52 protein-coding genes and 6 pseudogenes (2 of these 58 cut by a window edge) are annotated in these 56,511 nt (G+C 68.2%); 36 read left to right on the plus strand and 22 right to left on the minus strand.

Annotated elements, in window-relative coordinates:
* From ACZ6C6_RS09345 to ACZ6C6_RS09370, 6 genes are all read left to right on the plus strand, one after another.
* Positions 1–1,226, plus strand: partial view of a rhodanese-like domain-containing protein gene (locus tag ACZ6C6_RS09345; RefSeq protein WP_469200690.1) — the 3' portion only. The gene continues 133 nt to the left of window position 1, outside the view; 1,226 of the gene's 1,359 nt are visible here — the last part of the coding sequence; its start codon lies beyond the left edge, outside the window; the stop codon is at positions 1,224–1,226.
* Positions 1,227–1,300: 74 nt separating this feature from the next.
* A complete protein-coding gene (locus tag ACZ6C6_RS09350; RefSeq protein WP_469200692.1) occupies positions 1,301–1,675 on the plus strand; it encodes a rhodanese-like domain-containing protein in 375 nt (124 codons plus the stop codon).
* On the plus strand, positions 1,672–2,415 hold the full coding sequence (locus tag ACZ6C6_RS09355) for a sulfite exporter TauE/SafE family protein (protein WP_469200694.1): 744 nt from the start codon (positions 1,672–1,674) through the stop codon (positions 2,413–2,415). The genes ACZ6C6_RS09350 and ACZ6C6_RS09355 overlap by 4 nt, the downstream gene beginning before the upstream one ends.
* 111 nt (positions 2,416–2,526) lie before the next feature.
* Positions 2,527–3,801, plus strand: coding sequence for an MFS transporter (locus ACZ6C6_RS09360; protein ID WP_469200696.1), 1,275 nt, complete (start codon positions 2,527–2,529; stop codon positions 3,799–3,801).
* Positions 3,802–3,947: 146 nt separating this feature from the next.
* Entirely contained in the window at positions 3,948–4,304 is a 357-nt protein-coding gene (locus tag ACZ6C6_RS09365; RefSeq protein ID WP_469200698.1) for a hypothetical protein, read from the plus strand.
* 30 nt (positions 4,305–4,334) lie between these two features.
* Positions 4,335–5,027 (plus strand): hypothetical protein, encoded by a 693-nt coding sequence (locus ACZ6C6_RS09370; RefSeq protein WP_469200700.1) that lies wholly within the window; start codon positions 4,335–4,337, stop codon positions 5,025–5,027.
* Positions 5,028–5,297: 270 nt separating this feature from the next.
* Here the strand turns inward: ACZ6C6_RS09370 and ACZ6C6_RS09375 are convergent, their stop codons facing one another.
* Positions 5,298–7,607 carry a SpoIIE family protein phosphatase gene (locus ACZ6C6_RS09375; protein ID WP_469200702.1) on the minus strand — a complete coding sequence of 770 codons (2,310 nt, stop codon included), beginning with the start codon at positions 7,605–7,607 and terminating at the stop codon, positions 5,298–5,300.
* Positions 7,608–7,930: 323 nt separating this feature from the next.
* On the opposite strand from ACZ6C6_RS09375, the pseudogene ACZ6C6_RS09380 reads away from it, so the two are divergent.
* The 3 genes and pseudogenes from ACZ6C6_RS09380 to ACZ6C6_RS09390 all read left to right on the plus strand — a co-directional run bounded on the left by ACZ6C6_RS09380 (position 7,931) and on the right by ACZ6C6_RS09390 (position 10,189).
* Positions 7,931–8,737: pseudogene (locus ACZ6C6_RS09380) on the plus strand (IS5 family transposase).
* A gap of 128 nt (positions 8,738–8,865) precedes the next feature.
* Positions 8,866–9,522, plus strand: coding sequence for a maleylpyruvate isomerase family mycothiol-dependent enzyme (locus ACZ6C6_RS09385; protein ID WP_469200704.1), 657 nt, complete (start codon positions 8,866–8,868; stop codon positions 9,520–9,522).
* A 79-nt stretch (positions 9,523–9,601) separates the two neighbouring features.
* On the plus strand, positions 9,602–10,189 hold the full coding sequence (locus ACZ6C6_RS09390) for a hypothetical protein (RefSeq protein ID WP_469200706.1): 588 nt from the start codon (positions 9,602–9,604) through the stop codon (positions 10,187–10,189).
* 414 nt (positions 10,190–10,603) lie between these two features.
* On the opposite strand, the gene ACZ6C6_RS09395 is transcribed toward ACZ6C6_RS09390, so the two are convergent.
* Positions 10,604–11,059 carry a bacteriocin immunity protein gene (locus tag ACZ6C6_RS09395; RefSeq protein WP_469200708.1) on the minus strand — a complete coding sequence of 152 codons (456 nt, stop codon included), beginning with the start codon at positions 11,057–11,059 and terminating at the stop codon, positions 10,604–10,606.
* A 94-nt stretch (positions 11,060–11,153) separates the two neighbouring features.
* The gene (locus tag ACZ6C6_RS09400) at positions 11,154–12,647 is read right to left on the minus strand and encodes an ISL3 family transposase (RefSeq protein ID WP_469200710.1); all 1,494 of its coding nucleotides are present in this window, start codon (positions 12,645–12,647) and stop codon (positions 11,154–11,156) included.
* A gap of 10 nt (positions 12,648–12,657) precedes the next feature.
* Between ACZ6C6_RS09400 and ACZ6C6_RS09405 the strand changes: the two genes are divergently transcribed.
* Entirely contained in the window at positions 12,658–13,056 is a 399-nt protein-coding gene (locus ACZ6C6_RS09405; RefSeq protein WP_469200712.1) for a hypothetical protein, read from the plus strand.
* Positions 13,057–13,135: 79 nt separating this feature from the next.
* Here ACZ6C6_RS09405 and ACZ6C6_RS09410 read toward each other — a convergent pair whose 3' ends face one another.
* On the minus strand, positions 13,136–14,020 hold the full coding sequence (locus ACZ6C6_RS09410) for a helix-turn-helix transcriptional regulator (protein ID WP_469200714.1): 885 nt from the start codon (positions 14,018–14,020) through the stop codon (positions 13,136–13,138).
* Positions 14,021–14,235: 215 nt separating this feature from the next.
* Here ACZ6C6_RS09410 and ACZ6C6_RS09415 point away from each other — a divergent pair, with 215 nt between their 5' ends.
* From ACZ6C6_RS09415 to ACZ6C6_RS09440, 6 genes are all read left to right on the plus strand, one after another.
* On the plus strand, positions 14,236–15,252 hold the full coding sequence (locus ACZ6C6_RS09415) for a zinc-dependent alcohol dehydrogenase family protein (RefSeq protein ID WP_469200716.1): 1,017 nt from the start codon (positions 14,236–14,238) through the stop codon (positions 15,250–15,252).
* Between the two features lie 29 nt (positions 15,253–15,281).
* Positions 15,282–15,692, plus strand: a complete 411-nt coding sequence (locus ACZ6C6_RS09420; protein WP_469200718.1) for a (R)-mandelonitrile lyase — start codon at positions 15,282–15,284, stop codon at positions 15,690–15,692.
* Between the two features lie 15 nt (positions 15,693–15,707).
* On the plus strand, positions 15,708–16,373 hold the full coding sequence (locus ACZ6C6_RS09425; protein WP_469200720.1) for an SDR family NAD(P)-dependent oxidoreductase: 666 nt from the start codon (positions 15,708–15,710) through the stop codon (positions 16,371–16,373).
* 194 nt (positions 16,374–16,567) lie between these two features.
* Positions 16,568–16,915 (plus strand): cyclophilin-like fold protein, encoded by a 348-nt coding sequence (locus ACZ6C6_RS09430; RefSeq protein WP_469200722.1) that lies wholly within the window; start codon positions 16,568–16,570, stop codon positions 16,913–16,915.
* 90 nt (positions 16,916–17,005) lie between these two features.
* Complete coding sequence (locus ACZ6C6_RS09435; RefSeq protein WP_469200723.1) at positions 17,006–17,773, plus strand: glucose 1-dehydrogenase; 768 nt, start codon at positions 17,006–17,008, stop codon at positions 17,771–17,773.
* 64 nt (positions 17,774–17,837) lie between these two features.
* Complete coding sequence (locus ACZ6C6_RS09440; protein WP_469200726.1) at positions 17,838–18,605, plus strand: SDR family NAD(P)-dependent oxidoreductase; 768 nt, start codon at positions 17,838–17,840, stop codon at positions 18,603–18,605.
* Between the two features lie 39 nt (positions 18,606–18,644).
* Here the strand turns inward: ACZ6C6_RS09440 and ACZ6C6_RS09445 are convergent, their stop codons facing one another.
* Positions 18,645–19,181 carry a Mom family adenine methylcarbamoylation protein gene (locus ACZ6C6_RS09445; RefSeq protein WP_469200727.1) on the minus strand — a complete coding sequence of 179 codons (537 nt, stop codon included), beginning with the start codon at positions 19,179–19,181 and terminating at the stop codon, positions 18,645–18,647.
* Positions 19,182–19,222: 41 nt separating this feature from the next.
* Here ACZ6C6_RS09445 and ACZ6C6_RS09450 point away from each other — a divergent pair, with 41 nt between their 5' ends.
* Together ACZ6C6_RS09450 and ACZ6C6_RS09455 are read left to right on the plus strand one after the other, a co-directional pair.
* The gene (locus ACZ6C6_RS09450; RefSeq protein WP_469200729.1) at positions 19,223–19,753 is read left to right on the plus strand and encodes a hypothetical protein; all 531 of its coding nucleotides are present in this window, start codon (positions 19,223–19,225) and stop codon (positions 19,751–19,753) included.
* Between the two features lie 129 nt (positions 19,754–19,882).
* A pseudogene (locus tag ACZ6C6_RS09455) lies at positions 19,883–20,071 on the plus strand (transposase domain-containing protein); the annotation flags it as partial.
* Between the two features lie 30 nt (positions 20,072–20,101).
* On the opposite strand, the pseudogene ACZ6C6_RS09460 reads toward ACZ6C6_RS09455, so the two are convergent.
* From ACZ6C6_RS09460 to ACZ6C6_RS09475, 4 genes and pseudogenes are all read right to left on the minus strand, one after another.
* Positions 20,102–20,332, minus strand: a pseudogene (locus ACZ6C6_RS09460) (transposase); the annotation flags it as partial.
* A gap of 66 nt (positions 20,333–20,398) precedes the next feature.
* A complete protein-coding gene (locus tag ACZ6C6_RS09465) occupies positions 20,399–20,869 on the minus strand; it encodes a hypothetical protein (protein ID WP_469200731.1) in 471 nt (156 codons plus the stop codon).
* Positions 20,862–21,326: a DUF6228 family protein gene (locus tag ACZ6C6_RS09470; RefSeq protein WP_469200733.1), complete on the minus strand. Its 465-nt coding sequence runs from the start codon at positions 21,324–21,326 to the stop codon at positions 20,862–20,864. The genes ACZ6C6_RS09465 and ACZ6C6_RS09470 overlap by 8 nt, the downstream gene beginning before the upstream one ends.
* A 294-nt stretch (positions 21,327–21,620) precedes the next feature.
* Positions 21,621–22,508: a hypothetical protein gene (locus ACZ6C6_RS09475; RefSeq protein WP_469200735.1), complete on the minus strand. Its 888-nt coding sequence runs from the start codon at positions 22,506–22,508 to the stop codon at positions 21,621–21,623.
* 733 nt (positions 22,509–23,241) lie between these two features.
* On the opposite strand from ACZ6C6_RS09475, the gene ACZ6C6_RS09480 reads away from it, so the two are divergent.
* Positions 23,242–23,832: a GNAT family N-acetyltransferase gene (locus tag ACZ6C6_RS09480; protein WP_469200737.1), complete on the plus strand. Its 591-nt coding sequence runs from the start codon at positions 23,242–23,244 to the stop codon at positions 23,830–23,832.
* Positions 23,833–24,046: 214 nt separating this feature from the next.
* Here ACZ6C6_RS09480 and ACZ6C6_RS09485 read toward each other — a convergent pair whose 3' ends face one another.
* Positions 24,047–24,673 carry a nucleotidyltransferase family protein gene (locus ACZ6C6_RS09485; RefSeq protein ID WP_469200738.1) on the minus strand — a complete coding sequence of 209 codons (627 nt, stop codon included), beginning with the start codon at positions 24,671–24,673 and terminating at the stop codon, positions 24,047–24,049.
* A 618-nt stretch (positions 24,674–25,291) separates the two neighbouring features.
* Here ACZ6C6_RS09485 and ACZ6C6_RS09490 point away from each other — a divergent pair.
* A complete protein-coding gene (locus ACZ6C6_RS09490; protein ID WP_469200740.1) occupies positions 25,292–26,320 on the plus strand; it encodes a DUF6292 family protein in 1,029 nt (342 codons plus the stop codon).
* A 332-nt stretch (positions 26,321–26,652) separates the two neighbouring features.
* Positions 26,653–27,192 (plus strand): hypothetical protein, encoded by a 540-nt coding sequence (locus ACZ6C6_RS09495; protein ID WP_469200742.1) that lies wholly within the window; start codon positions 26,653–26,655, stop codon positions 27,190–27,192.
* Positions 27,193–27,262: 70 nt separating this feature from the next.
* On the opposite strand, the gene ACZ6C6_RS09500 is transcribed toward ACZ6C6_RS09495, so the two are convergent.
* The gene (locus ACZ6C6_RS09500) at positions 27,263–27,538 is read right to left on the minus strand and encodes a hypothetical protein (RefSeq protein WP_469200744.1); all 276 of its coding nucleotides are present in this window, start codon (positions 27,536–27,538) and stop codon (positions 27,263–27,265) included.
* An 89-nt stretch (positions 27,539–27,627) separates the two neighbouring features.
* Between ACZ6C6_RS09500 and ACZ6C6_RS09505 the strand changes: the two genes are divergently transcribed.
* Positions 27,628–27,888 carry a hypothetical protein gene (locus ACZ6C6_RS09505; RefSeq protein ID WP_469200746.1) on the plus strand — a complete coding sequence of 87 codons (261 nt, stop codon included), beginning with the start codon at positions 27,628–27,630 and terminating at the stop codon, positions 27,886–27,888.
* 80 nt (positions 27,889–27,968) lie between these two features.
* Here the strand turns inward: ACZ6C6_RS09505 and ACZ6C6_RS09510 are convergent, their stop codons facing one another.
* From ACZ6C6_RS09510 to ACZ6C6_RS09520, 3 genes and pseudogenes are all read right to left on the minus strand, one after another.
* Positions 27,969–28,286 (minus strand): hypothetical protein, encoded by a 318-nt coding sequence (locus ACZ6C6_RS09510; protein WP_469200748.1) that lies wholly within the window; start codon positions 28,284–28,286, stop codon positions 27,969–27,971.
* A 102-nt stretch (positions 28,287–28,388) separates the two neighbouring features.
* Positions 28,389–28,721 (minus strand): annotated as a pseudogene (locus tag ACZ6C6_RS09515) (hypothetical protein); the annotation flags it as partial.
* A gap of 523 nt (positions 28,722–29,244) precedes the next feature.
* Positions 29,245–29,736, minus strand: a complete 492-nt coding sequence (locus ACZ6C6_RS09520; RefSeq protein WP_469200750.1) for a hypothetical protein — start codon at positions 29,734–29,736, stop codon at positions 29,245–29,247.
* A 26-nt stretch (positions 29,737–29,762) separates the two neighbouring features.
* On the opposite strand from ACZ6C6_RS09520, the gene ACZ6C6_RS09525 reads away from it, so the two are divergent.
* Together ACZ6C6_RS09525 and ACZ6C6_RS09530 are read left to right on the plus strand one after the other, a co-directional pair.
* Positions 29,763–30,029 carry a hypothetical protein gene (locus ACZ6C6_RS09525; protein ID WP_469200752.1) on the plus strand — a complete coding sequence of 89 codons (267 nt, stop codon included), beginning with the start codon at positions 29,763–29,765 and terminating at the stop codon, positions 30,027–30,029.
* A complete protein-coding gene (locus ACZ6C6_RS09530) occupies positions 30,026–30,226 on the plus strand; it encodes a LexA family protein (protein WP_469200754.1) in 201 nt (66 codons plus the stop codon). The genes ACZ6C6_RS09525 and ACZ6C6_RS09530 overlap by 4 nt, the downstream gene beginning before the upstream one ends.
* Positions 30,227–30,270: 44 nt before the next feature.
* On the opposite strand, the gene ACZ6C6_RS09535 is transcribed toward ACZ6C6_RS09530, so the two are convergent.
* Positions 30,271–30,846 carry a GNAT family N-acetyltransferase gene (locus ACZ6C6_RS09535; protein WP_469200756.1) on the minus strand — a complete coding sequence of 192 codons (576 nt, stop codon included), beginning with the start codon at positions 30,844–30,846 and terminating at the stop codon, positions 30,271–30,273.
* Between the two features lie 369 nt (positions 30,847–31,215).
* Here ACZ6C6_RS09535 and ACZ6C6_RS09540 point away from each other — a divergent pair, with 369 nt between their 5' ends.
* From ACZ6C6_RS09540 to ACZ6C6_RS09560, 5 genes are all read left to right on the plus strand, one after another.
* On the plus strand, positions 31,216–31,944 hold the full coding sequence (locus ACZ6C6_RS09540) for a hypothetical protein (RefSeq protein ID WP_469200758.1): 729 nt from the start codon (positions 31,216–31,218) through the stop codon (positions 31,942–31,944).
* 84 nt (positions 31,945–32,028) lie between these two features.
* The gene (locus ACZ6C6_RS09545; RefSeq protein WP_469200760.1) at positions 32,029–32,634 is read left to right on the plus strand and encodes a hypothetical protein; all 606 of its coding nucleotides are present in this window, start codon (positions 32,029–32,031) and stop codon (positions 32,632–32,634) included.
* A 57-nt stretch (positions 32,635–32,691) separates the two neighbouring features.
* Positions 32,692–33,171: a hypothetical protein gene (locus ACZ6C6_RS09550; protein ID WP_469200762.1), complete on the plus strand. Its 480-nt coding sequence runs from the start codon at positions 32,692–32,694 to the stop codon at positions 33,169–33,171.
* Between the two features lie 103 nt (positions 33,172–33,274).
* Positions 33,275–33,625 carry a hypothetical protein gene (locus tag ACZ6C6_RS09555; RefSeq protein ID WP_469200764.1) on the plus strand — a complete coding sequence of 117 codons (351 nt, stop codon included), beginning with the start codon at positions 33,275–33,277 and terminating at the stop codon, positions 33,623–33,625.
* 104 nt (positions 33,626–33,729) lie between these two features.
* Positions 33,730–34,224, plus strand: coding sequence for a DUF5959 family protein (locus ACZ6C6_RS09560; RefSeq protein WP_469200766.1), 495 nt, complete (start codon positions 33,730–33,732; stop codon positions 34,222–34,224).
* Here the strand turns inward: ACZ6C6_RS09560 and ACZ6C6_RS09565 are convergent.
* Positions 34,178–34,735: an RNA-guided endonuclease InsQ/TnpB family protein gene (locus ACZ6C6_RS09565; RefSeq protein WP_469200768.1), complete on the minus strand. Its 558-nt coding sequence runs from the start codon at positions 34,733–34,735 to the stop codon at positions 34,178–34,180. The genes ACZ6C6_RS09560 and ACZ6C6_RS09565 overlap by 47 nt on opposite strands.
* Before the next feature lie 58 nt (positions 34,736–34,793).
* Positions 34,794–35,708, minus strand: a complete 915-nt coding sequence (locus tag ACZ6C6_RS09570; RefSeq protein ID WP_469200770.1) for a hypothetical protein — start codon at positions 35,706–35,708, stop codon at positions 34,794–34,796.
* Between the two features lie 1,690 nt (positions 35,709–37,398).
* Here ACZ6C6_RS09570 and ACZ6C6_RS09575 point away from each other — a divergent pair.
* Positions 37,399–37,743: a DUF2750 domain-containing protein gene (locus ACZ6C6_RS09575; RefSeq protein ID WP_469200772.1), complete on the plus strand. Its 345-nt coding sequence runs from the start codon at positions 37,399–37,401 to the stop codon at positions 37,741–37,743.
* Here the strand turns inward: ACZ6C6_RS09575 and ACZ6C6_RS09580 are convergent.
* A pseudogene (locus ACZ6C6_RS09580) lies at positions 37,716–38,033 on the minus strand (hypothetical protein); the annotation flags it as partial. The gene ACZ6C6_RS09575 and the pseudogene ACZ6C6_RS09580 sit on opposite strands and share 28 nt — an antisense overlap.
* Here ACZ6C6_RS09580 and ACZ6C6_RS09585 point away from each other — a divergent pair.
* A pseudogene (locus ACZ6C6_RS09585) lies at positions 38,024–38,122 on the plus strand (IS5 family transposase); the annotation flags it as partial. The pseudogenes ACZ6C6_RS09580 and ACZ6C6_RS09585 overlap by 10 nt on opposite strands.
* Positions 38,123–38,230: 108 nt before the next feature.
* On the opposite strand, the gene ACZ6C6_RS09590 reads toward ACZ6C6_RS09585, so the two are convergent.
* The 3 genes from ACZ6C6_RS09590 to ACZ6C6_RS09600 all read right to left on the minus strand — a co-directional run bounded on the left by ACZ6C6_RS09590 (position 38,231) and on the right by ACZ6C6_RS09600 (position 41,826).
* The gene (locus ACZ6C6_RS09590) at positions 38,231–40,315 is read right to left on the minus strand and encodes a type IV secretory system conjugative DNA transfer family protein (RefSeq protein ID WP_469200774.1); all 2,085 of its coding nucleotides are present in this window, start codon (positions 40,313–40,315) and stop codon (positions 38,231–38,233) included.
* Positions 40,312–40,800 carry a hypothetical protein gene (locus ACZ6C6_RS09595; protein ID WP_469200776.1) on the minus strand — a complete coding sequence of 163 codons (489 nt, stop codon included), beginning with the start codon at positions 40,798–40,800 and terminating at the stop codon, positions 40,312–40,314. Before ACZ6C6_RS09595 ends, ACZ6C6_RS09590 begins: the two co-directional genes overlap by 4 nt.
* A 672-nt stretch (positions 40,801–41,472) precedes the next feature.
* On the minus strand, positions 41,473–41,826 hold the full coding sequence (locus ACZ6C6_RS09600) for a hypothetical protein (protein WP_469200778.1): 354 nt from the start codon (positions 41,824–41,826) through the stop codon (positions 41,473–41,475).
* A 186-nt stretch (positions 41,827–42,012) separates the two neighbouring features.
* Here ACZ6C6_RS09600 and cutA point away from each other — a divergent pair, with 186 nt between their 5' ends.
* Positions 42,013–42,336, plus strand: a complete 324-nt coding sequence (gene cutA, locus ACZ6C6_RS09605; protein WP_469200780.1) for a divalent-cation tolerance protein CutA — start codon at positions 42,013–42,015, stop codon at positions 42,334–42,336.
* On the opposite strand, the gene ACZ6C6_RS09610 is transcribed toward cutA, so the two are convergent.
* Positions 42,333–43,643, minus strand: a complete 1,311-nt coding sequence (locus tag ACZ6C6_RS09610; RefSeq protein ID WP_469200782.1) for a helix-turn-helix domain-containing protein — start codon at positions 43,641–43,643, stop codon at positions 42,333–42,335. The genes cutA and ACZ6C6_RS09610 overlap by 4 nt on opposite strands.
* A 378-nt stretch (positions 43,644–44,021) precedes the next feature.
* On the opposite strand from ACZ6C6_RS09610, the gene ACZ6C6_RS09615 reads away from it, so the two are divergent.
* From ACZ6C6_RS09615 to ACZ6C6_RS09630, 4 genes are all read left to right on the plus strand, one after another.
* Positions 44,022–44,396 (plus strand): hypothetical protein, encoded by a 375-nt coding sequence (locus ACZ6C6_RS09615; RefSeq protein ID WP_469200784.1) that lies wholly within the window; start codon positions 44,022–44,024, stop codon positions 44,394–44,396.
* Between the two features lie 82 nt (positions 44,397–44,478).
* The gene (locus ACZ6C6_RS09620) at positions 44,479–44,679 is read left to right on the plus strand and encodes a hypothetical protein (protein WP_469200786.1); all 201 of its coding nucleotides are present in this window, start codon (positions 44,479–44,481) and stop codon (positions 44,677–44,679) included.
* 901 nt (positions 44,680–45,580) lie between these two features.
* On the plus strand, positions 45,581–49,720 hold the full coding sequence (locus tag ACZ6C6_RS09625) for a LamG-like jellyroll fold domain-containing protein (RefSeq protein ID WP_469200787.1): 4,140 nt from the start codon (positions 45,581–45,583) through the stop codon (positions 49,718–49,720).
* A 139-nt stretch (positions 49,721–49,859) separates the two neighbouring features.
* Positions 49,860–56,511 carry the 5' portion of a DNA/RNA non-specific endonuclease gene (locus ACZ6C6_RS09630; RefSeq protein ID WP_469200882.1) on the plus strand. The gene runs 296 nt beyond the window's last position, so only the first 6,652 of its 6,948 coding nucleotides appear in the window; the start codon lies at positions 49,860–49,862; its stop codon lies off the right edge, out of view.

Consider the following 56,511-nt stretch of genomic DNA (forward strand, 5'->3'; position numbering starts at 1 on the left):
GGGTGCGGATCACCCATGTCGCGGAGACCCATGTCCACAACGACTACGTCACCGGCGGCCTCGAACTGGCCCGTATCACCGGCGCCGCCTACCTGGTCCCCGCCGGGGCGAACGTGTCGTTCACCAGCGTGCCAGTGGCCGATGCCGACACGGTGACCATCGAGGAAGGACTCGAACTGCGGGCCATCGCCACCCCCGGGCACACCCCGCACCACACCACTTACGTGCTGGCCGAGCAGGAAACGTCGGTCGCCGCGTTCACCGGCGGCTCCCTGCTCATCGGCACGGTGGGCCGACCCGACCTGGTGGAACCCCGCCTCACCGAGGAACTGGCCCGCGCCCAGCACGCCTCGGCCCACCGGCTGGCGACCGAGCTCCCCGACGAGACCGCGGTCCTGCCCACGCACGGTTTCGGCAGCTTCTGCTCCTCCGCCCAGTCCGAGGGCGACCGCACCACCATCGGCCACGAGAAGAACGCCAACACGGCGCTCACCACCGACGTCGACTCCTTCGTCGTCGAGATCCTCGCCGGACTCGAGGACGTCCCGGCCTACTACGCGCAGATGGGCCCCACCAACGCGGGCGGGCCCGCCCTGGTGGACCTGACACCCCCAGCAGTCGCGGACGCCGACGAGATCGCCTCCCGCCTCGCAGCCGGCGAGTGGGTCGTGGACCTGCGCAACCGGGTCGCCTTCGCCGAAGGCCATGTCTCCGGGTCGTTCAACTTCGAAGCGGACGGCAAGCTCGCCACCTACCTCGCCTGGATGATCCCGTGGAGCAAGCCGGTCACCCTGCTCGCCGAGTCCCCGGAGCAGCTGGCCGCCGCCCAGCGCGAACTGATTCGCGTCGGCATCGACCGGCCCGCAGCCGCCGCCACCGGCACCCCGCAGGAGTGGGCGGGCGACAGTACCCGGCTGGCGTCCTTCCCCCGCTCCACCTTCGCCGGCCTGGCCGAGCAGGGCACGGACGACATCGTCGTGCTGGATGTGCGCCGCACCTCCGAGCGCGCCGCCGGTCATGTCAGGGGATCCGTCCACATCCCGATCCATCAGCTCCACAAGCGGCTCGACGAGGTTCCGCGCGGCACCGTGTGGGTGCACTGCGCAGGCGGTATGCGCGCCGGAATCGCCGCGTCGCTGCTCGACGCCGCCGGCCGTGACGTGGTGGCCGTCGACGACGGCTTCGACTCCGCCACCGCCGCCGGACTGACCGCCGCCACCGACTGACCCTCCGCCTCGGCGGCACGGCTACCGGCTCGGCAGTCCTCACACCCGAAAGACCACTACTGAAAGGCCCTGTGATGTCTCTCTTCTCCCGCCTCACCCGTGACACCCGACGCGTCACCGCGGACGAGGCACACCGCCGCACCCAAGGCGACGGCGCCCCAGCCGTCCTGCTGGACGTACGCGAGCGAGGGGAATGGTCCGCCGGCCGCGCGCCCGGTGCCGTGTACGCGCCCCTATCCGCCCTCGCCGCAGGCGCCGACCTGCCAAAGGCCGCCCACGGCCGGCCGCTGGTGGTCATCTGCCGCAGCGGAAACCGCTCGCAGAAGGCCGCCGAACTACTCTCCGCACGCGGCCTGGACGCGGTGGACGTCAAGGGAGGCATGACGGCGTGGGCGGCGGCCGGGCACCCAGTCGTCGACGCGCACGGTAACCGCGGCACTGTGGCATGACCGCCCTGGTCCTCGCGCTGGTCGCGGGGGCCGTCGTCGGCCTGGCCCTCGGCGGACTCGGCGGCGGCGGCAGCGTACTGGCAGTGCCCGCGCTGACCTACCTGCTCGGACTGAGCCCGGCGGACGCGATCACCGCAAGCCTGATCATCGTCACCGTGACGTCCGTGACCGCGCTCGTGGGCCACGCCCGGGACGGCAACGTGGCCTGGCGCACCGGCCTGCTGTTCGCGGCGGCGGGCGTCGTCCCGGCCATGCTCACCGGAGCGGCCGCCGGCCGCCTGCCGCAGACCGCGCTGACCGTCGCCTTCGCGGCGGTCGCCGCGACTGCCGCTGTGGGCATGCTGCGGCCCGCGCACGCCCCGGCCAGCGGCGAGGTGCGTCCCCTCAAGGCGGGCGCCGCCGGAGCCGGGCTCGGCGCGGTGACCGGACTGCTGGGCGTGGGGGGCGGTTTCCTGGCCGTCCCCGCCCTGGTCCGGGTACTGAGCCTTCCCATGCGCCGGGCTCTCGGCACCAGCCTCCTCGTCATCACCATCAACTCCCTCGCCGCTCTCGTCGCCCGCGCCGGAGACGCCGCCACTGTGGACTGGGCCGTCATCGCGCCGTTCACCGCGGCAGCAATCCTCGGCGCCTGGGACGGCAAGCGCTACGCTCAACGGCTCTCCGGCGACACGCTGCGACGGACCTTCGCCTACGTACTCCTCGCGGTCGCCGTCCTCATGCTCCTCGACGCGTTCGTCTGACCTCCCGGCGGCTCCGCCGCCACCGGCCCCGCCCCGGTCCGGCACGCATCAGGCCGGACCACAGTTGTTTCCCACCGCAGCCACACCCGCACCGTGCAAGGACGCCGACGCATGACCACGAACACCACGAGCAGGGAGCCCACCGGGACAACCGCGCGCCTCGGGCTGCGGGAGAACTGGCCCCAGTTCACCCTTCTCGTCATCGTCAACATGACCGTCGGCGGCCTGGTGGGCCTCGAGCGCACCACCGTGCCCCTCATCGGCACGGACGTCTTCGGCCTGACCAGCGACCTGGCTGTCTTCTCCTTCATCATCGCCTTCGGCGCCACCAAGGCCCTGACCAACCTCGCTGCCGGAGCACTGACGGCACGCTTCCGCCGCAGGCAGCTCCTCCTCGCCGGCTGGCTCATCGGCGTCCCCGTCCCCTTCATGCTCGCCTGGGCGCCGTCCTGGGGCTGGATCGTCGCCGCGAACGTCCTGCTCGGCCTCAACCAGGGGCTGGCCTGGTCGATGACCGTCAACATGAAGATCGACCTCGTGGGCCCCGCCCGCCGCGGACTCGCCACTGGGCTCAACGAAGCCGCCGGATACACCGCCGTCGGCGTCACCGCGCTGCTCACCGGATACCTCGCCACCGGCTACGGCCTGCGGCCCGTCCCCGAACTCCTCGGCGTCGTCTTCGTCGTCGCCGGCCTCGCCCTGTCCCTGATCGTCCGCGACACCGCCGCACACGTCGCCCTCGAACTCGCCCAGCACCCCGCGCCTCTGCCCGCCGACGAGAAAACCGGCACAGCAGCCACCTTCGCCCGCACCTCCTGGCGTGACCGCTCACTGCGCGGTGCCAGCCAGGCCGGCCTCGTCAACAACCTCAACGACGGACTCACCTGGGGGGTCTTCCCTCTCCTCTTCACCGAGCACGGCCTCGGGCTGGCAGCCGTCGGCCTCATCAAGGGCCTCTACCCCATCATCTGGGGAATCGGCCAAATCCCCGCCGGCCACCTCTCCGACCGCGTCGGCCGCAAACCCCTCATCGTCACCGGGATGCTCATCCAAGCCACCGGATTCGTCCTGACCCTCGCTCTGCTCGACAACCCCCTGCTCGCGGGCCTCCTGTCTGCCGTGGCCCTCGGTCTCGGCACCGCCATGGTCTATCCCGCCCTCATCGCAGCGGTCTCCGACCACGCGCACCCCACCTGGCGCGTCAACGCCCTCGGCACCTACCGCTTCTGGCGCGACATCGGCTACGCCACCGGTGCTCTCCTCGCCGGCGTGCTCGCCGACACCCTCGGCCTGAACGCCACCGTCATCGCCGCCGCAGTCCTCACCGCCGTGTCCGGCCTCCTGGCCGCCCACTGGATCACCGAGCACCGGCCCGAAACCCGATGAGGGACGAGGCGGCCCAGGACGCTGCTCGTTCCCGGCCGGCTTTCCGAGCCAACGCAGAAGCCTCAGCTGCTGATCCAGCGCAAGCACAAGGCGCCGGCGCCTGGACGAACGTTCAAGGCACCAGGGCATCCCGAGGTAAGAGAACTGTGGGCGCTGCCGGCGAGGGCCTTTGCCGACGACTCGCATCTGGTGGCCTGGTTGCGATCGCGGAGCAATGCCTGGCCTCGGCAAATCCCGGCGATACCCAGCAGATGCTGCGCCAGATCGTTGATGCCAATCAGCGACTGCCGGCGCTGGATGACGTATCCACATCCAAGATCGCGCAGGCTTTGGCCGCGTTACAGCATGCGCGCGACGACCGAACGGTCGCCCGGCGCGCCGTGGGGCGCTTCCTAGAGATGATGCTCAGTAGGGGAGTGCTCCACGACGACCTGTATTTCGAGATGTGGAGAGCTGTCTTCAAGTCGCTGCGGGAACTGCGCACGGCTCTGGCGGAGGCATAAACCGAACTGGTTGTCACAGGGCCCGAGCCCGTGCGAGCCGCGGTCGACGCGATGCTCACCACAGTTCGTGGCTGCCTGGGGCGTCACGAGGCATCTTTCGAACGCCACGCCGCTGTGGCGACGGGCAATTGGATGCAGGTGCAGAACAGCTGGCCTGGGCTACCGCGAGCTTCTCTCGAACTGCTGGCGATGCGCGAGACCCTGGACGCGCTTATCCACCCGCTCAACCAGTACGCCGAAATCGGCGAAGCTGACGCCTCCAGGTTTACGCCTGCCGGGCCCAACCGGCGCAATCCCGGGGCACCGTCAAGCTCCTGCCTTGCCTGTGTCGTGGGCGATGCTGCTTCGGGGACATCCTCGGTGTCGATGACAGTGCTTGCCACCACATTGGAAAGTGAACCGAACTCGCTGCGCATGGCGGCGCTCGAAGAGATCGCCCAGCGGGCTGAGCGAGGAGATGTCCCAGCGGGGAGGGTGCTTCTCGACCTTATGAGCCATCAGGACACGGTGATTCGTGGACGGGCCAAGAGCAGTCTGACCAGACTGCCGTCGGGAGCAGCCGAGGCCCGCTATGGGCCGCTACTCATCGCTGCGTACGACGACCCGATGGACTGGTGGTGGGAGTTGGAGCGCGACGGGGACGCGGTCGTTGCGTGGGGGAATCACAGAGCTGGAGTCGGAGAGACCCGGGCGCACAAGTCTGCGCAGCGGTCCTACGGCTGATCGCACCTTGGAAGGCTGAACCCGACGTCGCCGCTGTGCTCACCCACGCAGCTGCCACCGAGCGGCGGTTCACGGTGCGCGACGACCGTCGCGCGCCGTGAACTCACTGCCGACGCCCCAGGACGAGGCAGGTGTCCTGCCCGGCGTCTGACGGGGCCGGCCTGGCTGTGGTCGGCGTGATGGCCGGGGACGTGGCGTGCGAGCGGCAGGCCGACGGGCACTGTGAAGGCGTCGCCGCCCGTTCCCTCCGCCGTGACCGGAGCGGGACGCTCACTCCCCGTGAGGAGTGAGTGTCTGCTCCGACCAGACGGTCTTGCCCTGGGGGGCGTACCGGGTGCCCCACAGCGTGGCGAGCTGGGAGATGATGAAGAGTCCCCGCCCGCCCTCGTCTGCCGCCCCGGCGTACTTCATGTGTGGGGCGGTGGTGCTGCCGTCCCAGATCTCGCAGGTCAGTCCGCGGTCCAGGATGAGACGGAGCTTCACCGGCGGGCTGCCGTAGCGCACCGCGTTGGTCACCAGCTCGCTGACGATCAGCTCGGTCGCGATGCCCGTGTCGTCGGAGAGATGCCAGTGGGCGAGCTGTTCGGCCACCAGCCGCCGGGCGGCGGCCGGCGCGGACCGGTCGGGCGGCAGCTCCCAGGCCGCGTACCGTTCCGGGGGCATGGTCCGGGTCCGGGCCAGGAGCAGGACGGAGCCCCGCAGCGCGGGAGAGTCGGGCAGCGCTCGCGCGGCCGCGTCGCACAGGTGCGACAGCGGACGGTCGTCCGGCTGGGCGAGCACCCCGCGCAGCACACTCGAGGGCGGCTCGGCGTAGTCGCGCAGACCGCCGCTGTAGACGGCGAGGAGACTGCCCTCGCGCAAGGGCACCGTGGCCGCGGCCACGGGCTCCCGGTCCTCGGCGCCCAGGAGCGGTCCCACGGGCACCTGGGCGAGGGAGGCCGTGCCTTCCGGGTCCACGACGAGCGGGGCGGGGTGACCGGCGGAGGCCACGACGCACGTCTCGCTGAAGGGGTCGTAGACGGCGTACACACAGGACGCGGAGAGCGGCCTGCGGTGCAGCGGGTCGTCCGGCGGCAGCTGATTCCGCTCCTGCGTCAGCCTCGACGCGGCGTCATACACGCGTGCGATCAGCTCGTCGGGTTCCAGATCGAGCACGGCGAGTGCCTGGACGACGGTGCGCAGCTGCCCCAGGGCGGTGGCCGCGTGGATACCGTGCTCGGTCACCTCCCCGAACACCAGGGCGGTCCGGGCTCCCGGCAGGGAGATCGTGTCGAACCAGCTGGTGCTGTCTCGTCCGGGCAGCACGAGGTGTTCGGTCCGGACGGCGGGCTGTTCCGCTGACCGCTGCGGAAGGAGAGCCCTGCGCAGCGCGCTGACGACGGTGTACTCATGCACGTAGCGGCGCGCGTTGTCGATACCGAGGGCGGCCCGGGAGGCCGCCGCCGCCGCGACCGGGATGTCTTCTTCGGTGAACGGCTCGGAGTCGCCGTAGCGGTAGAGGCTGAGCAGCCCAATGACCGCACCGCGCAGCGTCAGTGGCGCGAGCAGGAGCGAGTGCGTCCCGGCGGCTCGTATGACGCGCGCCTGTGCCGGGTCGATGTCGGCCCAGGGCTCACCCGTCAGCGGGACCACACGCGCCCGCAGGTCCGACAGGGCCTGCTGGTAGGGGGTGCCGTGGACGAGGGTGCGGATGTCTCCCACCTGACGGGCCGGTTCGGGCAGACCCTTGTACGCGGCACGCCGCAGCGGTACGTCCTCCTCCAGAGGCCCGGGCCGCGGGGCCTCGCCGCGCAGGAGTGCCTCGACGACCTCGACCACGCCCACGTCGGCGTACGCGGGGACCAGCGCCTCGACGAGTTCGCGGCAGGTGGCCTCGACGTCGAGCGACGCGCCTACGTTGCCGCGCACCGTGGTGAGGACCTTCTCCCGGTGTAGGCGTCGGGTCTCGTCCGTCACGTCGATCAGGGACACGGCCAGTCCGAGGACGGCGCCGCCGTCTCCCTCTGGCTCAACCCCACCGCCTCCCGGCCGTTCCTGGAGCCGGAGCGCCGTGACGGCCAGCTCGCGCCTCTCACGGGGGGCGTCGTCGGGTGCGGCGTCCGGGCGGGCGTGGAACAGGTGCCGGATCCCGGGCACGCCGGTGCCCAAGACCTCACGCAGGAAAACCTCCACCGCCTCCGGCTCCTCGAAGCCACACAGCTCGGTGAAGAGCCGCCCCCGCAGCCCTTCACCCTCGCTCCGGCCGGCGGCGGGCGGGACGCTCGCGCGCATGACGCGCAAGTCCGGATCGAGGACGCGTACGGGGATGTAATCCTGGGAGAACATCATGTCCAGCAGCGCCTGCCCGACGGCCCCCACATCCCCGTCGGTCCCCCCGGTGCCCCAGTCCCCCCTGGCCGGCGCCCACAGCCCCGGCACCGCGTCCGCTCCCCTCCGCAGCCACCTGCCGCCCGCCAGAACGTCCGTAACGGGCCGCCCCGTCGCCTCGGCGGCCGACAGTCCGAAGAACCGCTCGGCGTCGCTGCTCCAACCCGTGACCACACCGCTGTCGTCCACGACGATCAGAGGGGAATCAGCCATCACGCCAGCTCCTTCGGCCCCCTGAGCGGGACCCGCTTCCGGCATCCGCACGCGACCACGGCCACGGCACCAGAATCAGCCCTGCCCCGGCCGCCCGCCACCGGAGTGCCCGCGCGACGCCCGTGGCACAGCACTTCGGGCTGCACATGCACGGAAAACTGCCTGCACCGTCCGAAGTCTTGCCCGGTAGGACAGGTGGTGAAGCCGACTCGGTAGCTCCCTGGCGCACGCAGCCTCTTCCGAAGGCAGACGACACGGCCAGCTTGTACCTCGGCGCTCAATAAGAAGCCATCTCATTTGGGTGTCTCGGTATTCTGTGCGTCATGGTGGGGATCGTTGAGCGGCTGGTGCCGGACGAGTTGTGGGAGTTGTTCCAGCGGGTGGTGCCGGAGGCGCCGTCGCGGCCGCAGGGTGGTGGCCGGCGTCGGCACGGCGACCGGGAGGTGCTGGCCGCGATCGTCTTCGTGGCCACGTCGGGTTGTACCTGGCAGCAGCTGCCTTCGGCGTCGTTCGGCCCGTCGGGAGCGACTGCCCACCGGCGGTTCTCGGAGTGGTCGAAGGCCAGGGTGTGGGCCAAGCTCCACCGCTTGGTCCTCGACGAACTCGGTGCCCGAGGCGAGCTGGACTGGTCGAGGTGCGCAATCGACTCGGTGAATATGCGGGCTCTGGAAAGGGGGACCTGACAGGACCGAATCCTGTCGACCGGGGCAAGTACGGGTCGAAGATCCACCTGATCACCGAGCGGACCGGTCTGCCCATATCCGTCGCAATCTCCGGCGCCAACGTCCACGACAGCCAAGCCCTGATCCCGCTCGTGAAGGGCATACCGCCCATCCGCTCCCGCCGAGGCCCCGTCGACGCCGGCCGGCAAGGTCCACGCCGACAGGGGCTACGACTATCGTCACCTGCGGCAATGGCTATCCGGGCGCGGAATCCGGCACCGCATCGCCCGCAAGGGCATCGAGACCTCACAACGCCTCGGCCGGCACGGCTGGACCATCGAACGCACCATGTCCTGGCTCGCCGGCTGCCCACGACTCCACCGCCGCTACGAACGCAAGGCCGACCACTTCCTGGCCTTCACCAGCATCGCCTGCACCTTCATCTGCTACCGCCGACTCGCCAAATGAGATGACTTATTAGTTCGAGGATCTTGTCGACACAAGAAGGTCGAATCGATCCGCTATGCGGGTGCAGTCGATGAGTTCGGGCTGCGATAGGAGTCTGATGGAGGACACTCGATACTGGAGGCTGGCCTGTGGCTGAACCACACTTCCTGGAGACCCGGAAGGCTTTGGAAAGGGCGATCCACGTCGAGCGGTTGGCGCTCGCTCAAGACCTCGCCGAACTCAGCGAAACCCAGTGGGCGAAAGCATCACTGTGTGAGCGCTGGACCGTGGAGGAGGTGGTAGCCCATCTGACGGCAGGTGCCAGCACAAGGATGTGGCGCTGGCTGCTGAGCATGCTGGCCGCGCGGTTCGACCCCGATCTGCACAACAACCGCCGGCTCGCAAAGCACCGTGGTGCTACACCTGAAGAGACCTTGCGGCGATTTCGCGAAGTTGCCGCCGGGTCCGCCGGGCCGACAGGACATACTGCGGCCTGGTTGGGGGAGATCGTCGTCCACAGCGAGGACATCCGTCGGCCATTGGGTCTTGTGCGCACACCCCCAGTGGCCACGACGACCGCCGTTGCCCGGTTCTTCGCCAGCCGCGATTTCACCGTACCGAGCAAGACCGCGATCGCGGGTCTGCGGGTCGAGGCTACGGACGGACCGTTCACCACCGGCTCAGGGGATCTGCTCCGGGGGCCAACCCTCTCGCTTGTGATGGGGATGGCAGGCCGCGCAGCGGCCTGCGAGGGCCTTGAGGGTGACGGTGCCGCAATCCTGCGCGCCCGACTGCGCTCAGGTTAAAGAACAAGCTGAAACGGGGAGGGGTGTCGTCAACGGGCAACCCCTGTCGCCGTGGTGGGCGTGCCGGAATCGTGGTGGCATGAAGACCACCACCCTTGAGGGGTGGGGTTTCGGCACCGCTGTCATCCGTTCCATCGGCGCCCACCACGACGGAGCGCACGATCTGGTCACCGACGGGCTCTACGTCGACCTGCGCCGAGCGCTGCCCAACCCGGCCGGGTCCGATCAGGCGGATGCCTGCGTGCTCGATCTGTGGTCCGGTGCGGCCGTGCACGGTAATGGCGCCCAGAAGGGGGTAGAGACCGCGCCCGCCGCCGTAGTGCGCGGTGACACCGGTGCTGTCGACGTGGTTCTCGTGCAGGATCCATTCGCCGGGCCCTTCCTGCGGCTGCCCGACGGGATACCGGCCGTGCCGGGCGGCCGGTTCCTCGCCCAGCGCGGCGCTCGACAAGGACCTGGGATGCCAGCCGGTCTGGAACCAGGCTCGTGGTGGAAGGCCGCCCAGGCAACGGACTGGGGTGATCATCGGAGTTCTGCTACCGCCGTGATTATCCAGAGAATGCCGATCAGGGGCGCGCTCCGGGTCGAAGTTCACCGACGAACGGGCTGCGGAGAGATGGTTCGCGTGGTCCGGCACGCCCGACATCGGATTCCCCGCTCGAAGTAGTAGTGCGACATACGACCGTCACGGAGAGTCGCACGAGAATGCATGAACCGTAGTCAACCTGACGGGCCAGCCCCGGTGTTCCCCTGACGGTGGGTCAACACGACCCAGGCGGCGCCCCCCGTGCCAGTGATCCCCGGCCCGGGCGCCCGCCATCACGCCCCAGCCACCGCCACACTCGCGATCATGACCGACTGGCTCTGTTCGCGAGAACCGGCACTGGCGCAACTTCTGTGAAGTCGAGCTGATCCCCGGTGGCCGAGGCTGGTGCCCCTGGCGAACTGGCAGATCAGCGCCTCGCTCCGAGGGAGACGTGAACCACGTGGGCGCGGGTTCACAGAACCTGCGCCAGAACCCGAGAACCAGCTCTGGCACAGATCTTGGGGTCGCGGAGGGTGACGTTCGAGTTCGATTTACTCAGAGTGCGATCGGCCGGTACTTCAGAGCCTCATGGACGATCTGCTCGGGAGACGGGTCCTGAAGGATGTCCGAGGGGTGGAAGACCAGGTCACTCACCCGGGGATGCGACACGTTTGCTTCCAGCAGACGCAGATAGTAGTCGCTCTCCTCAGAGGCAGTCAGGAGTCTGCGGACGATCTCAACGAGCTCGTCCCGGGTGATGTCCGCGATCACGGGGCGAGCCGGCCGGGCCGCCTCCCTCGCGAACTCCTCCAGGCTCCTGCTGCCGTCGTATTCGGCAAAGTCGAGAGCCACGTAGTCCTGACCGGTCATCGCGTTGAACGCCTCGATCTCCCCGCCCGCCACCTCTGGGTGGGCGGTTAGCAGCTCAGCGATCCGCTCAACCTCAGTGCACAGCTCGTTCAGTCGCTGCCGACTCACGGGCGGGGGCAACAACTCCGGTCTCAGGTCCACAGCGGCATTATGTCCGTCGGTGCCGACACGCCCTAACTGGCCTCCCAGGACGCTGTCTTTCGGACCTTGGCGAAGGATCGGAGGGCTTGGAGTGCTACTGCAGCAGGATCATCTTGCGGAGTAGTTCGAATCCAGCGCGGCCGTAGAGCTGCCGCTTGATCTTCTGGATGCGGTTGACGGCGCCCTCGATACTGCCGGAGCTCCAATCGAGAGTGAGCCCGGCGGTCACGGCGTCGAGGTCTCGGAGCAGGTGGAGTGCGAAGCCGGTGAGGCCGGGCAGTTGGCTGGCATCGACTGCGTTGATCCAGGCGGGGAGTGTGGAGCCGAGGCGGTCGGTGAGTATCTCGCCGAAGTCGCGGACGAGTCCGGCAGCCTTCTCCAGTTCGGGGCAGCGGGCCAGGACCTCCTTCAGGCCGGCGACGTCTTCCTCGGTCAGAGCCGTGGGGTGCCGGGTGAGCCAGCCGGTCACCTGCCGCACAGACGGCGGCCGCGGGGCCGCGCCGGCCGGAGCCCCGCGGTGGGTCGCAATGTGGGCGCGGACCATCTGGTAAGTGACGGGCGCGTTGGGGGCAATGAGTTCACCGTGCAGTCGCGTGACGCTGGTGCATCCTTCGGCGAATCGCCGCTCCAGGTAGGGCTTGTAAGGGTCCAGTCTGCTGGGCGGGGGCCGGTTCTCGCGGATGGTGTCCTGCCAGCGTATGGCGTTCGCGTACCGGAGCACGGTGTTGAGACCCCAGCCCAGGTGCCGGGCAATCGCCCGGCGGGAGTGGCCTTGGGCGAGGAGCTCGTGGACCAGGGCGTGCACTGCCTTCTTCCGTTCGGCCCGCCGGCCGAGGGGCGCCGAGTCGTTCTGCGGCATACCGGGGCCAGGACGGGTCGTGCCTGCCAGCGTGCCAGTGGGCGACGGATTGCGCAGGCACTCGCGGTGGGCGGCGACGCAGGTGTCAACAGCTCGGCCGAGGCCCTGCCACAGGCGGAACCGGTCGGCAACCTGCAGAGCGTCGGAGGCACCGCGGCGGGCGCCCTCGGCGTACGCGCCGGCTCGGTCCCGGCAAATGACCTCCACGCCTGGGTGCTGGATCAGCCAAGCGGCCAGTGGCCCGGCTTCGCGGGTCGGGAGCACATCGACCACGCGATGGTCTTCGACGCTGGTCAAGACGGTGGAGTAGGTCTGGCCGCGACGGATCGCGAAGTCGTCGACTCCCAGCACCCGGGGCGTGCTGAACCGTGGATCGGGCAATGCCATGATCCTGCGTAACAAGGTCATCCGTCCCGCGCCGAAGCCCAGCTGGGCGGCCAGCCGAGCTCCGGCCCGCCCGGCCAGGGCGAGCCCCACTTGCTCCAGGGCGTGGTTGAGTCGGGTGGTGAACCGTGCGTGCGGGGCGGCGAGCCGGGAGAAGGGCTCGGCGAACGTCCGGCGGGGACAGCCCGCCACTCCGCAGATGAAACGCCGGACCGTCAACCGGATCACGAAGCCCTGTTCAGCGAGCGGAAGGTCCTTCAGCCTGCGCTGATAGCGGTCGTGGACTCGGTCCGAGAAACGACCGCAGTCCGGACATGCCGCCCCCACCGCGCGGCCTCTCGCCATCACCTCGACCGTGCCGAACGCGGCCGTAACAGCCTCGATCGGCGCCCCGCCGCACTCCGACGGCAAGCTGACCATCGTCGCGCTGACCACCGAAGCCGGACTGCGCCGTAACAAGCTCACCCACAAGCACACCGGGCTCAAGGACCTGTTCTACGCCCTGGTCAAGGCCCGCGCCCCCGTCCCCGACGTGTTGCCCGACGCGGCGCGGGCCCGGGCCGCCAAGCAGCAGCAGGACCTGACACGCGTGCGCGCCGAGCGCGACGACCTGCGTGCCCAGCTGCAGCTCGTGGCGCGGATCGTCCAGGTCCTGGAGATCGAGAACCACCAGCTCAAGGAGGTCCGCAGCCGGCTGGAGGCCCAGCTGGCCAGCCACAGTGCCGTCGCCGACCTCAGCCGGCACCGCCGCTGAACCGGATCCCCCCGGGACGCCCGGCGCGCCGCGCGCGCACGGTTCACCCTGGTGGCGCTCCTGGAGAACCCGGTGGTGGTCAGTCGGCACCCCGCCCCGCGGGCGAGGCGGTGTTCTGGGTGGCGGCCCAGGAGGCGAGCAGCCGCAGGCCCTCCTCGGAGGCCGAACCGGGCTCGGCGGTGTAGATGGTGAGGGTAAGCCCGGGAGCGGCGGCCATCTCCAGGCCCTCGTAGGCGAGAGTCAGGTCACCGACGGCCTGGTGGTGGAAGCGCTTGGTACCGGTGCCGTGGTGGCGGACGTTGTGCGCGCCCCAACGGGTGCGGAAGTCGTCGCTGCGGGTGGACAGCTCGCCGACGAGGTCGTGGAGGTCCTTGTCGTGGGGGTTGCGGCCGGCCTCGGTCCGCAAGATGGCCACCGCGACGTCGGCAGCCTGGTCCCAGTCGGGGTAGAAGCGCCGGGAGGCGGGGTCGAGGAACTGGAAGCGGGCCAGGTTCGTGTGGTTGCCGGCCGTCGCGTAGACATCGTCGTAGAACGCGCGGGCGAGATCGTTGACGGCCAGGAGGTCCATACGGCCGTTGCGAACGAAGGCGGGACCGGCGGTGACCGCGTCCAGGACCCACTGCAGGCTGCGGTGGGCCTTCCACTGCGCGGTGCGGCGCCTGGGGCGGGTGAGGGCGTCGGAGCCGTCGGCGGTGTGGGCGAGGTTGAGCAGGTGGGCGCGTTCGGCATCGTCGAGCTGGAGGGCGCGGGCGAGGGCTTCGAGGACGGCCGGGGAGGCGCCGGCGAGGTTGCCGCGCTCCAACTTGGCGTAGTACTCCACGCTCACGTCGGCGAGGGCGGCGACCTCGCTGCGGCGCAGGCCGGGCACCCTCCGGCGGCTCCCGGAGGGCAGGCCGGCCTGCTCAGGGGTGATCTTGGCGCGCCGCGAGGTCAGGAACTCGCGGACCTCAGCTTGGTTGTCCACGCCTTCGACGGTACGTCCCGCCCGCGCCCATAGGGGTGTACTGGCAGTACACCCCTTGATGGTGTCTCGCTGCCCGCGCGAAGAGCGGGTTACCTGGATGACGTGGTGCTCTTCGCCCCGGTCACGACGACGGGGGGCGAGTGCCCGGCCCTGCACTCGGCGACGCCCCCGGCCTCCTGGGGCCGTACGTCTCGGCACGCGAAGGAAGATCATCTATGCGCGGCGCAGTCATCCACGCCCCCGGCGACGTCCGCTTCGAGTCCCTGGAGGACCCGAAGCTGCTCCACCCCACCGACGCGATCATCCGCACGGCGGTGACCTGCGTGTGCGGCTCCGACCTGTGGCCCTTCCGCGGCGCCGAGCCAATCGGTGATCCGCACCCGATGGGCCATGAGTACGTCGGCTTCGTCGAGGAGGTCGGCTCCGAGGTGACCGCGGTGAGGCCGGGCCAGTTCGTCGTCGGCTCCTTCGCCACCTCCGACAACACCTGTGCGAACTGCGTCAACGGCTTCCAGTCGAACTGCCTGCACCGCGAGTTCATGTCGACCTGCCAGGCCGAGTACGTGCGCATCCCCAACGCCCAGGGCACCCTGGTCGCCACCGGCGACGTTCCGGGCGAGGAGTTGTGGCCGGGCCTGCTGGCCGTCTCCGACGTCATGGGCACCGGCTGGTGGGCAGCTGACGCCGCCGAGGTGAAGCCGGGCTCGACCGCCGTGGTCGTCGGGGACGGCGCGGTCGGCCTGTGCGCGGTGATCGCGGCGAAGGAGATGGGCGCGGAGCGCATCATCGCCATGTCCCGGCACGCGTCCCGGCAGAAGCTGGCCCGCGCGTTCGGCGCCACCGACATCGTCACCGAACGCGGCGACGAGGGCGTGGAAAGGATCAAGGAGCTGACCGGCGGGATCGGCGCCGACAGCGTCCTGGAGTGCGTCGGCACCGCCCAGTCCATGGCTCAGGCCCTGCACTCCGCCCGCCCGGGCGGCAACGTCGGCTTCGTCGGCGTCCCCCACGACGTCGCCCTCGACGGCCAGGAGCTGTTCTTCTCCCACGTCGGCCTGCGCGGCGGCCCCGCCCCCGTACGCCGCTACCTCCCCGACCTGATCAACCGCGTCCTTGTGGGCCGGATCGACCCGGGCAAGGTCTTCGACCTCACCCTCCCCCTGGACCAGGTCGCCGAGGGCTACCAGGCGATGGACGAGCGCCGCGCCATCAAGACCCTCCTCAAGCCCTGACCCCATCGACCCCGCACAAGGAGCACTCCGTGCAGATCACCCGCAGCTCGATCGACACCGCCAAGGGGCCGGCCGACTGGTTCACCGGCGACGTCTACATCGACGCCGTCGCCGCCGCCCCCGCACCCTCCCGCGTCACCGCGAACCTGGTGCACTTCATGCCCGGCGCCCGCACGCACTGGCACCGCCACCCGCTCGGGCAGACCGTCTTCGTCACCGAGGGCGTCGGCCTGTGCCAGCGCCGCGGCGGACCCGTCGAGGTCATCCGGCCCGGCGACCGCGTCCTGTTCGAGGCCGGCGAGGAGCACTGGCACGGCGCCGCCCCGAACCGGCTCATGGTCCACCTAGCCATCAACGAGGGCGACGACGAGCACGACGTCGTGCACTGGCTCGATCCCGTCACCGACGCCGAGTACACCACCGCCCCGGCCACCGACTGAACCAGGAGCACCATCGTGACCACCTTCGCCCTGATCGGCGCGGGCCCCGGCCTGGGCCTGGCCGCCGCCCGCCGCTTCGGCACCGCTGGCCACCATGTCGCCCTCATCTCCCGCAACGCCCAGCACCAGGACGACCGGGTCGCCGAGCTGGCCCGGGACGGCATCACGGCCCGCGGGTTCACCGCCGACGTCCTCGCCCCCGCCTCCCTGACCGCGGCTCTGCACGCGGCGGCCGAGGCGCTCGGGCCCATCGAGGTCCTCCAGTTCAGCCCCGTGCCCCGCGGCGACTTCATGAAGCCGGTCCTGGAGACGACTGCCGCCGACCTGGACGACCCGCTGGCCTTCTCCGTGAAGGGCCCGGTGACCTGCGTGCACGCGGTTCTGCCGGGGATGCGGGAGCTGGGCCGGGGCACGCTGCTGTTCGTCAACGGCGGCAGCGCCGTGCGCCCGAACCCCAAGGTGGCCGGGACCTCGATCGCGTTCGCCGCCGAGAGCGCCTACGTGGCGATGCTCCACGACGCCCTCGCGCCGGAGAACATCCACGTCGCCCAGCTCATCGTGCCCGGCGCGATCCGTACCGACTCCGAGCGCTCCAGCCCGGCCGCGCTGGCCGAGCGCCTGTACGCCATCCATACCGAGCGGGGTGCGTTCCGGCACTACGCCGAGCCCATGCCTGCATGACCAGGCCCGGGACGCCGTCCACGAACCGCGCCGCTCCTCGCCGCGTGCTGCGTGCGGCTCCGGCATTCGCCCTGCTGCTGACCGTGACCGCCTGCTCCGGCGCAGCACCGGAGAACGCCCCGGCCGCCTCGCCCTCTGCCGCTTCCGGGAGGCAGCAGCAGCCGGCGCCGTCCCCGTCCGGAAGGAGTACATCCATGGACATCCGGGTCACCCTCGATGGCCGTCCCATCGACGCCGTCCTGAACGACAGCCCCGCCGCCCGCGACCTCGCCGAGCTCTTCCCACTCACCCTGGACCTGGAGGACTTCCACGGCACGGAGCGGGTCGCCGACCTTCCCCGCAAGCTGGATACCGACGGCGCCCCCGCGCCGGCCGCCGCGAAGGCCGGAGACATCGCCTACTACGCGCCGTGGGGCAACCTCGCCCTCTTCTACCAGGACGGGCCTGCCCCCTCCCCGGACCTGCTGATCCTCGGCCACCTCGACGTCCAAGCCGACCAGCTCGGCCGGGCGACACGCATCACCATCGAAGTCGCCTCCTGATCCGGCCCCCCACCCGCCGCACCGGTGCCCTCGCGGCACCGCCTCACCCCGGAGCCCTTACAGCCCGCACCCCTCGATCGGAGAACCATCGTGACCGTGACCTACGACTTCACCGGCAAGACCGCCTTCGTCACCGGCGCCGCCGGCGGCATCGGACAGGCCACCGCCCTCGCCTTTGCCCGCGCGGGCGCACGAGTCGCCCTCGCCGACCTCTCCGAAGACGGTTTGCGTGGAACCGCCCGCCTCATCAACGCCGCCGGCGGCGAATCCCTCACCCTCACCTGCGACGTCACCAGCGAGGACGACGTCCAGGCCGCGGTCGACCGGACCGTCGAACACTTCGGGAGCCTGGACGCCGCCTTCAACAACGCCGACGTCGAACAGCCCGTCCAGCCGGCCGCCGACACCGCCAAGGACGACTGGGACCGCATCCTCGGCGTCAGCCTCACCGGAGCATTCCTGTGCACCCGCGCCCAGATCCGCCAGATGCTCCGCCAGGACGGCGGCGGCGCGATCGTCAACGTCTCCTCCGGCGCCGGCGTCAAGGGCTTCCAGGGTCAGGCCGCCTACGCCGCCGCCAAGCACGGCATCATCGGCTTCACCCGCTCCGCCGCCCTCGACCACGCCGCACAAGGCATCCGCATCAACGCTGTCTGCCCCGGCATCATCGACACCGAAATGATCCGCCGCTTCGGCGTCACCCGCCCCGGCGGGCGCGAAGGGCTCATCGCCGACGAACCCGTCGGCCGCCTCGGCACCCCCGAGGAGATCGCCTCTGCCGTGCTCTGGCTCTGCTCCACCGACGCCGCCTTCACCACCGGCACCGCCCTTGTCGTCGACGGCGGCCAGACCACCTGACCTTCTCGGGCACCCCCGCCCGAAAGACCACCCCGCCGAAACCCCCGCGAGAGGAGCCAACACCATGAACCCCACCTACGACTTCACCGGCCAGGTCGCCTTCGTCACCGGCGCCTCCTCCGGCATGGGCCTGGCCACCGCCCGCGCCTTCGCCCAGGCCGGCGCCGCCGTCGGCCTCGCCGACATCGACGAGACGGCCGTCACCGCCGCCGTGAAGGAACTCACCGACGCCGGCCACCGTTCCCTCGCTCTGGTCTGTGACGTCACCGACGAGGACCAGGTCGCCGCCGCCGTCGACCGCACCGTCGAAGCCTTCGGACGGCTCGACATTGCCTACAACAACGCCGGCATCATGCCCCCGCCCACCGACGCCGCCGACGAATCCGCCGAGCAGTTCGACCGCGTCCAGAACATCAACCTGCGCGGCATCTGGGCCGCCATGAAACACGAACTGCGCCACATGCGCACCCAGAGCAGCGGGACGATCGTCAACTGCTCCTCCCTCGGCGGCCTCGTCGGCAACCCCGGCCGCGCCGCCTACCACGCCACCAAGCACGGCGTGATCGGCCTGACCAAGAGCGCCGCCCTCGAATACGGCCCCCGCGGCGTGCGCGTCAATGCCGTCTGCCCCGGCACCATCGCCACCCCGATGGTCGACGCCATGGTCGAAGGCGGCGAACTCGACCGCACCCAGGCCGAAGCCGGCCAGGCCATCGACCGCCTCGGCACCGCCGACGAGATCGCCCAGGCCGTCCTGTGGCTCTCAAGCCCCGGCGCCAGCTACGTCACCGGCATCGCCTTGCCCGTCGACGGCGGCTACACCGCGCAGTGATCCTCAGCGAGCGGGTGCGGCTCGACCCGGAGTCCATGATCAGGTATCGGCGGACTGCGGGTAGCAGCTGATCGTCGGCAACCCCAAGCGGATGCTCTCCCGCTCCCGACGGTTTCTGCCGAGACGGTACACATATCGATGCACGCCTCGATGCCGCTGATTCCGGGCCCCTACGGTCACCAGCGCCTCGCGGAGCCAGACCTTCGGGTCGACACCGGCCCGAAGAGCAGGCGCTCCCAACTGGATCAAAAGCCTTTCGGCATACTCGTGGCCCTGCTCCTGGCGACGCACTTTCTGCACCATCCGCTCATTCAACACAAGGCCGTTGGGCAGCAGTTTCAGGGTCCGCGGCGTCGCCCGGCCCATGTAGACCGCGTTAGTGGCCTGGTAGATCGTTCCGACGTGCCCCACGGCGACGACCGCCCCCGAGGCGTCCGTGCGCGGCACGGCATCGGCGAACGAGACGACCCCGCGCACGCCCCGGGCGAGGAGCGCGTCGAAGCACCGGGCGAGGAACCAGCTCTCCGCGTTTGCCGGGCACTCGTCGAGGAGCGTGAACCGCGAGTGTCTCCGCACAGCGGCTTCGACTGGTCGGCTACGCGGCCCGGTGGTGCGCGATGTTCCTGCGCACCCTGCCGGGCGAGGGCCGCCGGCCGGCCGCGGTGGGCCGGGACGGCATCACGAAGTACCTGCGGTGGCTGGCCCAGCGGTCCCGCGACTCGGCCGACTACCAGAGGACCGACACCGGCGACGCGCGGCGGACCGTCATCGGCGTACGGCTGCTGCCATCGACCGCAGGCGGCGGACCGCTGCTGGTCACCCCCCAACGGCACTGGGGCCTGGTGCACACGCTGCGCGCGGTCCTCGACCAGGAACGTGCGTGGCTGGCCGCGAACGACGCTGCCGGGGTGCACCTGCTGGCGAGCGACGTGCCGCCATACCCGGACCGCGACGACACCGACAGCGAGATGGAGGGCCGCTCCCAGGACGCCCTGCCCGAAGCGGTGTTCCTACAGCTGATGTCCAACCGGCTGGGCGAGCGCCCGTACGAAAGCAGCTCACCCGGCTACTGGCTGGAAGTGTGGATGGAAGCCGTCGACCGCCTGGTCGACGAGCACGGCCACGACTTCGACCGCATCCGCGGGTGAGCCGGCACGTCTCGACCTCGGCCCCAGCCCGCGTACGCATAGCCGGGGGCCTCGCGAGCACAATGCAGTTGCCTTTGAGTCGCGGAGATTGTTGCCCCGCGTGGGACGGGGTGGGGCGCGGGCCAGCGGGTGCGCATCGGGATCTCGGCGAAGGTGTTCACCGCCGAGCTGGTGGACGCGGCGATAGCCAAGCATGACCGCGCCGAACGGCGCCGCCGACTTCTGCCGGCCCGGTTGGTCGTGTACTTCGTCCTGGCTCTGTGTCTCTTCGCCCGGGAGTCGTACGAGGAGGTGCTGCGGGTGCTGACCAGTGGCATCCCGAGCAGCCGGGCCGTCGCGGGGGGTGAACCGGTCGTTGCGCGCCTGGTCGGTCTTGTCCGGGATGGTGCAGCGGATCCCGCGGCGGCGCAGGCAGGCGCGATTCTGGCGGGAGGCGTACGCCTTGTCGGCCCGCACGCGATCGGGGCGGACGCGTGGCCGGCCCGGCCCGACGCGGGGCACGCGGACTTTCTCCAGCACCGGTTCGAACTGCGGCGAGTCCCCGCGCTGCCCGGCCGTGATCACGATCGACATGGGCTTGTGGAAAGCGCACATGTTCCGCTCAACCTGTGCGAGGCAGCGCCGAATGTCAACGGGTTCCGGGGGTCAGGCTGCCGGGCCGGAGCCGTGTGTGCGCCAGATCGACCTCAGGGCTTCGACTTCGGCGCGGGGGAAGTGTTCGCCCCACTTGCCGCGATAGCCGCTCTCGCCGTACTTCGTGGCGACTTCGTCGAAGCAGCGGATCACTGCTCGCGCCACGGCATCGACGCTCTGCTGGGTCGACCAGATCTCGGTCCCGGCGTTGTCGTGCTTGGCGCCGTCGGGTAGTTGAAGGAGGCGGATCCACACGTCATTGCCTGCGCGGTAGAAGATCCACCGGAAAGCGGTGGGCTCTGCCTCGAACTGCGCACGCGTCTCGGCCTCACCGCTGACCAGTCGGGCGACCGCTGTCAGGAGGTCCTCGGGGGCGCTGGTGATGTACGAGGCTGTGACTTCAGCATCGGTTTGCCGGTCAGCGATGCTGCAGTCGGCCCATCCGTGTCCGCTGAGAGTCCAGACGAGCCGCAGATCAGCCACGGCCACCGATCTCCTGTGTGAGGAAGCGCCGGACATCGACCGCGAGGGCGGACATCTGCTCGCCGGCATCGAGCCAGGTCGTGACGGACGCTTCCCAGCCACCGGCCGCACTTCGCCATGGGTGAAGAGTCCAGGTCAGCCCGACGTGACCGCCTGAGCGGAAGACCGCGCTGACGGTGAGATCGCGGTCGTTGGTCTGCCAGACCCGCTGCCCGTCCCAGCCGCGGAAGTCCGCAGCCAGTCCCTCCAGGAAGGGCACCAGGTCGGCGCCCCAGTTCCAGGCGACCACCCCGTCAACGCGCATGGTCAGCCCCGGCGCGGACGCCTCAACGACGTACTGCACGCGGTCCTCGTCAGGCCGGGACGAGTCGCAGAGCCGCACACTGACGGAGCGGTTGGTCTGACAGCGGACTGTCACGGCGGTCGGCGCGTCAAGGTCAGTGTCGTGGGAGCTCATCGGTTGAACGGTAGTTCACGCAGGCCGCACCCGTCGCGGCCACTACGCGTCGGGGAGGCGTCCTGCATCCACGTGATCGGCGAGGTAGATCATGACGCCCTCGGGATCCATGCCGAGGGCTGCGGCGACGAGCTTGGGGTCCAGGGGGTTCACGAGGTCGGCAAGGCGGGTGCATCGCAGAGTCCGAGGCGCAACGCCGCAGGGATCCAGGAGGTGGCTGACATAGGCGGTGGTTGAAGAACAAGCCGAAGAGCACGGGCGCAGTGCACGAGCACCGCGGGAGGCGGCCTTGGGCTACGCCGATCTGCGCACCCATACCAGGGCGAGCCATGGCATTACGGACGCCAGCAGCGCGAGCAGCCAGCCGACCAACGTCGGGGGGAACCCCAGCTTCAGGGGGAGGAGCAGGGTGCCGCCGAGGAGGAAGAGCGTGATGACCGGGAGGTGGATGCGGGGGCGGAAGCGCCGCAGCAGCGCGACGTCCTCCTCCTCGATGAATCCCATCCCGGCAAAGATCGCGACCAACGTCCACGCCCAGATGAAGATGAGGAAGAAGCTACCGTCGAAGAACCCGGTCGGATCGTCCCGCACGCCCAGTTCGGGATGGGCGGGCGCGTACATCACTAGTACCTGCTCGCCGCGTTGCGGCGTACCGCGCGTCCGCACGCCGTCGACGGTGAACTTCCTGCGCCCCTCGGGAGTCTTGAGGAACACGGTTACGGTCGTCGCGTACTGGTCGACGTCGTTGATGTTCACACCGGTGGGTTCCGGCGTGCCGACGACGCGGTCGATGGGCACGGCATACGTGTCGCCGCCCGCCCGCTGGACCTTGTTCACCCACGCTGCCATCTCGCCGTCGGGACCGATGCCCTGGCTTAGCGCGGATCCGCTGCTCAGCGCGAACACCAGAGCAACCAGTGTGCGCAGCAGTTTCCACCGGCGTTGTTGCGCCGGATGTTTGACAAGGTCGACGCCACCCATGGCGCGCCGTCGCAGTGCGGCCCAGGAGACGGCCACCCAGCAGCCGACGAAGACGGCAGCCATCGCCGCGAGGATCAGCAGGTACCCATTGGGCACGGACCGGGTCGGCGCCAGCCCCGCGAGGACGGCCCCGAGCGTGCAGAGCAGGGTGAACGCTCCCAACACGCGGGCCACTTTGATCGATGCGGGCATTGTGGGCATGGGGACTCCGAACGTCACACGGGCCCTGTTCCTCTTCAGGGCAGTCCACAGTGGCATGCACCCGCGCCCTGGGGGAACCGACGTGCGATCCCGTCTCCGCCGTGCGGCACGTCCGGGCCGCGTCGCCCGGCAGTCGGACCGACCGGCGCTTCCTGCTTCGGCCACCGGACACCTCCGGTCGTTCGCCGCCGGCGCGGACCGGTGAGGTGCGACGAACATTCCGGTGCGGCCGGGACTTTTCGAAGGATCACCTTGACGAGCCGACGGCAGTAGCGGCCGAGCACACCTTGCCCCCAACCCCGCCGCCGGAGATCACGGACAACGTCAAAGCACCGGCCGGCCTCACCAGGGATGGCCTCGTACAGGCGACCCTGGCCCGCCCAGGCGCCTTGGGGCGAGTTGCGCAACGGGTCGCGAACCTGTTGAGAGGACGACACACGTCGGGCTCGACCTTGACTCACGCAACCACGCCATCGCCCATGAGCGCCCAGAGATCGCGGCAACGGTGAGGCGCAGCCGCGTCACCCGCACCCTGCGGCACTTCGGGGCGCAGCCGCTGAGGGCCACGACGGGTGGCGTGCGTCGCGATGGCTTGGCCCACGATGTATCAAGCTCTGGCTCAGCTTCTCTGGTCGGTGACGATGAGCGGCTGGTTGTGAGCCTGTTGATCAGATGACGTCTCTTGGGTACTGCTAGCGTCGGCAGGGTTGCTCGGCTACGGACGGATATGCGGATGTTCCCCGAAACAGTCCTGAACACAGAACGACTGATCCTCCGCCCGTTCACCGACGTTGACATCGCAGACACACACGCAAGTTGCGCGGATGCGCTCATCCAGCGTTGGCTCCCTCTTCCCCGGCCCTACACGCTGCAGGACGCGACTACCTGGTGCACCACCGTTGCTCATGCCCACCGAGAGTCTGGCGACGGCATTCACTTCGCGGTCGCAGACGCTGACACGGGACGGTTCATGGGTACCGTCGGATTGAAGAAGACCGACTGGCGAGCTCTGGTGAGCGAAGTCGGCTACTGGATATCTCCCTGGGCTCGCGGCCTCGGAATCGCCGGCGAGGCAACCAGAGCACTGGCTCAGTGGCTCATGGTCGACCAGGAGTTCCAGCGTCTGGAACTCCGAGCCGCCACGGAGAACACCGCTTCCCAGAAGGCCGCGCTCAAGGCCGGCTTCCGCCACGAAGGCATCCTGCGAAACGCGGGCTTCGTTCACACAGGCCGGGTCGACCTCAACCTGTACTCCCTGCTGCCAAACGATCTCATGACGACGAGCAGCCCTTCCGCAGACGAGGCTATGTCCAGATGTAGCTGAAAGCCGGCACGGGCGAACGTCTGGCGAACCATGTCCAGGCTAGCTTCGCGTGTTCACGGCCGGCCTCGGCGAGGTGCGCCGAGTTCTCGATCGCCCCTTCGCGGCGGCTGCCCCAGTGCAAGCGCATCCGTGTCCGCTACGGACGGCGCGCTGATCTCTACGTCGGCTGCTGCGACTCGCGTGCAGCATCATCTGTCTGCGTCGACTCCGTGCCTCACGCTGAAGCGGGCGTCAGAGTGGTGGGTTCTGAGGGCCAGTCGAGCACCGTCAGCTCGGGCCACTGCTGCCGCCAGCGGGCGGTCTTGGTCTCGTACACCTCGCGCGGAGCAAGCACTGGATTGGGCCGGACGACGAGATTGAACACGTCGGCAAGCCCATGCGGTGCATAGACGCGCCACCGCCCATCCTGCTCCAGGCGAACCCCCAAGCAGCAGGTAGTAGCAGCGAAGCTGTCGATGGCAGCCTCCGTGGAGGTGTAAGGAGCGCACGCGACGCCGAACTTCTGCTCGTACCAGAGGTGTACGCGGGCCTCGTTTCGGACCTCGACCTCTGCCGGCAAGCCGGCGAAGGCATCGTCGGCGGCCTTGATCACAGTGTCCTCTGCCTCCCACGACAGATCATGATCGTCGAAGTAGAAGACGTCATAGTCCCTGATCCCGCTGGTGGGGTGCCTGTCCGTGGCCACGTTCCAGACGGTCTGAAAGAGGCAGCCGGCCGTCAGGTACCAACCCGGCAGCCCCATCCGAGCGGCACGGTTCAACACCTCCACCAGCACCTCGTTACGGGACAGCACAGACCTGAGGGCAGCGAGCTGCTCGTCGAGCGGAAGGCGACCGATCACCGCTCATGCCTACCACGCCGCAGACCGTGAAGCAGCCGAAACGGCTGCCGCGCCGGCGTAGCCGTGTGGCGGCTGGTTGCTCAAATGGTTGCCCTGCTGGTGGAGGTGCAGGGAGCCGAATGCTTGTTGCGATCGGGGTTGCTCAACCAGTTGCCTGTGGAAAATCCAAGGGGGTCTTTCGCTGCAGATCAGGGGCCTTGGGTCAGCCTTTCCTCTTGGCGACACCTCTTCCCCGAAGGGGAAGAGACCTTCTGTTCCTCCCCCCTTCCCGCGGCGGCCGGCAGCGGAAGAACTGGTTCGGCTCAGCCGAACACCCACGGCCACGAGGGCCGTGTTCCTGCCTGCCCCGGGCATGAAAGCGGCCGGTGCCCCGATCCGCCGAAGCGGGTGGCAAGGGGCACCGGCCAACCGAAAACACACCCCACAGGAGCAGACCTGGGAGAGCATCCTGTAGGAGAGGATACGTCGCATGACGCGGCCGCGGAGGCCCGCACTTGTCACCCGTGATGCATGCATGGCAAAGTTGTCTCGCATCCGCGGTTGCGGTCTGTGACCGCGGGCGGGGATGCCGCCTGCCAGGGCAGCACATGGTGCTGCCTCGAATTGAGATGGGACGCCATGATCCGCGCCGGACGCCTTAAGTACGTGCAGACTCCGGACGACCTGGCCGCGGAGTTGGGAATGGCGCCCGGCACGCTGAAGAACAAGAGGCCGTACGCCCAGGAGGGGCACCCGGCTCCGATCAGCTCGAAGTCGGCCCGCGCACTGCTCTGGGACAGCGAGCAGACCAAGGCGTTCTACGCAGGGAAGCCGACCCCGCCTCTTCCGGAGACGGACGATGACGAGGACCTTCTCGACCGTCACGAGGCCGCAGCCGAACTCGGTGTCACTACGCCCACGTGGCACAAGTACAAGTACGTCCCGAGACTGGCCGAGCATGTGGTCCTGGTCCCGGCCGAGGGCGGTACGGAGCACTGGCCGCGGGGCGTCCTGAGCGCGTTCAAAGCTTCACGGCCCGGCCGCGGCGCCGGCGGAGGCCGTCGTACCGGAAGCGGGGATGCGATTCCCCGGGACCTGATCCTGCCCCGGATCGCCGAGCTCCTCGACGAGAACCCGGCGGTCACCCTCGCGGAGGTGTCCGACACCCTCGGCATCGCCATGTTCCCCACCGCGCAGGAGGGCCTGCTTCGGATCCGGGGCCGGCGCATCGCAGACCTGATCGAAGCTGAACCGGACCTGAAGGCGGACCAGGCCGCCGAGCGCCTCGGCTACCCGAAGGTCACCCGAAGGGGCGCAGTGGCAGCTGCCGAGGCGGAGCTCCACGCCCGCGCCGCCGTGCCGTACCTGCAGAATGCCGCCGACGTCCTGGCGCAGGCCGGAGTCGCAGAACCGGTCCAGGTCGAGGTCCGGCATCTGGCCGGTGGGCACCTGGCCGCCGCCGTGCCACTGACCGCGGGGCACGGCGCGCCGGCTCTCGTGTGGGACGAGCGCTACGGGTGGCGCACCGCGACCAGTCGCCGCCACCCCATCGGCAAGGACACCGGCGCCCGCCCGGAAGGGGAGGGGATCCGCTACCTCGCCACCGGCACGCACCCGGAGCCCGAGGAACTCCTCGGCGCCCTCGGCGTTGGTGACGTTCAACACTGACGGCGATCTCGTCGCCTTTGACCGGGTGTTCCTGCCGGGGGCGGGAGGTGGAGCAGGGCCGACAGCACCCTGCTATGAGCCTGGCGGACCTGCCCGGTTGCTTGCCGGGCGGCGGAGGACGGCTGCCACTGACCCGCGCGCTGACACAGCGACGTAGGGGCGGGTCAGCGGAGATGCGGGCGGAGCGGGCTCGCAACTCCGCCCGCGCTTCGTTGGCCGTTACCTTGGGTTTGCAAGGGCAGCGCCCCCGCGAGCCAGCCGTCGCCGCTCTCAGCCCGGGGTTCCCGCTCGCGAGTCCAGTCTCAGCACGCCTACGACCAGGAGTAGGGACCTTGAGTAGCGATGCACATCGAGACGAACTGGTCCGCGATATGAGCACGTGGACGCTCGGCCAGCTGCAGACGTTCATCCATGACGCCCACGGTCAGCAACTCGAGACGGCACGCGTCGCCGCGCAGGGACAGGCCTACAACTCCAGCCATCCCCAGGAAGCTCGTCGCCAGTGGGCGAAGCTGTCACTGCTCGCGAACCGGCGCATGCTCGACCACGCCGAGGGACAACCTGCGCGGGTAGCTCAGCAGGAGTTCACGCTCCGGACGTGGGTGATCGACCGACTGGGCCCCGACGACACGGACCCCGACTGGGATCCCGAGGCGCTGGCGTCCGACACGCTCGACACACTGACCTTCACGCCCCCACAGGCTGCTGGACTCGCCGAGGGCTGGCGCGACCTTCCCACCGAGCAGATCCGCGAGCTGCGCCGACACAAGAACCTGACGGCCCATCTAGAAAGCCTGGTCGGCTACCTGACACCCGGCCCGGTACGCGAGCGACTCGTCACCTGGACCGCAACCAGACCGCTCCTGCCTTGACCAACCCTCCAGCAATCAGATCGCCTCAACTGAGTTCTTCAAGGCGAGCTTCAGCAAAGGCCGACGAAGATCAGAACGGAGCCGACAGACCGGAGTCGCGCAGGCGGGCCAGAGCAACGGACATGCACTGCTGAACAGTCCTCCCGTCGGCTCGCATCCCATGCGTCAACGGGCCACCGCTGGCGGCGAACGTCCACGCTGGCGCGTTGTCAGCCAGTCTCTCGGCGTCCATCCTGATCATGGCGTTCACACCCTGCTCGCCCAGCCACTCCAAGATCAGAAGCGTCACGTTCCCGACGCCGCGTTCCTCATCGATCTTCGGCCAGCGGCCTCGGTTCCCATTCATCACCCTGACCCTATCGAGGCCTCAAGGGTGGTCCAGGGGCCCCACCCGGCAAGTTCAGAGAAGCCTGCATTCGCTGCCCCGTCCTCCAGATGGACCCCCGTCAGAAACCTCGCCTCATCGAGATCATCCAGAACCTCCGCGAACGCATCCGCGAGGCTCGCGCCAACGGCTGGCTCGGTGAGGTCGGGGGGCTGCAGGTCAGCTTCGACGCCGCGATGGCCAAGCTCAGCAGCCTCAAGAACGCCCCCGCCGACGGACGCCCTCAACTGGTCGACCTCGGGATCCCCGTCTTCACAGACAACACGCCCACGCCTCAACTCGATATGGGAGAACCCGGACTGCCAGGCTGACTACCTCCCACCACCGAAGTACTCACGGCCCCGCCTTCGGCGGGGCCGCTTTTACTGCCGTGGGCGCCGGGTCGAGCCGACTACTTTTCAGGATCACCGCTTTGGGCAGGGCACTGCCAGTCAGCCGCATCGATCGCACCGCCCGCCATGTCACTGAGGTGGAAGCAGTTGCCGTTGGCCCACACCGTGACCGAATCCCGCCGATGGTCGACCTGGAACGGCTCGTCCCGACGCAGCGTTCCGGACCAAGAGCCGTCTTCCGCCGGGGAGTGAGTGACAAGGACGCAGGTCTGCCCCGGCAGGAGCTGGTAGGCATCGGCCCACGGCTCCACGGTCAGCTCCAATGCTGCTTCACCGTCGTTCCTGACCAGCAGCCGTGCGGTTCCCCCAGCGAACACTCAAGCACCTCTCGTTGCCCCGCAGGCGATTGCGCATGTGCCTCCGAGGATAAACCAAGTCCCTGCCTCGACTGCTGCTCTGGGCCACTCGTGACCGCAGAGTTCGCCTTGCGGGTCAAAGCAGATCAGCCCGTACTCGCGTGCCAGCGAAGCGGCGTACTCGGAGACTTCTTCGGCCCTGCTGTAGGACATGAGTAGGTACACGATCGGTCCCGACGCTTCGTCGATGACCGGAGGGGACGCCCATGGACTGTCACGGTCATCCTCCGGATAGCGCTCGATCAAGGCGTTCACATAGGCCTTGATGTGCGAGGAGGGCGGCACAGCGACATCCTCCGATTCGAGGTAGCGCTCGTACATCTCATCGAAGGCCGAGCCCACCGCATCGTCATCGGGCGGCCGCTCACCGTCCCACACCGCAAGGTCGTAACTCACGACCAAATGATTGCAGGGATGGTGATGGGGCGAGTCGGCCCCTCGGGTGCCGGGCTGACACCGCCCATGCGGCAGCTGCAACGTCCTGGCGCGAGCGCACAAACCTTGATCGTTTCTTAGTCCGGAAAAGTTCAGTCGCGGTGGCCGAAGCGGTCGGCCGCCGGGTCTGGGCGGCGAGTACGGAGTGGAGATCGAGCACCACATCGACCACCCCGTCCTGCCCTCCCGCCTAGCGCCCGCACACCGACGGCCGGCCACCGAGTGGATCCCACGCCACCCACAGCCGGCGGCGGCCCCCGGATGCGCCGCGCACCCTGTCCGTCTCCGCTACACCCCCCTTGTCCAGGTCTGCTGCCGCCATGTCATCGCCGGTCTCGACGGTTGGCCGGACGGTGGACAAGGGGGTAGAGCGCCTGCCCGCGCCACACCGGGGTGCTGCTGTCCTGTGCCATCGAAGTTTGATCGATGCGGCCGACGCAGCGATGCCTCTTCGTGCTCGACCGCGCTCAACGGGTGACGTTGGTCAGGAGGCCAGGCGCTGGTCCTGAGGGTCGAAACAGACGAGACCGAGAGTTCGGGCGACATCTGCGGCGAACGGCGCGGTCTCCTGGCACTTGCTGAAGGCCATGCCGAAGTAGAACAGCGGGCCGCTGGCGTTGTTGATCAATGGGCCGTCGGACCAGGGGCATGCCTCCTCGGCTTCGGCGTCGTCATCGGGGCTCATGTCGGGCCAGCGCGACACCAGCGCCTCGACGTACTGCCTGATCAAGAGGGTGGGCGGAGTCTTCTGGCCTCCCATGTGCCGCATGTGCTTGCGGTAGAGGTCCTCGAAGGTCGCCGTAGCCGCCGCGTCGTCGGCGGGGCGAACGCCTTCCCAAACAGCCAAGTCGTAGCTCATGGCCGCATTGTGCTTGGCGCGGCTGACAGTGGGCGCCAGCGGCTCACGGTTCCGGGATGAGTTGATCCGATGGTCGCGCCGATCAAACTTCGATGGCACGAACTCGATGGTCCTCAAACTTCCATGGCAAAGATCAAACTTCGGTGACACAGGACAGCTGCCGTGCGCGTACACGCCCACGGACCGATGGCCTCGTCCGCGCGCAGCAGGCATGGAACGACACCTACGACGCCCTCGCCGTGCCGAACCCCCGCCACTCCACCGTGCTGCGCCGACGTCTGCTGAGGCTGTCGGTCCTGCACACGCATCCGTTCTGGTCGACCACCCCTGGCGGTGTGCCGGCGGCCCGGGTGGAGCTGCGCCGCCAGGCCCGCTCGGCTGCGCAGCCACGCGGGGAGCGATCGGCGTGAGCCGCCAGACCACCGAGTTGTCGGCGCGGCAGGAGACGGTCCTGCGGGCGGTGCGGGAGTGGATTGCCGAGCACGGTGAGGGGCCCTCGGTCCGGCAGACCGGTGCCCGGGTCAGTCTGTCGAGCACGAGTTCGGGCGCCTACCAACTCGGGCGCGTGGAGGAGCTCGGGCTCATCAGCCGCGCCGGCCAGCGCTGACAGACCTGCCGTCTGCACCGCTGAGTGCCGTTTGAATTCTCGGCTCAGGCAGGAGGATCGACGGTGTCGGTCGTTCCAGCCGGCTTCAAGACCTCTGCGGTGATGGCCCAGCGCTCGTGATCTCGCCATGCGCCGTTGATGAGCTGGAAAGCGGGTGAGTAGCCCTCTCGCTGAAACCCGAGCCGCTTGATTAGCTTCAGGGAAGGGATGTTGTCAGGCTGAATATTCGCTTCGAGCCGGTGCAGGCCCAGCGTCTCGAAGGCGTGTTGGAGCGCGAGTCTGAGGCCCTCCGTCATGTAGCCCCGTCCAGTCGTGGAGATATATGCGGTGTATCCCAGAGTTCCGCTTCGGAGTCCGCCCATGACGATGTTGTTGAAGTTGACGCCGCCGACGATCGCCCCTGTGCTGCGCAGGCAGATGACGAGCCCTTCGTAGGTGGGTAGCTCGAACCGTGCCAGATGGTCGCAGAAGGCTTCCTCTGACTCTTCACGGGCTCCCAGCCAGCGCTGCAGCAGGTCGGCGCTGGCTCTTCTCAGCGCTGTCAGCTCTTCATAGTCATCGCGGCATATGTGGCGTATGGCCACTCGTGGCCCGAGCTGTAGATAGCTGGCTGTCGTCATCGGCGGATCCTATGCGGACGTGTTCCTCGTCCAGTTCGCCTGAGGCCCCGGCACTGACAGTCGGGGCTGGGCCAGCCGATCGGTGCGCTGCGCGGACGGCCCGGGGACGCTGGCCCATCTGCTGCGGGCAGTGACCCAAACAGTGACCCACGCCCTGTAGGGTCGGTCCGGGGTGGCCCTTGGAATCCCCCTTTGGTGCCCGGTCGCCGAAACCGGGCAAAGTTGCTGGTCAGGGCGGAACGGAGCGTTGTCACACCCCTTCTTCTCCCCACCTGAGGGAGGAGAGCATCGGGTGCCGGTCCCGGACACCGGACGAAGCCCAGCCGGCGGCCAGCCGATAGGGGGACGTGCGGCGAAGGCGGCGAGCTGATGGCGGCGGGGAAGCAGACGTCGAACGCGGCCGGGTCGACGAACACGGCGCGCGCGGACGTACTGCGCGTCCTCGGGGTGCTTAAGGTCGCCACCACGGACCAGATCCAGCGGATCGCCATGCCGCACCTGAACCATCGCCACACGGAGAAGCCGACGGCGGCGAAGCGGAAGACGGCCCGCACCGCGACGCACACCGCCGCCCTGGCCGACCTGCGCACCCACCGCCTCGTCACGACCGGCGGCTCGACGAGCACGGGCGAGACTCTGCGTCCCCTGACCCTCAAGGGCCTGGAGGCCGCCGCCACCGAACTCCAACGCCCCCTGTCCGAGATTGGGCGCCACCGCACGCGGCGCGGGCGCCGCCGGCGCCTCCCACCCGATGGCCGTCAACGAAACCGTGATCGACCTGCTGCGCCCGAAGCCGGATCTGGCCAAGCTCGCCACCGACTCGCCTGCGGTGCGGGCGGCCGCTCAGTCCGTCGTCGACGCCCCCGGGGGGTGGGGAGCATCGGCTCGTACTGGACCGAGGTCGCGTTGCCGGTGGCCGGGTCCTGGAGTACGCCGGGCCAGGGCGGCGCCCAGGCCGACATCGTCCTGACCGCGCCCCAGGACAACATCCCGCTGCTGTTGGTTGAGGTCGACAACTGCCACGAGACTGTGGAGGAGCTCGCGGACAAGCTGGAGAAGTACGCCCGCTTCTACCACCGCAAGGTGAAAGACACCTAGGGCAAGGCGCAGCCGATGTGACGCACCCGCTGGAACACCCCACCCGGCACGGGGCTTGACAACCCCTACCCGCCGGTGCTGTTCGTGTTCAACCCGCTCGGTGCCCGCAACCCCGAGCGCACCATCGCGCGCCTGGCTGCTCTCACCCGGCACCTGTGGGCCGGGACCAAGGACTACGAGGAGGACCTCCACCACTACGACAGGAAGATCCCCGTCATCACGACCACCCTGGCCGACCTCCGCGAACAAGGCCCGCACGGCCAGGTCTTCCACCGCTTCGGCCGTCCCGGCCCGCAGAACCTGTTCGACGCGAGCGGAAACCCCCGCCACCAGGCCGCCCTGGAACGCCACTGGGCCCAGCAGCGGGCCCGCGAGCGCGCGGCCCACGAGCGCGAGCGCCAGGACGCCGAACAGCGGGCGGCCAAGCGGGAAGCGCAGCGCCCGGCCTGTGCGCGCTGCGGGACGAAGTTCACCGACGAACGCTGGAAGACGGCCCAGGCCACCGACTGGGGCACTCCGGCAGACATCCACCCCACGCTCTGCGACCGGTGCAAGCGGCGAGCCCTCGTCGCCGTGCAGCTGGCCCAGACACTCCACCACCGTCCCGAGCGCCACGACCAGGACGACCACCAGGAGCAGACGGAGCCGGCGCGGAAGCCCGGCCGCTGGTTCTCACGTCGGCGCGCCTGAGGAGTGGGCGGCGGAGGTCGCCGGTGACCTATGACTTCTTCCAGCGGTTAGAGGAGGGTGAGGACCTCTCACCTGCCCGCCAGGTCTCCTGAAGCTGTTCCGTCCGAGCTGTGGGAGGGCGAGGAGGCCCTGGCCGCCGCCGCGGCTGCCGGCCGCCGGGCAGCCGCGTGGGTCCGCTCCTTGCCAGGTGCGCCGACTGCCTGCCCGGTCGGGGCCTGGCTCGCCGGGGAGCTGCCGGAGGCCATCGAGACGGCGACTGCCTCCCTGACTCCGGAGGAGTGCGACCGCATGGACGCCTACGGCGTGATGAGCGACGGCACGGGCGGCGTAGACGAAGTGACGCGCAGCGAGCTGGCCGCCGTGCCGTGCGTGGTCCAGGACGCGCCGTGGCTCACCCCGGATCAGCAGATCCGGCTCGTGGCGGTGGCCTCGCTGGTCGCAGGGGCGGCACGCCTGCTCGCACAGGATCCGGACACAGCGATCGAGCGCGGGCAGCTGGATCGGATGTGGGCTTTGCTGGACCACACCATCGTCTGACGTGCTGACGCCCGGACCTCGAGACCTACTCTGTGCCGGCTTACGAGGTTGTGAGCGAAGTCGCAGCGGGAACGGAGACGGTCGGCTGATCGTCGTACAGGGCATGCCTTCCGTTCTCATTCTTGGTTTCGACCCTCACACAGTGCCTGGTATGGACGGGGACGCCATGCGCGCGGTCCTGGACAAGGAACTGGCCCGTTTCGGAGAACATGCCATCGACGCTTCTATGGGGCTGATTGCGCCGGACGAATCAGCCGAGTCCACGCTCATCGCCGCACTGTCTGAACGAGACTGGGACGTCGTCGTCATCGGGGGCGGGATACGTAAACCGGAGCCAGCTCTGACTTTCTTCGAGCAGGTCGTGAACCTGGTCAGGCACCATGCACCCGGTGCCGCGATCGCGTTCAACACCAGCGGCGGCGACAGCGTCGAGGCCGCCAAGCGGTGGCTGTGAAACCCAGCCCTTGGACTGAGAACTCCTAACGCAATGCCCCGTGCGAGCCGGGTGTCCGTGCGCGTGCATCATGACGGCAGTCGATGCGAGCGTGGGGAGCGGAGATGGCCGAGGACAGCGCCGTGGATCTCATTTGCCTGGCCGACGGAGAGAGCCGTCTCTTGGTTCGAGTGCTGAGCCGCCACATGCCCGGGGTGCTGCCCTGGCACGACTTCCTCGATGCCGAGATCGTTGTGACGAGCGGGTTCGCCCAGGGACGCCTGGACGTTTGCCTGGCCCCGGACGACCTGGACAGCTGGTCACAGGTTCTGGGCTCTCTCGCCGCCGGGCGGGACGCCGCGTGGATGGGCGACGGACGTAACCCCGAGATCAGATTCGAACCGTCCAGTCAGAACGGGATCTCCGTGGTCGTGGTGGAAGACTTTGCCAGTACGGGGACGTCGGTCCGGGTTCCGGTACGTCTACCTGATGGATGGGCCGATGACCATGACGAACGGCTGCGGCAAGTCAGGCGGCCTGGCCTCGGGAAGTTGCGGAGACCTCCCCCAGTGCCTACGAGTGGCGGCGCTGAGCTGCTGTCAGCCGGCGCCAGCAGATGAGCGCGCAGGCCAGGATTAGGAAGGCTTCATGGATGTCGTCGCGGATCTGGGTGACGTGTCCGCACCGGGTGCACTGGAAGAGGGAGCGGCTGCGCCGGCTCTTGCGGTCGACGTGCCCGCACCGGTGACAGGTCTGCGAGGTGTAGGCGGGGTTGACCGCGGTAATGGTCACGCCGTGCCACTTCGCCTTGTACTCGATCTGGCGCCGGATCTCCGCAAACCCGACGTCCAGGATCGCCCGGTTCAGCCCCGCCTTCGCCGCCACGTTCCGCCCCGGCGCCTCGACGGTGCCGCGCGCTGTACGGGTCATGTTCTTCACCCGCAGGTCTTCGAGCGCCACGTGCTCGAACTGCGTGACCAGCTGCTTGCTCAGCAGGTGCTGGGTCGAGGCGCGCCGCTGCGCGACCAGTCCCATGAGGTGCGCGACCTGGTCCCGGGCCTCGCACCATCCCGCGCTCTGACGGTGCGCCGGCAGCCCTTCACATGGCGGCGGGCCATGCGCCGCTGCCACTTGTTCAGCTGCCGACGCGCGTTGTCCAGATTGCCGCGGGTTGACGAACAGTTGCTCCTTATCGCGGTCGTGCCGGGAATCTCGTCGTATGGCCCGCGCGCGCAGGGACGGTCCCCTGAATCAGCTGGACCTTGAGATTCTCAATGGGCCGGAATCGGCAACGAAGCCCACCGAGCCGCGCGGGTCGGGCTGGGTGCGACGCTTCAGCTTCTCGCCGGCTGCTGCGGCCCTTTCGGTCAGGCCGGGGCTGGGCGGCTGGTCCTCTACGTCGGCCTGTTCGCTGGTTGGCTGGTCCGGTGCGTCGCTGGCGGCAGCGGAAGGCACCTGCGCTCATGGTGGGCGGGGTCCGGTCGTCCAGGGTGATGGTGACCGGATCGCCCTGTCCCGCGAGGGCGGCCAGGCTGGTTTCGATCCGTTCGTACAGGGTGGCGGCGAGTTCTCGGTCGCCGTCGCCGTCGCGTGCGGCGGGTTTGACGGCGTGCAGGCTGATCAGCAGGGCGATCAGGGACCGTCCGGAGACCGCCGCCCTGATTCGTTCGGCACCCTCATCGGCCACTTGCGGCGGCACGCGGAAATGCTGGTGGCGTCCAGCCTGGACGGTGATGAACTCCCAGATGTCGCGATGGCAGAGCAGGTCGGCGGAGGAGACCCGGGCGGCCTGCTTCAGCAGCTCGCTGTGCTCCTTGTCGACCACCGCGGCTGCAGGCTCCTCGACGACGGCCCGTACGTGCAGCTGCTCCAGGCCGGCCCGCAGCGCGTTGCTTTCGTCGCGCAGCGCGGCGAGCTCGGCACCGACTTCCTGCCGTGCGGTCTCCAGGAGCGTGCGCAGTTCCTCGATAGCACCGAGCAGCTGCTCGCCCATCTCCGGCCCATAGGGAACGTCGTCCTGGTCCTGGCCGTCGGCGTTCCTCTGCGCGAGAAGGGTCGTCAGCGGAGCGAGCTCCTGGGCGAGGACGGCCGGAAGGTTGAGCATGAGGGTCTGGACGCGGCGTTGCGTCCCTGGGTCGCACCCTGCATGGTGGCTTGGGGAGCGCGGGCACGGGAGGGCATGTGGGGGAGTCTCGGTGGGAGCAGTGGCGTGTCGCGACCAGTGGCAGGACCTTGCGGTGGCCACGTGCCCTGCTTGGGTTCGCACTGGCCGATTTGGTATGGGAGATCATCAAGTCGAATCTGAATGCCGATGTTCGAGGTGCCTGGCCGTGGCGGTTCACCGTGCTCGATGCCTCGACGTGTGCGGCTGTGGTCGCTTTGCTCACGGGTATCGTTCTGACGCGTTCCCAGCTCTCGCAGACGATGCGGCCCGTCTTGAGCTGGTCCGCACGCACCGCGAACAGCGGCCAACTCGAAGACTCTCGGCGCACCGTGCTCCTCATCAACGCGGGAGGTGGCAGGTGCACCGTCCATTCCGTCGAGTACCAGGTCCGGGCCTCCGCACGGGGCCCTGCGTCTGCTGTCATAGCACCGGATTGGATGCCGTGGCACGCAGCTCTCGCCTCCCTGACGTCATTGGGCCTCGAGAAGGGCGAGGACTTCTTTCTCCTGCATCTGGGCAGGGGAGCAGCCATACCGATGACCAATACCAGCACAGACGGCATGGAACTCCTGGCCCTCGGCCCGAGAGCGCTGGAGCGGCTCGCGGTCCTGGACGTGAAAATCCAAGTTGAGGACATCCTGGGAGACGTCTATGAAAGGCAGCTCCAGTGCGTACGTCCTGCGGTCTCCACTTCCCGGCACTGATCGAGGTGACGTGGCATGACGTGGTGACGGCAGTCGACTGCGGGGCGAACCTGGAGAGAATTGGCTGTCCCCTGTGTCAGGCGGACATCGACACGAAGTGGTGGACTCCCTTAACCCGTTCTGCCCCTTGCGGGGTTCTTGGCGAACTGCAGACCACCCGCGACGGCCAGGCCGTACTTCTCGAGAGCAACGACCCCACCGCACCACTGCGCGCCTCGATGAGACGGGTCAGCCGGCGCCGAAGGCGAGGACAGCCCGCTGCAGAACATGCTGGCGGGGATGAGTGTGGCGTGCCGGGCCACGGCGGAAGACGACCTCGAAGTGGCGGCCACGTCGATGGCGCACTGCGAGACCCTCGCTCAGCGCCTGACCTGATGGGTGCGCAGCAGCCTGTGGCCAGCACGGCGAAGATCGCGCTGATGCGGATGGTCGGTCGGTGGTTCTGGTGCGCAGCATTTGCACGGTCGGGCTGGGCTCACCACCGCGTTCGTCACCCCCGCAGCCCGCATGATCCTTCCCGGCGCTGTGCGGCCCGCCGCGCCGCTCTGAGCGCTTCCGGGCTGGACGGCGACCGCGGTCCTGTCGAACCCTCACAGCGGCGTATAGCGCTTCGCGTCGCACGGGCTGCACCGAGTTCGACTGGCACACTGAGGAGTTCGGCCTCGCACCGGGGGCGTCCCGGTGCGAGGCTTGCGGATGGAACGGAGCCGAAGCCGGCGTTCTTCGATCTGGGCAGCGGTACCCACTCCCAGGGGACCAGCGATTGGTGGGTCTAGGCCGGCCGCACCTGCAACGCTATGCGGGCGGCCGCGCTGCGCGGAGCGTGCGGCTGGCGCGGCACGGCCCTGCACCCCGTCGACTGGCAGCAGGTCGCCGCTAAGAACTCCTAACGAAATGAGTGGTGAGGGCCGGTAGGCTCGGTGCCCATGAGTCAGAGCGGTTCGCAAGCGGCAGCGTTCTTCCGAGATGTCCGCCAGAGCCGAGTGGTCTGGCTTGTCCAGAATGACGGCGGAAGCCCGACCCACCTCTCCGCGGGCGGCACGCGAAGTCTTCCGTTCTGGTCGACTGCCGCCCGCGCTCAACGCGCAGCGCAGATCTGGGGAAACGGGCTACGGGTTGAATCCATGCCGTTGGACACCTGGTGTGAGCACGTTCTGCCCGACGCCGCACGGGACGGACTCGTGATCGGCATTAACTGGAGCGGGCCGCGCCTGGTCGGTTGGAGTTTCACCGCCATGGAGATTCACAACCGACTGGCGGCGGCTGACTGACTCACGGCATCGCTTGGCAGAGCGCGCAACCGCCGCCAGCAGATGAGATCGCATCCGAGGGTGAGGAGGGCTTCGTGGATGGCGTCGCGAATCTCCCAGCGGATCCGCAGACGACGAAACCAGTGCAGGTGGGCGAAGGCTCGCTCGACGAACCAGCGTTGGGTGCCAAGGCCTGATCCGTGCTCGGTCCCGCGGCGGGCGATCAGCGGTTTCACACCAAGATTGCACACCAGGCGGCGGTATTTGTCGTGGCCGCGGTCGCCGAGCACCACGTTCGGGCGGCGCCTGGGCGCACTTGGTCCGGAAGGCCGAAGGCCGCGATGCCGAGCCCAGCGCCTGCGTTCTCGACGCCCAGAGCGTCAAGACCTCGGCCAATGTGACCATGAACACCGTCAAGCGCTACTCCCGCATCCCTGAACCCTCAGCCGACCGCATCACACCCCGCTACCGAACCACCTTGGCCGACCCCAACCGCGAGCACCTACGGTCACGACGCGCGGCCCGCCCCGCTGTTCTGGCCCCACGTACGCCCATACGGTGAGGTGAACCTCGACATGGACGCCCGCCTCAATCTCACCGCGGTCACTGCCGGGTCGATCCCGCCGAGCCGCTTCGCGACGAACGCGGCCTCGTTGTGGTCGGCGCCGGTCGCGATCAGCAGGGACTGGTTCTGCATCAACGCCTGCCGGGTCTCCTCCGACAGCCGCATCACCATCTGCGTGAGACCCACCAGCTTCAGCTCGTACTTGCGCAGCTGCTCAAGGATCGCGGCGACGTAGCCGCGGGAGGCACCGTCGATCGCGGTCAGCTCGTCCGCGAACGCGAACATCGTCGCCATGTCCTCCTGCCGCATCCCCTCACGCGACAGCCCGGCCAGAAAGAGGTCGAACAGCAGCAGGCTGGTGATGATCTGGTCCCCGCCGCCCGATCCGGAGCACCGCAGCATGACAATTTTGCTCTCGTCCATCGCGGCCCGGACGTCGTAGGTGGACCTCGGCTGGCCCAGGAACGCGCGCAGCGAGTCGGACGTTTCCAGCTGCTCCAGCATCTGCGTGACGACCGGAACCGCCCCTGCCTCGTACTGGGGAAAGGTGTGCTGCCAGAACCGGGAAAGCCGCCGGGGCAGCTGCTCCAGGACCCGGGTCCGCCATTCCTCGTCGGTCAGCAGCCGCGTGATCGAGAACAGGGTCGGCTGCAGATCAGGACGCCCCTGCTCGCACATCAGCAGCGACAGGTGCGCCAAGGCCTGCACGGCATGGGAGAGGATCGCGCGCGCACGCGGGGCCCGGTCGCCCCAGCCCTGCGCCGAGGCGAGCCCGCCCACGACCGCGCCGACGACCTCTTGGATTTGGTGGGCGTCCTTCCCCTCCATCGACAGCGGATTCCACGCACCGATCCGTGCCAGCGGGTCCTTCACGCTCACATCGACCAGCAGCACACGGTGCGCCAGCGCCGGATGCGTCAGGTAGGGGAGTGCCCGCTGGACCGCAGCCCCGTGAGGGTCCAGGAACCACACCCCGAATCCGGCGTATGCCAAGGTGAGCGCCTGGAGCAGCGCGTGCTCCGACTTCCCGAACCCCGACCGCCCCAGACCTGCCTCGAACAGCACGTCCTCCTGCGGCACCGCCCCCAGCCGCTCCCGCCCGTCCGGCCCCGTCACCAGTCCGAGCGGCACGACGCCGCTCTGGCCGCTCCACTCCGGCAACCGCGCCGGCGCCGCCGGCACCACACCGCCCGTACGCACCACGTTCGACGCCGCGCAGTGCACCGACGGCGGCTTGAGGAGCGCGGCAATCTCCCGCCCTGTCACCCACTGACGCCGCTGCGGCGCGAACTCACTCGTCTCGAAACGCCGGTCGAAGCTCCGCCGCAGCCACCACACATCGCTGTACGGATGCCATCCCCCGAACCTCGGCCCCCGCGGCCGCCACCAGTTCTCACCCGACCACGCGTCCAGCACGGCCATCCCCCGGTGCAACAGCCCCTGCGCCTGGGCCGGATGAGGGGCAACTGCCCGAAGGAGGACCTGTACGGCGAATACGGTGGTGTCGGCCGACGGAAGGAACTTCCCCACCCCGGCCACCAGATCCGAGGAGCGCAAGGCCCGGCCACCGCCCCGACCGGTCGAACCGCCGGCGCTCAGACCACCGGCCATGCTCGACCACCACCGCCCGCCCAGCCCACTGCTCTCCGTACCGGTCAGCTGCTCACCGAACGCCGAGGGGCCACGCTGCTGTGCGCGCCTCAGCAGCCGGCGACGCCACCGGGCAACACGAGGCCCGGACACCGGCACCAGGTCGACGACGAGCTCGACCTCCTCGCCCTGCTCAGCTTCCGCGTGCGCACACGCGGAAGCCATCAGCTGCAGCGGGTCCGGGGCCAGAGCGGCGGCCGTCAGCTGGCGATGGTCGGGCCGGGCAAGCACCGTCTCCGCCCGGGCGACATACAGCCAGCCCTCCTCCTCGACCTCCTCGCCCGCGAACACGGCACCGTCCCCGTCGCGCAGCGCGGCGTCGCTGCCGCTGCGCCCCACCAAGAAGGACCTGCAGCCCTTCTCCAAGCGGATGTTCACGTACTCGCCTCCTCGACGGGCTTCTGCCGGGGGAGAGGAGGCACACCCTCGAAGTGGATGCGGGGCACCGCATGGTGGGCGTAGGGGTCGACGACGTCGACGTCGGCGAACGCCTGGAGCTGCAGGAGCTCTGCCGCCTGAGCCGGGCCCTCCAGCTGATAGGAGAGCTGACTGTCCGTGCTCGACAGCCGGATCCGTACGCCGAGCGCCCGCCGAGGGGCCCGTCCGACAACAGCCGGTACCCGCGCGAGCCGCGCGGCCTGCCGGTCGATCTCCTCAAGCGACGGATCGAACCCGACCGCCGGGACGAGCGCGACCACCGAACGCTCCAGCAGCATCGTCCTGGCCCGGCGCAGCCACCACCACCGGGCCGTTCCCCAGAAGCACAGGACACCCACAGACCCGGCCAGCACCCACCACCGGCCACTCCACACCGCTCCCACCAGCCAGTCCGGACCGGCGGCGAAATCAGGCACCCGCACCATGCAAACCTCCCGTACGGCGGCGCCATGCCGCTCGCACAAAGCACAAGGAGCTCGACGGGCCAAAACGTGACCACGAGGTGCCGGAGAATTTCGGAAGAACCCGGTCCGGCCGAGGACGGTGCATGCGCGGCGCTCCACGTACGGGAGGTGAGACCGAAGGGCGGCCGCCAGTGGCAGCCGCTTCGGGCCCGCAGAGGGCTCGCCCCCGTTCAGTCCCGCACCGAGAATAGGCAGGTCAAATGGGGTAACCCCTCACCCGGCGGGACTGACGGGACTCAAGTATGGGATTGCTGGCCAAGGGCTGGAGGGCTGGGGCAGTACCCGGGGTGCGGCGCATCCCGAATGGCGTGAGGATCGAGGAACAGGAGGCGGCGGGCTCGTGTGAACCTGCCGGCTGCGTTGTAGGGTCTCGCCGCTCGCTGCATACGCCGACGCTGTGACCGGGGCTGTCTTGCCGCCGCATATCCAGTTCGGCCTGGCCGAGTCTCACAACGGCTGCACGTCCTCAGTCAGCGGCTCCGGTCTGACGTCGCTGTCGACGGTCACGGACTTCCCCACCGTCCTCAAGGCCAGCGTCACCGAGTTCCCCGCCCTCGCGGTCACAATTCCCCATGGGGATGGCGGAGCCGCCAGAGCTGGACACATCGGGGCGATTGATAGTAGCGGCGGTGCTCAGCGCTCGCCATTGCCTCCCGGATCCTGATCGACGATGTCCTCGCCACGCCAGCGGGCCAGCGCTTGGGCGACCTGGTCACGAGTCGCAGGGAGGTACTCGTGCCAGCGGGACTCGACTCCATGCGGGTAGCCGACCAGGTTGTTCAGCACGTTGTTGATGGCGTCGTCGTCATCGGTGCCGGCGAGCGGTGGAGAAGGCCAGGATGCGGCGACCGCAGCAATCTCGTCGCGGGTGAAGCCCATGAGTGAGTGGAACTCCCAGTTGGGGAAGAACGGGCCGCTCACTGCTGCGTCAAGGCACTCCTGGATGATCTGCAGGTCGTGGTCAGTCATACGCTCGATCGGATTCATCCCTAGATGATCTCAGGGCCACCGCTCCAGATCTCGACTGCTCAATGCCGAGGGCTCAGGCGGTTTCGGTGAAGACTGGGTCGCGCTACCAGGAGGTCCGTTCGTGTCACGGTCACTCGCGGACTGAGGCGGCAGCAGGGCAGGTGTGGTTCCGCCAGCCCAAGAGCATCTCATAAGGTCGCGTTCATGACTGAGTGCGTGCAGGTGACCACCGCGACCGAGACCCGGGATCAGGCCGTCGCCCTTGCAGGTGGCGCCGTGAAGTCGCGCTTGGCGGCGGGCGCCCAGGTCGTGGGCCCCGTCGTCAGCGTCTTCTGGCACCTGGGTCAGTACGGCACGGGTGAAGAGTGGCAGGTCATCCTGAAGACGACGGCGGCTCGGTACCCGGAGCTGGAGAAGTACCTCCTCGACAAGCATCCCTGGGACAACCCCGAGGTGTGCGCCGTGCCGATCACTCAGGGCGCTGACTGCTGCGTGCAGTGGATCAAGGACTCCGTGGAAGGGGCTTAGCCCTGTGCCTGTTCCAAAACCTGGCGTACCTCGCCGATGTCCGCGTGGGTGCGCAGGCAATCGAGTAGAGGCGTCAGCCGCTGCCGGGGCCGGATAGACGCGACTCCCGTGGCGAGCTGAAGTGCGCGGCTGGTAATTGCGGCGGCCGCCTCGACTTCTCCGGCGGTGAGGTAGGCGCGCGCGAGCCAGGAGAGGTAGAGGGCCTTGTCGCGGGCGTGAGCGTCGGCGAACTCCCCGAGCGCGCTGGTGAGAACGGGGACCGCGCGGAGGGGGCGGCCAAGCTCCGTCCAGCAGCGGCCGGTCATGATGTCCAGCTCAAGGTTGTCGACCCAGGCAGCCCAGTCCGGTTGAGGCTCGCCGTCCTGCGCGTCTTCAAGGGCCCGGCGGGCGGCGCCGAGGGCCTTCTCCGTCCCGGTGGCCCGGCCGTCGACGGCGCACGCCCAGGCCAGCCGTTCGTAGAGCAGGGCCTGCACGGTGGCCGGTGTGCGTGCGGTGATGGTGGCGCAGGAGTCCTCCGCGAACGCCACGGCGGTGCGCCGGTCGTCCGTGACGGAGTAGGCGAGGAACGCGAGGCTGTTGCCGTAGAGATCGGGGTCCTGTGCGTCCTGCGCCGCAGTGCGGCTCTCCTCGTAGAGCGCGACCGCGTCGCGTGTGCGACCCGCGTCGTACGCCGCCCACCCGGCCTGCTGTGTCTGCTCGGCGTAGAGACCGGTGAGTTGGCGTCGCGCGCCTTCCGTGCAACTGCTCTGTCGGAGAAGGGACTTGGTGGCCTGAGCCTCGCTGAGGTAGACGCGGTAGGTATCGCCTCCCCCGAGGACCTCGTCCAGGCGCCGGAGGCGGGCGGTGCGCTCCCGAAGGCGATCGACGTCCGTGTCGGTGATATGGCGGGGGGCCTCCGGCCGGTGAAGAGTCGGGAGGGCAGCGGCGAGGCCGGCGCTGGTGGCGGCCTGGAGGACGGTGCGGCGACGCATGCTTGGGGGTCCGATCTCTGCGCGGGGTGTACCGGCAGGATCGGCGTCCACCTCCCAGGGGCGGCGAGCAAGGCCGACCATGTGCCCGGGGACACGTAGGGCGTCCGCGATCTGTACGACCTTCTCGAACGTGGTAATCCGTCCTTTCCCTCGCGCCAGCGTTCCGACCCGGTCGGGCTTGATGTCGCACTCCGCGGCGATCTTGGAGTAGCTGATCCGGGCCCGCTCGCGGGCGATCCGGAACACCCTTCCGAAGTCGTGTCCCGCTAACGCACATTGCATGTCAGGGTCATCGAGCAGTTCGCGCGGGAGGGCGGTGGGCGGCTGGTAGGTCATGCGGCACTCCTCCTGCTGACGCGAGTGTGCACGGTGATCGAAAGCGGTTCGTACCCATCATGGGTATACCCCGTGCAGGGACGCACGGCATTCGCTGAAACTCCACTCTCGTACGCGGAAGGCCCCGGGAGCGGTAACGCCCGCCAGCCCGGGGCGACGACTGATAGGAGTCGCCGTGAGCGAGCGTGACCAGCAGATCCCCGGCGGGCCGACGCCATGAGCAGACCGGCTGACGGAGTGGTGCACCTCCGACGAGAGCGCGAACTCGCATCCGCGCACTGGCTGCTGTCCGCCGCCCCAGACCTTCACCGCAGCCAAGACGAGTGGCGGACCCAGGGATGGACATGGCTACGGCCTGGCGTCCTGTTCGGCGCTGTCGTGGTCCGGGCCTCCCTGGCCCATGCTGCGCTGGGCCTTGACGACCCGGTCGCGTGCCGGCAGCCGCTCGCGAACCACCTGGACGGCCCCGTCTTCTACAGCCCTGACCTCTTCGGCCGTGAGGGTGCGTACACGGTGATGGTGACGGCTTCCACGGCCATGGGGTGGCGGGCGATCGGGTCGGTGGCGCATGACTACCGGGCACTGCTCCGCATCCCCTGCCCTGACCTGATCGACCCGCCGGAGGACGGCAGCCCGTGGTGGGTCGTTCCCTTCGATGGGCCGGGGGTGCTGTGCAAAGCCCGCCCGCTCATCGCCTTCATCAGCGCGGGCCGACGGGCTACCGGCCGCTCGGGCGGTGAGAACGATGTATGAGACCCCGGCCGCCCTCGCGGTGCCGACCCCTGCGGGGACGGCCGGCCGAGGCCCAGCCGTCCGCAGGATTGGTTCGCTCGTCATGGTTGAGACCGGGACGGGACCGCTGCCCGCGTACACAGAGACGCTGCCACGACGTCCGGAGTCGGCACGCTGCGCCCGGCGCATGGTGGGCCTGGCCCTGGGCACCTGGGATCTAGACGGAGTCCGCGACGCCGCCGAGATCGTCGTCAGCGAGCTGCTGGCGAAAGCAATTCAGCACGCGCGTCGCGACTCCGGCTGACCGTGACCCGGCTGGGCGACACCAGGGTCCGGGTGGCCGTGGTGGTGCCTCCAGCTTTGGATACCGGTCGGCCGTCGTCTTCAGGAGCACCTGGCACCTCGCCCGTGCCGTACTCGCCGACGTGTCGGAAGACACCGGTCACCGGCCCGACGACTTGGGCATCTGCAGCGAGCCTCTGCTCGACCGCCGCCCCCACGAGCACGACGGCCTGCTCCCTGGTCTCCGTCGTCGCGGTCACCTGCAGGTACTCCGGCATGGCCGGAGCCTAACCACCTGCCCTGCCCTGCACTACGAGGCGACTTCGTACGTCACGACGTAGCCGGTCACGCATGAGGAAGCCGTCGAGAGCGACCGTCTTCTCCCGCGGTGCAGCCACATACGTCGCTGTTCGGATGCCATCCGCCGATCCGTGGCCTATTCGGCCGGCACCGTTCTTGCCCGACTACGCGTCCAGTACCGCTGTCGCTGTTGGGACGTCAACTACTAGGAAGCTGCTGCCAGGTGAGGCATCGGCCGGCGCGCGGGCTGACAGGACTTGGCGATCTCGGTGTCTAACCATTGCCAAAGTATGAGCATCACATCAGGCAACCGTGATGCAGAACACAAACGTGGTGGGCGGTTTGTTACCTGCGTCCTGGGTTCTTCCAGGTGCTGACCTGTGGTTTCTCTGTCTAAGGTCCTGCCTGGTTCCCGTCTTTAGGGAATTTTCACAATGTGACTTCTCTGGGGTGGGGATATGTGGGCGCGTATGCGAACGCGCGGTAGTGCTGGTGTGCTTTCCGGGGTCTTGAGCCTGGCTGTGGTTGCTGGGCTGGCGCCGGCGGTGGCTTCGGCAGCTCCTGCGGCCAAGTCCGAGTCGAGCAGTGTTTCTGGGGCGGGCGGCGAGTCCTCTTCGGAGGAGATGAGCGTGGAGGCCGCGCGTGCCGAGGCCCGGCGTACGGGCAAGCCTGTCGAGGTGATGTCCATGCGTGGGGAGTCGAGTGACGTCTACGCGACACCCGAGGGGAACCTGCAGACACGTCAGTACCTGCAGCCTGTCCGGGCCCGTGTCGGAGGGCAGTGGAAGGCTATTGACACGGACTTGGCCGTTGCCGCCGATGGGGCGGTGGCGCCGAAGGTTGCGGCCGTGGGCCTTGAGTTCTCCGGTGGCGGCGACGCGCCGCTCGTGAGGATGACCAGAGCAGGGCGTGAGCTCGCCCTGACGTGGCCGGGCACGTTGCCGAAGCCGGTCCTTGACGGGGCGACGGCTACCTACAAGGACGTTCTGCCGGGTGTCGACCTGCGGATGGGTGCTCAGGAGACCGGCTATACCCAGCTCTTGGTTGTCAATTCCGCAGAGGCAGCCGCGCACCCCGAGCTGTCCGAACTCCGGCTCAAGCTGTCGGCTGAGGGCATGAACGTGGTCCGCACGGACGACGGCGGTTTCCAGGCGGTGGACAAGGGCGCCCAGGGGCCGGTCTTCGAGGCGCCGACGCCGATGATGTGGGACTCCAGTGGAGCTGCTGAAGACGACGCTTCCGAAGGCGTCGCCTCGCGGACGGCCGCATCGGCATCTGAGGAGGGTGACGAGCCGGCGGCCACCGAGTCGGGCAAGCTGGCCGAGGTGGGGCTGGATGTTCCCGCGGACGGTGATGAGCTTGTACTGACACCGGACGCAGACGTCCTTCGCGGCGAAGACACCACGTATCCGGTCTTCATCGACCCGCAGGTTAGTACACCGGACTCCGCGGCTGCGTGGACGATGGTTTCGCAGTACTGGGCGTCGTCGCCGCAGTGGAAGTTCAACGGTGAGTCCACTGCTGGGCTGGGATACTGCGACTGGAGCTACTGCGCGCCGCACGACACGAAGCGGCTCTTCTACCGGATCACGACCTCGGCGTTCGCGGGGAAGAACATCATCTCGGCTGTCTTCAGTGTCAAGAACACGTGGTCTGCCTCTTGCTCGCCCCGCAGCGTCGAGCTGTGGCGGACCAAGGGTATTTCTTCCTCCACGACCTGGAATTCTCAGAACGCGTCGGGTTTCTGGATAGATAAACTGAAGTCCGAGTCCTTCGCATACGGTTTCGACGGCTGCGCGGCGAAGCAGGCCGAGTTCGATGTGAAGTCGGCCGTGCAGGAGGCGGCGAAGGGCAAGTGGTCCACGATGACGTTCGGGCTGCGTGCCGCCAGCGAATCGGACGGGTATGCGTGGAAGCGGTTCTCGGACAAGGCCTTTTTGACGGTGACGTACAACCTGCCGCCGAAGCAGGTCAAGATGTCGCAGCTGGAGATGCAGTACGGAGGTGCCTGCACGCGGTACGACAAGGCGCCGCCGCACGTCAGAGACCTGGGCAAGATCTACGCCAACAACATCACCGACCCTGACGGAGACAAGGTCGCGGTCCAGTTCCAGGCCAACTGGGTCGATGACGGCAACACCTACTGGTGGAAGCCTGCCCTGACCAGCTACAAGGCATCGGGAGACCGGTTCATCATCTCGCTCCCGTCCACGCTGCCGAAGAATACCCAGATCAACTGGTACGTCCGTGTGTACGACGGCCGCCAGTACTCACCCTGGTCCCATGCCGGCAGCGCGACTGGCTGCTATTTCACCTACGACCCGGATGCTCCACCAACCCCCACGATCACATCTCTCGACTACCCGCAGTCGACGGATGATATGGGAGACAACGACCCCTGGTTCGACGGCATCGGGAAATACGGAACGTTTCAGATCAAGGGCGCCAGCGACGTAGTCAAGTACTGGTATGGAATCAACGTCAACCCTTCATCGACGAACACACTGACGACATCGGCCGGTGCCGAGAAATCGATCAAGATTCTTCCACCCAAGGTGGGAATCAATACCATCACGGCCCAGGCGGTGGATGCCGCAGGCAATGTCAGCGCCCCGTTCACCTATCACTTCAAGGTGAAAGCCGGCCAGCCGGAGCGGGCCAGCTGGCAGTTCGATGACAACGGAGGGGCGACACAGGCCACCGGCTCGGCACCCGAGCGCACCGCAACCCTGCACGGCAGCCCGACCCGCGGTGTGACAGGTGTTCAGAAGGAGGCCGTCGCGTTCGACGGCGTGGACGACTACGCCGATTCCGGTGTGCCGGTCCTCGACACTGACCACGGCTTCGCCGTATCGGCCTGGGTGAAGCTGTCGAAGATGCCGGACAAAGCTGCGGTCATCGCCGCGCAGCCAGGAAACAACTGCCCCGGCTTCGAGCTCTACTACTCCGCCTCCTACAACCGCTGGGTATTCAACCAGTACGATTCGGACACGCAAGGAGCCGGCCTCACCCGAGTCATGGCCCCTGCCGCCGGAGGCGTGCAAGCCGGCAAGTGGACGCACCTGGTCGGCGCGTACAACGAGGCGGCCAAGCGCATCGAGCTCTACGTGGACGGCCAAATGGTCGGCCAGACGCCACTGGCCTCAGCCTGGAACGCCCGCCGAGGGCTGATCATCGGGGCCAGCTCCTACGACGGTCCGGCGTCGAACTTCTTCCCGGGCGCCATCGATGACGTGCAGCTCTTCGACCGCAGCGTCTCGGCCTCCGAGGTGACCAAGCTCCACACCCACGCGGCGGTGGGCGACCCCGGCTCCCCCGCTCGCACGACCTTCTCCATGGACGACACCCTGGACGAGAACGGGATCGCCGACACCACGGTACTCAGGGGCCGTGCAGGCGTCCTCCCGGCAGTCTTCAAGGGCGGCGTCACCGCGGGCGCCTCCGGTGTGTCGGGCAAGGCGGCCCAGTTCGACGGAACCGCCAATGGATACGCACGGGTGGGCCAGACCAGCGGCCCTCACGTGAACACCCAGCGCAGCTTCACCGTCTCGGCATGGGCGAAGCTGAAATCGACGCCGGACCATGCGGCGATCATCGCCGCCCAGGCCGGACATGAGCGGCCGGGCTTCGAGCTGTACTACTCCTCGACACTCAAGCGATGGGCGTTCAACCAGTACGAGTCGGACACCGAAGGCGCCAGCGTCATCCGGGCCGTGCAGCCCGAAGGCAAAGTAGTCAACGCAGGGGAGTGGGCGCACCTGGTCGGAGTGCACGACACAGTCGCCGACACGCTCACCCTGTACGTCAACGGCGCGCTCGCCGGCTCAACGGTCCTCCACGGCGCCTTCAACGCGGACCAGTCCATGTTCATCGGGGCAGGCAGCTACAGCGACAGCATCGGGAACAACTTCCCCGGCACCATCGACGACGTCCGCCTGTACGACCGGCCGGTCTCGGCCGCGGAAGTACAGCAGCTGTTCCGGCAGAGCCCGGTCATCAAGGGCCGCTGGCAATTCGAACAGGCCACCAGCGGCACACCGCCCACCGTGGCCGACGCCACCCCGGAAAACCGCCCCATGAGCCTGTACGGAAACGCGCAGCTGGGTACGGGTCGCGTCGACGACCACGGGCTCGACCTCGATGGTGTCGGCGCCTACGCCGCCACCTCGACCATGCCGGTCGACACCAGCGCCAGCTTCACCGTGACCGCCTGGGTACGAGCGGCCGCCACCCCCGACCACAGTATGGCCGCCTTGAGTGCCGAAGGCGCCAACCGCAGCGCCTTCGACGTCCGCTTCCAGCCCGACCCGGACGATCCCGAGGGTCTGGGACGGTGGGAGCTGTCCCTGCCGGACAAGGACGAATCCACAGCCACGGTGTCTTCCGCTGCGAGCACCGAGTTCTTCAGCGTCACCGACTGGAACCATCTCGCCGTGGTCTACGACGGGTTCGCCAAGGAGATCCGCCTATACGTCAACGGGAGTCTGCAGGACGCCCCCTGCGAGGACGCGGACGGTGACGAGCAGTCGGACGACCCCGCGTGCAAGGACCTTGCGGCCTGGGCCGGCGACGCCCTGAGCTTCAAGGCCTCGAAGTCCTTCCAGGTCGGCCGCGCCAAGGGCGATGCCTCCGGCACCTACTTCGCCGGCTCGGTGGACGACGTCTGGGCCTTCCAGGGAGCGCTGGACGACAGCCAGATCCAGCAGCTGAGGGGGAGCTACTTCGGTATCCCGACCGAAGTTCCCAGCGGCAACCGCGGCTGATCAACGCGTGTCGGGTGGGCGCTCCACGGACGGTCCGCCCACCCGACACCCACAGCTACCTGCAAGTTCTCCTCGCAAATTTCTTCGCGTCTGGCCCATATGAGTGGTCAGGTGCCTGACAGTGATGGACACGTCACGTATGAAAGCCAGTCCTGGGGCACGACTGCTCCGCAGAACCTCACTCGTCCTGTCCACGGTCCTCATAGGCAGTCTGCTGCAGGGTGTGGCAACCCCCGTCGCTGCTGCGGCCCCGGGCCTGCCCGGTCTGCCCGCGTCGGAGAAGCCGGTCGCGGGCACCAAGGACACGAAGGTCAAACCGCGGGCGCAGCACAAGGGGTCCCGCGTCCCCACCGCCGCCCCGCACAGCACGCTGCCGAAGGCGACCGAGGTCACCACGTCACTTCCGGCCCCGGGCGCCAAGGGTGCGAAACGGTTCGCCTCGCCGAAGGGGCAGCCGATCGGGATCGCCCGTGCCACGAGCACCAAGGCCGGCAAGAGCACGGCGAAGAGCAGCGCGGCGAGCGATTCCTTGGCGCTGAACGGTGTCACCTCACGCGTGTTCGATTCCCAGCACGCCAAGCGTGCGGGGGTGAAGGGACTGCTCTTCACCCTCACCCCGAAGGCTGCGGATTCCTCTGCCGAGGGCAACGCACCGGTCGGCGTCTCTGTTGACTACTCCTCCTTCGCCCAGTCCTTCGGCGGCTCGTACGCGTCCCGCATGCACCTGGTCGAACTGCCGGCCTGTGCGCTGACGACACCTGAGAAGCAGACGTGCCGCGACGGCCGGCCGGTCACCGCTGTCAACGACACCGCACGACAGACCCTGACCGCCAACGCGGTCTCACTTCAGACGGATGCTCCCACCGTTCTGGCAGCTACGGCTGCAGCAGAGGGAGACAAGGGCGATTACAAGGCCACCTCCCTCTCACCCTCCTCTACCTGGAGCACCAGCCTCAACTCTGGTGCCTTCAACTGGTCCTACGGTTTCCAGGTTCCCGAAGTGCCGGGTGGTCTGAAGCCGAGCGTCGGCCTCTCCTACTCCTCGGGCGCCATCGACGGCCGTACCGGAACCACGAACAACCAGGGCTCCTGGGTCGGCGACGGCTTCGACCTATGGCCCGGCTCCATCGAGCGCCGCTACAAGCCGTGCGCCGACGACGGCGTCAAGAACGCCGACGGCAACAAGCCCGGCGACCTGTGCTGGGCCTACGACAACGCTTACATCTCGTTCAACGGAGCGAGCGGCGAACTCGTCCAGACCGGCACCAACACCTTCAAGCTCAAGAACGACGACGGCACGAAGATCGCCCGCAGCTACAACCCCGCTCTCGAAAACGGTGACAACGACGGCGAGTACTGGCGTGTAACCACCCCGGACGGTACGAAGTACTACTTCGGCCTCAACCGGCCCAGCGACTGGAAGGAAGGCGACGAGGACACGAACTCGGCCTGGACGGTTCCGGTCTACGGGAACGACACCGGCGAGAAATGCCACGGCGCCACGTTCGCAGAATCCTGGTGCCAGCAGGCTTGGCGCTGGAACCTCGACACAGTCGTCGACACCCACGGCAACGCCATCACCTACCACTACAGCAAAGAGAAGAACTCCTACGGCCGCAACCTCAAGGCCGACGACGACACGTCGTATGTCCGCGGCGGGTACCTCGACAAGATCAACTACGGCCTGAGGCAGGGCGCCTACTACGCCCCGCCGCTGGCCCAGGTCGTCTTCGACAACAAGGAACGCTGCCTGCCGCAGACCGGAGTCACCTGCGCCCCGGACACGATCGACTCAAAGTCGGCCTACTGGTACGACACCCCCTGGGACCTCAACTGCAAGGCCGGCACCAGCTGCGACAACGGCCGACTCTCCCCGTCCTTCTGGACGCGCCAGCGGCTCAACAGCATCACGACCCAGGTCCGCAACGCCGCCGGAACCTACGACAAGGTCGACTCCTGGGCCTTCGACTATCACTGGGGCATGGCGGACATCGACCGCCAGCTCCTGCTGGACAGCATTCAGCACACCGGTGAAGCAGCCACACCAACCATCCAGCTACCGAAGACCACCTTCACCTACACCCAGCTTCAAAACCGCCTCGACAAGATCGGGGACGGCTACGCACCTTTCGTCAAGGACCGACTCTTCACAGTCTCCGACGAGTCGGGAGGCGAAGTCAGCGTCAACTACACCGACGCGGCCTGCAACTGGAGCAGCCTTCCCACCCCTGAGACGAACACGACGAGGTGCTTTCCTCAGTACATCGGTGGGGACAGCACTGCTGACGCGGACCTGCAGTGGTTCAACAAATACGTCACCCAGTCAGTGACCAAGACGGACCGCACGGGAGACGCGCCGGACGAGGTCACCTTGTATGACTACCTCGGTGACGCAGCCTGGCATTACGACGATGACGACGGCCTGACCAAGGAGAAAGAGAAGACCTGGTCCCAGTGGCGTGGCTACCAGCACGTCAGGGTCAGGACCGGCGGCCAGGGTGGCGCCACCGAGATGAAGACGCAGCAGGACAGCTACTTCCTGCGCGGCATGAGCGGCGACCGCCTCAATGCTGCCGGCGGCACCAAGTCCGTCTCCGTGACGTTGGACGCGGGCGAGGGCGACCCCATCACCGACCACGAAGCCGTACCCGGCTTCGGCTACAAGACGGTGACCTTCGACAAACCCGGCGACGAAGGCAAGGTCCTCAGCAAGACCATCAACCGGCCCTGGTACTACCAGACCGGAAAGAAGGTCCGGGACTGGGGCACCGTCACCTCCAACTTCACCGGAACCTCCAGCAGCAAGACCTGGACCTCGCTGGACGCCGGCGCGGGCAGCAAGTGGCGCACCACCGCGACAGCCACCAAGCACGACACCATTGCTGGCCGCATCACCGAAGCCGACGACTACGGGGACGACACCACCTCGACGGACAACACCTGCACACGCACCACCTACGCGGGAGACGCGAACAGCGCAATCCTCAGCATGCCGGTTCGCGCCGAGACGGTCGCAAAAGCCTGTGACGCGCCCGTCGACAAGACGAAGGATGTCCTGAGCGACGTCCGCACCGTCTACGACAACGGCGCCTACGGCGCCGCGCCCACGAAGGGGAATGTCACTGCTGCGGCCACGTTGAAGAGCCACGACGGCACGAAGGCGACCTACCTCGAAGCAGGGGCCACCTTCGACAGCTACGGCAGGCAGCTGACTGCCACGGACCTGACCGCCAACGTGACGGTCACGGACGACGGCACCCCTGTCCGCACCGCACGTACCGACGGCCGCAAGACCACTACCGCTTACACGCCCACGAGCGGGTTCGCCACCCAGACGAAGGTGACCACCCCGCCTGCCAAGGCGTCCGACACGACGACGGCCCAGACCACCACCACGGACCTCGACCCGCTGCGAGGGCTCGTCACCAAGCAGACCGATACGAACAACAACATCACCGAATACGCATACGACGCCCTGGGGCGCACGACCAAGGTCTGGGCTGCCGATCGGCGCAACACACAGATTCCTACGAAGCAGTTCGTTTACACGATCGCTGAGGACAAGCCGGTCGCGGTCGCAACGAAGTCGCTCAACAACACCGGCGGACAGATCACGTCCTACGAACTGTTCGACGGATTCCTGCGAAGCCGCCAAACCCAGGAACCCGGCCCCGACGGCGGCGGCATCATCACGGACACCTTCTACGACGAACGCGGACTCGCCACCAGAACCTACGACCCCTACTACGTCACGAACACGCCCAGCACCGAGCTCTTCAAACCGAACGACGCGCTTTCAGTCGAGACCCAGACACGCACCACGTATGACGGACTGAACCGCCCCGTACAGACCCAGCAGGTAGCCGGCAACAGCGGCGAAGGCCAAGTCCTCAACACCACAAAGACCATCTACGGCGGCGACCGCGTCACCGTCATCCCCCCGGTCGGCGGCACCGCCACCACCGCCTTGAGCGACGCCCGCGGCAACACCACGGAACTGCGCCAGCTACACAGCCGCTCAGCTGACGCCGCCTACGACACCACCACGTACCACTACACCCCTCGGAACGAACTGGACAAGGTCACCGACCCCGCCGGGAACCACTGGACGTACACGTACGACCAGCTCGGCCGGAAGATCTCAACAACCGACCCCGACCAGGGCACCACAACCACCACATACGACGACCGCGGACAGGTGACCTTCACCAAGGGCTCGCGCACCGACGTACCCGGACTGGCATACCTTTACGACGACCTCGGCCGCCAGACCGAAGTACGCGAGACCTCCGCCACCGGAACCCTGCGCACCAAGCAGGTCTACGACACGGTCACCGGTGGCAAGGGCCAGCTCGCCGAATCCACCCGGTACGTAAACGGCCAGGCATACACATCCAAGATCACTGAATACGACAGGCTCTACCGCCCCATCCGGACCGCAGTCGTCATTCCCAGCAGCGAAGGCGCTCTCCAGGGCACGTACCAGTCCGGAGCCGCGTTTCACATCTCAGGGCTGCCCGCCTCGGTCAGCTACTCCGCAGCAGGCTCGCTGCCAGGCGGCTCCGCCAACTACACCTACGACAACGCAACGCTCCGCCCGACCACGGTCTACGGCGAAGGCATGACGTCCAGCGTCAGCTACAGCCTCACCGGCAAGCCGCTCCAGTACCAGATGAGCCTCACCTCCGGCGGCAAGATCACGCAAGTCACCAACACCTACGAGTGGGGCACCCAACGCCTCGCCACCTCCCGCGTCGACCGCCAGGACCAGCCCGGAACCGACCGCTACGCCACCTACCACTACGACGAAATCGGCAACGTCCGCGCAATCTCGGACACGTCCCGGACCGGCACGGACAACCAGTGCTACACCTACGACTACCTCGGCCGACTCACTGAAGCCTGGACCCAGCCAACAACAACCTGCGCAACCGCACCCGCGGCGTCGCAGGTCGGAGGACCAGCCCCGTACTGGCAGTCCTTCACTTACGACAAGTCCGGCAACCGCGCCACGCAGACACGACACGACGTCACGGGTGACACGGCCAAGGACCTCAAGGACACATACACCTACCCCACGCCCGGCACCGCCCAGGCGCACAGCCTGAGATCCCGGACTACCACCGGGTCCGCTGGCTCCACCACCGACACCTACACCTACGACTCTTCCGGGAACACGATCACCCGCCCGGGCCAGTCGCTGACCTGGGACGCCGAGGGTCACCTGGCAAGCGTCACCAAGAGCGGCAAGACCACCAGCTACCTCTACGACGCCTCCGGCAACCGCCTCATAGGCCGCACCCCGACCGAGACCACCCTGTACCTGGGGAACACCGAAGTCACCCTTCCCACCGGGGCCACCAAGGCAAAGGCCACCCGGTACTTCGACCTCGGCGGCGGCCAGATGGCCATCCGCAGCGACGACGGCACCTTCGCCTTCACCATCGCCGACCAGCACGGCACCGGCGAACTCTCCATCCAGGCATCCAGCCTCGCCCTCACCCAGCGCCGCACCCTCCCCTTCGGCGGACAACGCGGCACCACACCCACAACCTGGCCCGGCACCAAGGGATTCGTCGGCGGCACCGACGACACCAAGACCACCGGCCTCACCCACCTCGGCGCCCGCGAATACGACGCCGACCTCGGCCGCTTCATCTCCGTCGACCCGGTCCTTGACGTAGCCGATCCCCAACAGATGAATGGCTACGCCTACGCCAACAACAACCCCACGAGCCTCTCCGACCCGACCGGTCTCAAAACCATGCCCTTGAACGGGGGTGGAGATTGGGGTAGCAATTTCTGCTACTCCGGCAACATGTCCGCGAGTTGCGGCACCGTTGGCGAAACAGGACCGGACACCGAAATCACGGACACGAACGACGCCGGAAGCTCCGACAGCAGCGGTTGGTCGAACATCATTCACGGCGTCAAGGGTTGGGCCCAGGACCACAAAGAGATCATCACGATGGCCACCGAAACGTTCGTCGGAGGCGTCTGCTACGGCACAGCCGTCCTCACTGCGCCGGAAACCGGTGGCGCCAGCCTGGGTGCATCAGCGGGATGCGGGGCACTCGCCGGCGCAGCAGGCGCAGCAGTCAATAATGCACTCTCGACTGACGCGGACCACAGCACTGCTGGCACGGCCTCGGACATGATCGACGGTGCCGCCTCGGGCGCGGCTACCTCCTTGGTCTTCGAGCTCGCCACAATCAAAATGCTATCGAGGGGCGCGTGCCATAGCTTCCTTCCCGGAACTGCAGTTCTGCTAGCCGACGGCACTCGCAAAGCGATTGAAGATGTAGATGTCGGTGACACAGTAGAAACAACCAATGTAGCCACGGGAAAGAGTGCGAAGAAGAAGGTCGTCTCCACCATCACCACAGAGGGCGACAAAGACTTTACCGAAGTAACGGTCCATATCGAAAAAGATTTCTCCAGCATAGTTGCCACAGACACTCACCCCTTCTGGGTGCCAGATCTTAAAAAGTGGATACCCGCTGGGGACCTCGAAGTTGGACAGTGGCTCCGCACCAGCGCCGGCACGCACGTTCAAATCACGGCAGTACGCCACTACACCAAGCGCCAACGCACACACGACCTCACCATCCAGGACGTGCACGCGTACTATGTGCTTGCGGGGGCCACGCCGGTCCTCGTTCACAACTGTGGCTCGTACGGCGGCCTCGATGAATTTGGTCGGGCCACCGGCATCCGCGTCACACTCACGAAGAGCAACATCGGCGGCAGGACCAATCCGCGAGTGGATCCGGTTGGGTGGGTCAGCGGCA

The organism is Streptomyces sp. NPDC041814 (assembly GCF_055590565.1).

What these genes read in the sequence shown, in the direction of transcription:
- ACZ6C6_RS09350 (WP_469200692.1), top strand. Translation starts at nt 1,301, where the DNA reads ATGTCTCTCTTCTCCCGCCTCACCCGTGACACCCGACGCGTCACCGCG.
- ACZ6C6_RS09355 (WP_469200694.1), top strand. Translation starts at nt 1,672, where the DNA reads ATGACCGCCCTGGTCCTCGCGCTGGTCGCGGGGGCCGTCGTCGGCCTG.
- ACZ6C6_RS09360 (WP_469200696.1), top strand. Translation starts at nt 2,527, where the DNA reads ATGACCACGAACACCACGAGCAGGGAGCCCACCGGGACAACCGCGCGC.
- ACZ6C6_RS09375 (WP_469200702.1), bottom strand. Translation starts at nt 7,607, where the DNA reads ATGGCTGATTCCCCTCTGATCGTCGTGGACGACAGCGGTGTGGTCACG.
- ACZ6C6_RS09390 (WP_469200706.1), top strand. Translation starts at nt 9,602, where the DNA reads ATGAAGACCACCACCCTTGAGGGGTGGGGTTTCGGCACCGCTGTCATC.
- ACZ6C6_RS09400 (WP_469200710.1), bottom strand. Translation starts at nt 12,647, where the DNA reads ATGGCGAGAGGCCGCGCGGTGGGGGCGGCATGTCCGGACTGCGGTCGT.
- ACZ6C6_RS09415 (WP_469200716.1), top strand. Translation starts at nt 14,236, where the DNA reads ATGCGCGGCGCAGTCATCCACGCCCCCGGCGACGTCCGCTTCGAGTCC.
- ACZ6C6_RS09430 (WP_469200722.1), top strand. Translation starts at nt 16,568, where the DNA reads ATGGACATCCGGGTCACCCTCGATGGCCGTCCCATCGACGCCGTCCTG.
- ACZ6C6_RS09440 (WP_469200726.1), top strand. Translation starts at nt 17,838, where the DNA reads ATGAACCCCACCTACGACTTCACCGGCCAGGTCGCCTTCGTCACCGGC.
- ACZ6C6_RS09450 (WP_469200729.1), top strand. Translation starts at nt 19,223, where the DNA reads ATGTTCCTGCGCACCCTGCCGGGCGAGGGCCGCCGGCCGGCCGCGGTG.
- ACZ6C6_RS09470 (WP_469200733.1), bottom strand. Translation starts at nt 21,326, where the DNA reads ATGAGCTCCCACGACACTGACCTTGACGCGCCGACCGCCGTGACAGTC.
- ACZ6C6_RS09475 (WP_469200735.1), bottom strand. Translation starts at nt 22,508, where the DNA reads ATGCCCACAATGCCCGCATCGATCAAAGTGGCCCGCGTGTTGGGAGCG.
- ACZ6C6_RS09480 (WP_469200737.1), top strand. Translation starts at nt 23,242, where the DNA reads ATGTTCCCCGAAACAGTCCTGAACACAGAACGACTGATCCTCCGCCCG.
- ACZ6C6_RS09490 (WP_469200740.1), top strand. Translation starts at nt 25,292, where the DNA reads ATGATCCGCGCCGGACGCCTTAAGTACGTGCAGACTCCGGACGACCTG.
- ACZ6C6_RS09500 (WP_469200744.1), bottom strand. Translation starts at nt 27,538, where the DNA reads ATGAATGGGAACCGAGGCCGCTGGCCGAAGATCGATGAGGAACGCGGC.
- ACZ6C6_RS09505 (WP_469200746.1), top strand. Translation starts at nt 27,628, where the DNA reads ATGGACCCCCGTCAGAAACCTCGCCTCATCGAGATCATCCAGAACCTC.
- ACZ6C6_RS09535 (WP_469200756.1), bottom strand. Translation starts at nt 30,846, where the DNA reads ATGACGACAGCCAGCTATCTACAGCTCGGGCCACGAGTGGCCATACGC.
- ACZ6C6_RS09540 (WP_469200758.1), top strand. Translation starts at nt 31,216, where the DNA reads ATGGCGGCGGGGAAGCAGACGTCGAACGCGGCCGGGTCGACGAACACG.
- ACZ6C6_RS09555 (WP_469200764.1), top strand. Translation starts at nt 33,275, where the DNA reads ATGCCTTCCGTTCTCATTCTTGGTTTCGACCCTCACACAGTGCCTGGT.
- ACZ6C6_RS09560 (WP_469200766.1), top strand. Translation starts at nt 33,730, where the DNA reads ATGGCCGAGGACAGCGCCGTGGATCTCATTTGCCTGGCCGACGGAGAG.
- ACZ6C6_RS09570 (WP_469200770.1), bottom strand. Translation starts at nt 35,708, where the DNA reads ATGCTCAACCTTCCGGCCGTCCTCGCCCAGGAGCTCGCTCCGCTGACG.
- ACZ6C6_RS09575 (WP_469200772.1), top strand. Translation starts at nt 37,399, where the DNA reads ATGAGTCAGAGCGGTTCGCAAGCGGCAGCGTTCTTCCGAGATGTCCGC.
- ACZ6C6_RS09595 (WP_469200776.1), bottom strand. Translation starts at nt 40,800, where the DNA reads ATGGTGCGGGTGCCTGATTTCGCCGCCGGTCCGGACTGGCTGGTGGGA.
- ACZ6C6_RS09600 (WP_469200778.1), bottom strand. Translation starts at nt 41,826, where the DNA reads ATGAATCCGATCGAGCGTATGACTGACCACGACCTGCAGATCATCCAG.
- cutA (WP_469200780.1), top strand. Translation starts at nt 42,013, where the DNA reads ATGACTGAGTGCGTGCAGGTGACCACCGCGACCGAGACCCGGGATCAG.
- ACZ6C6_RS09610 (WP_469200782.1), bottom strand. Translation starts at nt 43,643, where the DNA reads ATGACCTACCAGCCGCCCACCGCCCTCCCGCGCGAACTGCTCGATGAC.
- ACZ6C6_RS09620 (WP_469200786.1), top strand. Translation starts at nt 44,479, where the DNA reads ATGGTTGAGACCGGGACGGGACCGCTGCCCGCGTACACAGAGACGCTG.
- ACZ6C6_RS09625 (WP_469200787.1), top strand. Translation starts at nt 45,581, where the DNA reads ATGAGCGTGGAGGCCGCGCGTGCCGAGGCCCGGCGTACGGGCAAGCCT.